The organism is Yoonia vestfoldensis SKA53 (genome assembly GCF_000152785.1).
GTDB lineage: Bacteria > Pseudomonadota > Alphaproteobacteria > Rhodobacterales > Rhodobacteraceae > Yoonia > Yoonia vestfoldensis_A.
In genome coordinates, this window is record NZ_CH672414.1 from 1,738,639 (window position 1) to 1,796,309 (window position 57,671).

A 57,671-nucleotide genomic window follows, 5' to 3' on the forward strand; every position below is an offset into this window, starting at 1 on the left:
TCGCGGCTGTTTTACAGTGCAGCGGGCTGGACCATCGGGCCTGCGCTGGGGGTCTTTCTTTACAGCTGGTGGTCCCCCGCGCCGTTTTTCATCGCGGCATGCGCTGCTTTTTCCATGCTGAGCCTGTTCTCGTGGATGCGCCTTGGCAATGGCAAGCTGATCACCAAGGCGACACGACCGCCCGCGAACCCGCTGGCCTATCTGCCACGTTTTGCAGGGCAGCCACGGCTGATCGCGGGCTGGATTTTCGCAGTGGTCCGATCGGCAGGCTGGTGGGTCTATATCGTCTATCTGCCGATCTATGCGATTGAAAACGGGCTGGGCGACAGGATCGCCGGGATCGTGTTGTCGATGTCGAATGCGGCGCTGTTCATTACGCCGCTGATGCTGCGCTGGATGCAGAAACATTCGATCCGCTATGCGGTGCGCACCGGCTTTGTCACGGCGGGCTGTCTGTTCAGCATCGCGGGGCTGGCCGCGGGCTGGCCTTGGGTCACCGTGCTGGCACTGGTCGGCGGGTCGTTCTTCCTGATCCTGCTGGACGTGTCGGGCGGCTTGCCGTTCCTCTTGGCCGTCAAACCATCCGAGCGGACCGAAATGGCTGCCGTCTATGCCAGTTTCCGCGATGTGTCGGGTATCCTGACCCCCGGCACGGCCTGGCTGGTCTTGTTGTTCGCGCCAGTGTCGGGTGTTTTCGTGGCATCGGGGGCGAGCTTGCTGGCCGCATGGGCGCTGTCGTCCAAGCTGCATCCGCGCCTTGGGCGGGCGCGGATCACAATCGCGCCAGCGGAATGATCATAGCTCCAGCGCCCGTTCCAGTGACGTGAGGATCTTGCGCTGCTGGGCCGTCCAATTGGCGCGGCTGCCACGAAACAACGTCGCCTGACTGGCATGGATCAGCCCGTCGGACAGGATTTTCAGCCCATTGGCGCGCAGCGTCTCACCGGTCGAGGTGATATCGGCAATTGCCTCGGCAGTTTCATTCTTGACCGTGCCTTCGGTGGCCCCTTGGCTGTCGATCAGCTGGTAATCGGCCACACCATTGTCGCGCAGGAATTCGCGCACCAGCCGGTGGTATTTCGTGGCGATCCGCAGGCGGAACCCGTGCTGCGCGCGAAACGCGGCTGCGGCTGCATCCAGATCATCAAGTGTATCGACATCAACCCAAGCCTGCGGCACTGCGATCACCAGATCAGCCCCGCCAAAGCCCATCAGTGCCATTTCCCGCACACGGCCCTGCCAATTCACCAGCTTTTCGCGCACCAGATCGGACCCGGTCACCCCCAGATGGATATTGCCCAGCGCCAGTTCGCGCGGGATTTCACCCGCTGACAACAAGACCAGTTCCAACCCCTCGATCCCATCCACGGCACCGGCATATTCACGCTCTGACCCAGATTTGCGCAAGGTGACGCCACGCGCGCCAAACCAGTCAAAGGTCTTTTCCATCAACCGCCCTTTGGACGGCACGCCAAGCTTCAGCATCTGCCCACCTCCAGCGCCAGATCGGGGCGGATCACGCCGCCCACCGCAGGCACCGCGCGCCCCTGCCCCAACCGCGCGGTCAGCGCGTCATAACGGCCACCTGTGGCAATCGGCGGCAGTTCGGGGCGCTCGCTCGCGTAAAAACCAAAGACGAAACCATCGTAATATTCAAGCGACGTACGCCCATAACTGCCTTCGAAATCGAGCGTGTCAACGTCGATCCCGCGGGCGGCCATCGCATGCAGCCGCGCCTCCATCCGGCGCACGGCACTGCCGATGCTGGGCATGTCCACGGCGATATCGCGCAGCACGCTCAGCGCATCGGTGCTGGTGGCGCGCAGGCCAAGAATCGCATCGATCAGCGCGGTTTCATCGGACGACAAGGGCGCTGCTGCGGCATCCGCACGCAAGGCTGCGATACGGGCCGCAACCTCTGCCTGACTGCGCAAGCCGATCTCGGGACCGGCAGCGGCGAAAGGATCATCCGCCGCCAGCAAGGCCGCACGCAGGGGCGGCACATCACCCGCGCCATAGCGGCGCAGCAGCGCGCGAAATCGGACCGGCCGCCAGATATGGCGCAGCAAAGCTGCCTTGCGGTCCTCGGTCGTGCGCAACCCGCGCACCGCAGCCATCAGCACGCCGATATCGCCTGTTGCCGCCCGCAAAGGCAGGCCTGCCAGCCCTGCGGCGATCACGGCAAAGACTTCGGCATCGGCGGCGGCGGGGTTCTGGCCGTCAAACACCTCGTATCCGACCTGCACATATTCATTGGCACGCGTCTCGTCGGTTTCTTGTTTGCGGAACACCTTACCCGAATAGGTATAGCGCGCGGGATCGGCATAGGTTTCCATATGCATCTGCACGACCGGCACCGTGAAATCGGGGCGCAGCACCATTTCGCCGCGCAAGGGATCGGCGGTCAGATAGGCGCGCGCACGGATATCATCGCCATAAAGATCAAGCAACAGATCGGCAGGTTGCAGCACATCCGCCTTGACCACGACAGCCCCTTGCGCTGCGAAATGGTCACGCAGGCGGCGCGCCTCGGTCAGGGTCGCGGGCGAGGTCGGCATCAGCCCTGCCCGTCCAGAATGGCGCGCACGCGGGCGACCATCTGCTCACGTGACACTTCGTATTGGCTGGGGCGGTCTTTCCATTCTTCCAACGTGGCGTTCTTGGCAATCTGCGCCCCAAGGATCAAATCCTTGATCTGCACGACACCTTTGGCGAATTCGTCGCCCCCCGCGATGATCGCAACGGGTGATGCGCGCTTGTCGGCATATTTCAGCTGGTTGCCGAAATTCTTGGGATTGCCAAGATAGACCTCGGATCTGATCCCCGCCTTGCGCAATTCGGCCACCATGCTTTGGTAATCGGCCATATGCGCGCGGTCCATGACAGTGACGATGACGGGACCGGCAGATGCAGACGTGATGCGCCCCGTGGCGCGCAAGGCAGCCAGCAGCCGGTCCACCCCGATCGAGACACCCGTCGCAGGCACCTCTTGTCCGGTAAAGCGCTTGACCAGATCGTCATAGCGCCCCCCCCCCGCGACCGAGCCGAAATTGCGCGGACGGCCCTTTTCATCGGTGACCTCAAAGGTCAGTTCGGCCTCAAAGACAGGGCCGGTGTAATAGCCAAGGCCGCGCACGACGGAGGGGTCGATGACGATGCGGTCGGGGCCATAACCTTGGGCAGACAGCAATCCTGCGATCTCGTCAAGCTCTGCGACACCGGCCACCCCGATGGGCGAGCCTGCCACCAGTTCGGCCAGCCGCGCGACGGTGGCGGCACCGGTGTCGCGCTTGGCCTCCATGAACCCGATGACGACATCCGCCTGCGCCTGCGACAACCCCGCGCCCTTGGTGAAATCGCCACTCTCATCCTTGCGACCCTCGCCCAGCAGCGCGCGCACGCCCGCCACACCCAGCCGGTCAAGCTTGTCGATAGCACGCAGCACGATGCCGCGTTCGGCTTCTGTGTCATCCCCCGACAGGCCGGCCACCTCTAGCACGCCGTTCAGAACCTTGCGATTGTTGACACGAATGACGTAATCACCGCGCGCGATGCCCACTTCTTCCAGACAATCCGCCAGCATCGCACAAATCTCGGCATCCGCGGCGACACTGGCCGCCCCCACCGTATCGGCATCGCATTGGTAAAACTGCCGGAACCGGCCGGGTCCGGGTTTTTCATTGCGCCAGACCGGCCCCATGGCATAGCGGCGATAAGGGCTTGGCAGATCGTTGCGATATTGCGCCGCCACCCGCGCCAAAGGGGCGGTCAGATCATAACGCAGCGCCAGCCAATCGGCATCCTCCTGCCATGCGAAAACACCCTCATTGGGACGATCCACATCAGGCAGGAACTTGCCCAAAGCCTCGACCGTCTCGACAGCGGATGTCTCCAAAGCATCAAATCCATAGCGATCGTAGACAGCCGCAATCTTGGCCAGCATCGCGGCCCGTTCGGTCACATCCGCGCCGAAATAATCCTGAAACCCCTTGGGCGTCACTGCCTTGGGGCGCGGTTGCTTTTTGTCACTGGCCATCGCGATGTCCTTTTGCTTTGGCGCGGTTTACCCCGCAAGCATGACAGGGGCAATGCAATGCAAGGCTGCACCAAAGGCCCTTTCACTTCTTTTTTCCAAAAATACTCAAAGCAGAACCGCGCCACAGGCTTTGCGCGCGCGCAAGGGCGGTGTATCAGACACCATGAACACCATTGACCCGCTCGAAGAAAAAATCGCCCATCTCACGCGCAGCGTCGATGATCTGTCTGATATTGTCGCGCGTCAGGACAAAGAACTAGCGTTGCTGACGCGGCGCGTCGCGCTGTTGATCGAACGGGAAATGTCGCGCGATCAAGACGCCGGCAACAACGTCACCTTGACAGACCAGCGCCCGCCGCATTGGTAGGGAGCATCACGATCCGGCTTACGCGTCCTCGACCTCGATCACCCCGCCAAGGCTGCGCAAGGCACCCTTGATCTGCGGATTGACCGGAAACGGCTCGCCAAGATCAAGCTCGACCTCGCCGGGCAGATCCGCATTGGTCAGGCAGATATAGACCGGCCCACGCGCGGCGCGCACCCCGTCGCGGGCGGCACTGGCCAGAATGCTGGCAATCGTGTCAATCGCGCTGGGGCTATCGATGAACACGCGCAATCCCGCCGAACCTGCATCGGCCACCACACTGTCGATGGGCGACACCGACCGGCCCAAAAGCTTGAGCTGGTCCCCCTCCATCGTCGCCTCGCATTGCAGCACGATCTGCGATCCTGTCTCCAGATAGGTGCGCGCGACCTCAAGCGTGTCGGAAAACATCGTGACCTCGTATTGGCCCGTTGGATCAGACAATTGTACAAAGGCGAAACGGTTGCCACGCGCCGATTTGCGTTCTTGCCGGCCTGACACGGTGCCTGCCATCTTGACCAGCGCCGCACCCTTTTCGGCACGCGCGATCACCTCGTCCAGCGTCAATACCTGCTTGCGTTTCAGCGCGCCCATGTAATCGTCAAGCGGATGGCCCGACAGATAGAACCCGATGGCCTTGAATTCCTCGGCCAGCCGTTCGGCAGGCAGCCAGTCATCGCCAAAGGCAAGGCGCGGTTCGGGCAAATCCTCGCCCGCATCACCGAACAGCGATACCTGGTTAGATGATTTTTGATCATGGATCGCCGCCGAATAGGCAGTCAGCGCATCCAGCGATGCCATCACCCGCCGCCGGTTGCGGTCAAGCACATCAAACGCCCCTGCGCGGGCGAGCATCTCCAGCGACCGTTTGCCGATGCGCTTGAGATCACAGCGCCGCGCGAAATCGAACAGGTTCACGAATGGTTTCGGTGTCGCCCCGGACGCAGATCCGGGGCCTCCGGCGGAGTGAGGCCCCGGGTCAAGCCCGGGGTGACCCTCACGGCCCGCAACGATCAGCTTCATCGCCTCGACACCGACGTTTTTCAAAGCACCCAGCGCATAGACCAGCTTGCCGTCCTGCACCTCGAAAGTAGCACCCGACCGGTTCACGCAGGGCGGGATGTAATCAATCCCCAGCCCTTTTTTGACCTCTTGGAAATAGACGCCAAGCTTGTCGGTCAGGTGGATATCGCAGTTCATGACACCGGCCATGAATTCGACCGGATGGTTCGCCTTGAGCCATGCAGTCTGGTAACTGACCACGGCATAAGCTGCGGCATGCGATTTGTTGAACCCGTAATTGGCGAATTTCTCCAGAAGGTCGAACACCTCGCGCGCCTTTTTCGGCTCCACCCCGTTGGCCTTGGCGCCGGCCTCGAATTTGGGGCGTTCCTTGGCCATTTCCTCGGCGATTTTCTTACCCATCGCGCGGCGCAACAAATCCGCCCCGCCAAGGCTGTAACCCGCCATGACCTGCGCGATCTCCATCACCTGTTCCTGATAAACGATGATGCCTTGGGTTTCCGCCAGAATGTGGTCGATCGACGGATGGATCGATTCCAGCTCTTTGATCCCGTTCTTCACCTCGCAATAGGTGGGGATATTCTCCATCGGGCCGGGCCGGTAAAGCGCCACCAGCGCCACGATATCCTCGATACAGGTGGGTTTCATGCGCTTGAGCGCATCCATCATGCCAGAGCTTTCCACCTGAAACACGGCGATGGTCTTGGCAGATGCATAAAGCGCATAGGATTTCGCATCATCCAGCGGGATCGCCCCGATATCATATTCAAAACCTACGGGCGGCTGATACAGCACATCGCCATCCGCGGTGACATTCAGGCTGCGCCCCGCCTTGCGGATCAGTTCCACTGCATTGTGGATCACGGTCAGGGTTTTCAGCCCCAGAAAGTCGAATTTTACCAGCCCCGCCTGTTCCACCCATTTCATATTGAACTGGGTTGCGGGCATGTCAGAGCGCGGGTCTTGATAAAGCGGCACCAATTCATCCAGCGGCCGGTCCCCGATTACCACACCCGCGGCATGGGTCGATGCATTGCGCAACAGCCCCTCGACCTGCTGGGCATAGGTCAGCAGGCGTTGCACGACCTCTTCGTTCTTGGCCTCTTCGCGCAGGCGCGGCTCGTCCGCCAGCGCCTTTTCGATGCTGACGGGTTTGACGCCTTCGACGGGGATCATCTTGGATAGGCGGTCCACCTGACCATAAGGCATCTGCAACACGCGCCCCACATCGCGCACGGCGGCTTTGGACAAGAGCGCACCAAAGGTGATGATCTGCCCCACACGGTCGCGGCCGTATTTGTCCTGCACATAGCGGATGACTTCTTCGCGGCGGTCCATGCAAAAGTCGATGTCGAAATCAGGCATCGACACACGTTCGGGGTTCAGAAAGCGTTCAAACAGCAGGCTATAGCGCAAAGGGTCCAGATCGGTGATCAGCAGCGCATAGGCGACGAGCGAGCCAGCCCCCGACCCCCGCCCCGGGCCTACGGGAATCCCGTTGTCCTTGGCCCATTTGATGAAATCGGCGACGATCAGGAAATAGCCGGGAAACCCCATGCCCTCGATGATGCCAAGCTCGAAATCGAGCCGTTTTTCGTAGTCCTCGATACTTGCCGCATGCGGGATCACGGCCAGCCGCGCGCGCAGCCCTTCTTGCGCTTGCCTACGCAATTCGGCGACTTCGTCATCGGCGAATTTGGGCAGGATCGGCGCCCGTTTATAGGCTTTGAAGGCGCAGCGCTGTGCGATCTCGATCGTGTTTTCCAAGGCTTCGGGCAGATCGGCAAACAGCGTCGCCATTTCGCGTGGGGATTTGAAATAATGCTGCGGCGTCAGGCGGCGGCGCGGTTCTTGTTGATCGACATAAGCGCCATCCGCGATGCAGATCAGCGCGTCATGGGCTTCGTAAAAGGCCGATTTTGGGAAATAGACGTCGTTGGTTGCGACCAGCGGCAGACCCTTGGCATAGGCCATTTCGATATGGCCACGCTCGGACAGCCGTTCCGCCTCGGGCAGGCCACCATCGACAGGGTGGCGCTGCAATTCGACATACAACCGCTGCGGATAGATCGCAGCCAACTGATCCAGCAACAGATCGGCCTTGGCCTGTTGGCCGTGGCGCAACAACCGCCCGATGGGGCCGTCCGGGCCACCCGTCAGGCAGATCAGCCCCGTACCATATTGCGCCAGCTCATCCACGGTGACCTGCGGCAATTCACCGGCAGCATCCAGATAGGCGCAGGAATTCAGCTTCATCAGGTTCAGATAACCCGCCTCGTTCTGCGCCAGCAGCACGATTGGGGCGGGTGGTTCGGGCCGTTTGCCGGGGTCAGGGGTGGCATAGGCCAGATCAAGCTGGCAACCGATGATCGGCTGCACGCCTGCCTTGACAGCGTATTCGGAAAACTCCAGCGCGCAGAACATGTTGTTGGTATCGGTCACGGCGACCGCAGGCATCCCCATGCCCGCCGCCAATGGGGCCAGCGATTTGACCGGCACCGCCCCTTCCAGCAAGGAATATTCGGTATGGGTGCGCAGGTGGATGAATCGGGGGCTGTCTGTCATTTGGCGAAACTAGCGGATGGGCGCGCAGGTACAAGGCCGCGTGCGGCCGCTGCCTTGACTTGGACCGCTTTAGACTGCCACTAGACCCGATGACGGCGAAACTTGATAAATTCTTTGGGGCGATGTCGGACCCAACACGGCGCGCGGTGCTGGAACGGCTGGCCTCTGGCCCCGCCAGCGTGGGTGAATTGCACAGGCCGCACCAGATGGCCCTGCCGACCTTCATGCGGCATCTGAAAGTCCTGGAAGACAGCGGCGTGCTGCGGTCGGTCAAGAAAGGCCGCGTGCGAACCTGCCAGCTGGAAACAGCCCCCTTGATCGAGGTGCAAGGCTGGCTGGCATGGCAACGCACGATCTGGGAAAACCGCGACGCGGGCCAACCCTGAGAGCCGCCCATTTTTTTAGCGAAAGCAGCGTTGCAGGGCAATTGGCGGCGAAAACTCTTGCAAACGGGCGGTCAGGCCGGTTTGATACGCTGTAGTGACGGGCAGATGTCTACGCCGCATCGACATTTGCATCCTTTTGATCTGGTAACGCGGCAGGTCTACACCAATGGAAATCACGTTTCTTCTGAACGGGGAAACCATGCGCATCACCGCGCAACCCACAACGACGTTGCTGGATTGGCTGCGCAATGACCAAGGCCTCTGCGGCACCAAGGAAGGCTGCAACGAGGGCGATTGCGGCGCCTGCACAGTGATGGTGACGGATGACAGCGGCGCGAAATCGCTGAACGCCTGCATCCTGCTTTTGCCCCAGCTGCATGGCAAGGCCGTGCGCACCGTCGAAGGCATTGCCGCACCGGATGGTGCGCTGCACCCGGTCCAGCAGGCGATGATCGACCACCACGGGTCGCAATGCGGGTTTTGCACCCCCGGTTTCATCGCCGCGATGGCGACAGCCCATCTGGCCGGCCGGACCGACCATGATGATGTGCTGGCAGGCAATTTGTGCCGCTGTACGGGCTATGCCCCGATCATCCGCGCGGCGAAGGCGGCAGAAGCCCTGCCCAGCCCTGATTGGGTCAAAGATATCCCGCCTGCGGTCGCACCCGCCCTCTATGCGCCCGAGACTTTGGATGAGCTGGCCGCATATTATGCTGCCCACCCCGATGCAACGATTGTCGCGGGGGCGACCGATGTCGGCCTTTGGGTCACAAAACAATTGCGCGACCTGCAAATCCCCGTATTCCTGCACCGTTGTGTGGACTTGCAGCACATCACCGTGGCGGATGACGCCATTGACATTGGCGCAGGTGTGACCATGGCCGCGGTATTGGGTAAGATGGGTGAATATCACCCATCCTACGCGGAATTGATCCGGCGGTATGGGTCTGATCAGGTGCGCAATGCGGCGACTATCGGCGGCAATATTGCCAATGGATCGCCCATCGGGGACAATCCACCCGCGCTGATCGCGCTTGGCGCGACCTTGCATCTGCGGCACGGGGAAGACACGCGGCAAATGCCGGTCGAGGATTTCTTTCTCGACTACGGCAAGCAGGACCGCAAGCCTGGCGAATTGGTGACGGGCGTCACCCTGCCGCGCGTGTCCCCTGATCTGCGCTGCTACAAGATATCCAAACGCTTTGATCAGGATATTTCCGCCGTCTGTGGCTGTTTCAACATCAGCGTCGCGGATGGCGTGGTCACAACCGCGCGGATTGCCTTTGGCGGGATGGCCGGCGTGCCGAAAAGGGCCGCAGCGGTCGAGGCGGCCTTGATCGGTCAACCTTGGACGCAAGAAAGCGTCGCTGCCGCCGCTCGCGCCTTTAGGGATGATTTCACGCCGCTGTCAGATATGCGCGCCAGCGCGGATTACCGGCTGCAGGTCGCGCAGAACCTGTTGCTGCGCTATTTCGCGCAAAGCACGGGGCAAGCCGCCAATGTGCTGGAGGTATCGGCATGAGCGTCGCAACATCCTTGCCACATGATGCCGCCCATCTGCATGTCACCGGACAAGCGCGCTATATCGACGATATCCCCACGCCTGCAGGCACGCTGCATCTGGCTTTTGGCCTGTCGGATGTGGCCAAGGGTGCCATCACCGCGATGGACCTTGACGCTGTGCGCGCCGCCCCCGGTGTGGTGGCGGTGCTGACGGCAGATGACCTTCCATTTGCCAATGATGTCTCGCCTTCGGTGCATGATGAACCGCTGCTCGCCACGGGCGAGGTGCATTATCTGGGCCAGCCCCTGTTTGTGGTCATAGCCGACAGCCACCTTGCCGCGCGCAAGGCGGCACGGCTGGGCAAGGTCAGTATCACGCCAGAGACGCCGATCCTGACGATTGATCAGGCTTTGGCCGCGAACAGCCGGTTCGAGGATGGCCCGCGCATCTGGACCAAAGGCGACTTCGATGCAGCCTTGGCCGCAGCACCCCGCCGCATCACCGGCCAGATCGACATGGGCGGGCAGGAGCATTTCTATCTTGAAGGCCAAGCCGCCCTTGCCCTGCCGCAGGAAGGCGGGGATATGGTGGTGCAAAGTTCCACCCAGCATCCCACGGAAATCCAGCACAAGGTGGCGGATGCCTTGGGTCTGCCGATGCATGCCGTGCGCTGCGAGGTCCGCCGCATGGGCGGCGGGTTCGGCGGCAAGGAAAGTCAGGGCAATGCTTTGGCGGTGGCCTGTGCCGTGGCGGCACGGCTGACAGGGCGGCCTTGCAAGATGCGCTATGACCGCGACGACGACATGATGATCACGGGCAAGAGGCATGATTTCCGTATTACCTATGACGTCGGTGTGGATTCGGATGGCCGGTTGCTGGGTGTCGATTTTGTGCAGATGACGCGGTGCGGCTGGGCGATGGACCTGTCGCTGCCAGTGGCGGACCGCGCGATGCTGCATGCGGATAATGCCTATCATCTGCCCGCCGCGCGGATCACCTCGCACAGGCTCAAGACCAACACGCAATCGGCCACCGCCTTTCGCGGTTTCGGAGGGCCGCAGGGGGTCTTGGGCATCGAGCGGGTGATGGACCATGTCGCAGCGGAACTGGGGCTTGATCCGGTGGTCGTGCGGCAACGCAATTTCTATGCCCCGATGGCGGAAGACGAAGCTGCGCCTGGGGCGCATGGGGGGCTGTCTGCCCCCCACGGTGCTGCGCACCTGCCCCCCGAGGATATTTCCGCTCGAACGATGGAAGCGCAGACCACGCCTTATCACATGCCGGTCACGGATTTCATTCTGCACGGGTTGGCGCAGCGGTTGCTGGAGACGTCCGCGTATCACGCGCGGCGCGCGGCGATTGCACGCTGGAACGAAGGCCAGCCGGTGTTGAGGCGCGGGATCGCGTTTAGTCCGGTGAAGTTCGGGATTTCCTTCACGCTGAGCCACCTCAATCAGGCGGGGGCGCTGGTGCATGTGTATCAGGATGGCTCGGTCCATATGAACCACGGCGGCACCGAGATGGGGCAAGGCCTGTTCCAGAAGGTGGCGCAGGTGGCGGCCAGCCGGTTCGGGATCGACGTGGCGGCGGTCAAGATTACCGCCACCGACACTGGCAAGGTGCCGAATACATCGGCGACGGCGGCATCGTCGGGGTCGGATCTGAACGGGATGGCGGTGGCCAATGCCTGCGATACGATCCGCGACCGGATTGCGGCCTGTTTGGCGCAGGTGCACCAGTGCCATGTGGCGGACGTGCATTTTGCGGATGGCCATGTGCATGCCGGCGGTGATGTGATGACTTTTGCCAAGGCCGCACAGACCGCCTATTTCCAGCGTGTCAGCCTGTCGGCCACTGGGTTTTACAAGACGCCGGGTCTGAGTTGGGACCGCATTAGGGGCGAAGGCAAGCCGTTTTTCTATTTCGCCCAAGGTGCCGCTGTGACCGAGGTGGTGATTGATACGCTGACCGGCGAGAACCGGATTTTGCGTACGGACCTGTTGCATGATGCTGGCGCTTCGCTGAACCCGGCGCTGGATATTGGGCAGGTTGAGGGTGCCTTTGTCCAAGGCGCGGGTTGGCTGACGACCGAAGAACTGGTCTGGGACGCCAAGGGCCGGCTGCGCACCCATGCGCCCGCGACCTATAAAATCCCCGCCTGTTCGGACCGGCCAGAGATTTTCAACGTGGCGCTTTGGGACCAGCCCAATCCGGCGCAGACGATCTATCGGTCCAAGGCGGTGGGCGAGCCGCCGTTCATGCTGGGGATTTCCGCATTCCTAGCGCTGTCAGCGGCGGTGCAGGCCTGCGGGCCATCCTATCCCGATTTGCAGGCCCCTGCCACGGCAGAAGAAGTGCTGCGCGCTGTTCATCGGGCGCGCGGATGACGGGTATCCGCATCACGGTTGCGCAGACCGCAGGATCGGCCCCGCGCGAGACGGGGGCGCAAATGATGGTCTGGGCCGACCGCATCGAAGGAACGATCGGGGGTGGCGCGCTGGAATGGGACGCCATGGCCGAGGCGCGCCGGATGCTGGTCGACGGCCGGACCCAACACCGCGCGACGATCCCGCTGGGGCCTGCCTTGGGCCAATGCTGCGGCGGGTCGGTGACGCTTGTCTGGGGTGTGGCAGAGGCGCTCGAAGATCCGCCGCGCCGCGCTTTGTGGATTTACGGCGCAGGCCATGTGGGCCGTGCAATCGTGCATGTAATGCAGCCTTTGCCGGATTTCGCGATCACCTGGGTCGATGTGGCCGCTGACAGGTTTCCGCAAACGGACGTGACCACCTTGGTCGCCGTCGATCCCGCGCAAGCGGTGCGCCATGCACCCGATCAGACTGATCACCTGATCCTGACCTATAGCCATGCGCTTGATCTGGCCCTGTGCCACGCGATCCTGTCGCGTCCGTTCGCGAGTGTGGGGTTAATCGGGTCAGCGACCAAGTGGGCGCGGTTTCGCAAGCGGTTGGGCGATCTGGGGCATAGTTCTGCACAAATCGACCGCATCGCCTGCCCGATCGGTGATCCGGCGCTGGGCAAACATCCGGCAGCCCTTGCGCTTGGCGTCGCAACCGCCATGATCAGGACTGAGACGCGCCAGAGCAGGGAGCGCCAAGCATGACCACACCTTTGCTGCGCCTGCGCGGCCTGACCAAAGCCTATCCGGGCGTCGTGGCCAATCAGGACGTGTCTTTTGACATCCAGCCCGGCGAGATTCACGCGCTGTTGGGCGAAAACGGCGCGGGCAAATCGACCTTGGTCAAGACAATCTATGGTCTGGTCAAACCCGATGCCGGGCAGATGGAATTGCAAGGTGCAGTTTTCGCGCCCGCAGAACCGCGTGCGGCGCGCATGGCGGGTGTGGCGATGGTGTTCCAGCATTTTTCTCTGTTCGATGCGATGAACGTGGCCGAAAATATCGCGCTAGGCATGGAAAATCCGCCGCCCCAGCGCGAGATCGCGGCGCGCGTGCGGCTTGTGTCGGACCAATACGGCCTGCCTTTGGACCCGTTGCGGATCGTGGGCGAGCTGTCGGCGGGCGAACGTCAACGGGTCGAGATCGTACGCTGCCTGTTGCAGGACCCCAAGCTGTTGATCATGGACGAACCGACTTCGGTGCTGACGCCGCAAGAGGTGGCGATCTTGTTCGAGACCCTGCGCCGGTTGCGCGCGGCGGGCGCGGCGATCTTGTATATCTCGCACAAGCTGGAGGAAATCCGCGCTCTTTGCGATGCGGCAACAGTGTTGCGGCTGGGCCGTGTGGTGGGCAGTTGCGATCCACGCACCACATCCGCACGCGAGATGGCCGAATTGATGGTGGGTAGCAGCCTGCATGTCCCGCACAAGGCCGCGCGCCCCGAAGGCGAGGTGATCCTGACCTTGCAGGGGCTGAGCGCGAAGGCGCCGCACCGCTTTGGCACCGCGCTGCGCGATATCGATCTGACGGTCAGGCGCGGCGAAATTCTGGGTATCGGCGGTGTGGCCGGCAACGGGCAGGACGAACTGGTTGCGGCCTTGTCGGGTGAAATCCGCACGCGGCGCGACATGGTCCTGTTTGATGGCAAAAGCATCGGGCATCTGGCCCCGAACGCGCGCCGCCGTCTGGGGCTTTTGGCCGCGCCCGAGGAACGGATGGGCCATGCTGCGGCCCCCGATATGAGCCTGACGGAAAATGCGCTGCTGACGGCGGCTGCCAGGCAGGACCTGACCGCGCGCGGGTTTGTGCGCTGGGGCAAGGCGCGCGAATTCGCGGCCAATGTCATCGCGGCTTTTGATGTGCGCACGCCGGGGGCGGGCAATACCGCGCGGTCGCTGTCGGGCGGCAACCTGCAAAAATTCGTGATCGGCCGTGAGATCATGCAAGACCCAGCCCTGCTGGTCGTCAACCAGCCGACCTGGGGTGTTGATGCATCCGCCGCGGCGGCGATCCGGCAGGCTCTGCTGGATCTTGCGGCCAAAGGGGCGGCGGTGATCTGCATCAGTCAGGACCTTGACGAGTTGATGGAGATTTCAGACAGGTTTGCCGCGTTGAACGCAGGGCGGCTATCCGCACCCCGCCCCGCACAGGGGCTGAGCGTGGAACAGATCGGGCTGATGCTGGGCGGTGCGCATGACATGGAGGTGGCACATGTTGATGCCTGACTTTGATGCCGCCGGCGGAGATATTTATGCTCTGATGATGAAGGGGCTGGCATGATCCGGTTAGAAAAGCGCACGGCGCCGTCGCGGTTCTGGACTTATGCCGCCCCCTTGCTTGCGGTGGTGTTGACCATGGTCTGCGGTGCTTTGTTGTTTGCCGCACTGGGCAAAGACCCGTTCGAGACGATCCGGACGATTTTCTGGGACCCGCTGTTTTCGGAGTTTTCGTGGTATTACCGCCCGCAGCTGTTAATCAAGGCGGCCCCATTGGTGCTGATCGCGATCGGGCTGTCGTTCGGATTTCGCGCGGGTGTGTGGAACATCGGGGCAGAAGGCCAGTATATTCTGGGCGCGATCTGCGGGGCGGCGGTGGGGCTGGCGTTCTATCCAACCGAAAGCCCGTTCATCTTTCCGCTGATGGTGATGGCGGGTGCTTTGGGCGGGTGGGCCTGGGCGATGATCCCGGGGTTTTTGCGGGTCAGGTTTGGCACCAATGAAATCCTTGTGTCGCTGATGCTGGTCTATGTCGCGCAGAGCCTGTTGGCCTCAATGGCGCTGGGAGCGTTGCGCAACCCTGATGCCAGCGGGTTTCCGGGCAGCCGGAACCTTGCGCGCTATCCCTCCGCGACAAGCTGGATCAATGAAAGTGCCGGGCTGCATTGGGGCGTTGTCTTTGCGCTGATCGCGGTGATTTTCGCCTATATCACTTTGTCGCGGCATATTTTCGGGTTCCATGTGCGCCTGTCGGGGCAAAGCCCGCGGGCCGCACGGTTTGCCGGGGTGAACCCCGGCCTACTGGTGTTGATCTGCATGGCGATCTCGGGCGCGCTGGCGGGGCTGGCAGGGTTGTTCGAGGTGGCGGGACCATCGGGGTTGATCAGCATTGATTTCAACGCAGGTTATGGCTTTACCGCGATCATCGTCGCTTTTCTGGGACGCTTGCATCCCGTTGGCATCCTGCTGGCGGCGGGGCTGATGGCGCTGACCTATATCGGTGGCGAGATCGCGCAATCGAACCTTCGCCTGCCAGCCGCGGCCATTCAGGTGTTGCAGGGGATGTTGTTGTTCTTTCTTTTGGCAGTTGATGTGCTGACGCATTACCGCATCCGGCTCACAGCGCGGGGGGTGGCATAATGGATCTATCCGCAATCAACCCGATCCTGTTGCTGGCCTCGCTGATGGTGGCGGCGACCCCGATCCTGCTGGCGGCGATCGGCGAATTGGTGGTCGAACGCGCCGGCGTGCTGAACCTTGGCGTCGAGGGGATGATGATCACCGGCGCTGTCTGCGGGTTCATCGTGACGATCAATGCGGGATCGCCGCTGCTGGGCTTTGCAGGGGCCGCGATCGGAGGCGCGTTGCTGGCGCTCGTGTTCGGCGTATTGACGCAGGTTCTGCTGTCCAACCAAGTAGCCACGGGGCTCGCGTTGACGCTGTTTGGCTTGGGCTTCGCTGCATTGCTCGGGCAGGGCTATATCGGGATCAAAGCACCCGTCATCCCGAAATGGCCAGTGCCGGTGCTCAGCGATATTCCGGTGATCGGGCCGATCCTGTTCAACCATGACCCTGTCGTTTATCTGGGCATCGCCATCATCGCCGGCGTGTGGGCTTTCCTGCGCTATAGCCGCGCCGGACTGATCCTGCGCGCGGTGGGTGAAAACCACGACGCAGCCCATGCGCTGGGCTATCATGTGATTCGCGTTCGGCTGCTGGCAATCATGTTCGGCGGGGCCTGCGCGGGGCTTGGCGGGGCGTATCTGAGCCTTGTGCGCGTGCCGCAATGGACCGAAGGGCTGACCGCCGGGGCGGGCTGGATCGCGCTGGCCATCGTGGTTTTTGCAAGCTGGCGACCATGGCGGCTTTTGCTAGGTGCTTATTTATTTGGCGGTGTGACCGTGTTGCAGCTTAATCTACAGGCGGCGGGGATGGCGATCCCGGTGGCATATCTTTCCATGGCACCATATCTGGCAACTATTCTAGTTCTGGTTATGATGCGGGCGGGACGGGCACCGGGGTCGCTGGCCCAGTCTTTCCACGCCTCGCGTTGAGGCTTTGACCACCAAGGGGATGAAGATGAAATTCAAGAAATTACTGGCCGGGACGGGCATTGCCCTTGCCTTGGCGACAGGCGCTTTCGCGCAAGACAAAACCACCGTCGGTTTCGTCTATGTTGGCCCCGTCGGCGACGGCGGCTGGACCTATGAACACGACAAGGGCCGTCAGGCCGTCGAAGCCCATTTCGGCGACGCTGTCGAAACTGTCTTTGTCGAAAGCGTGCCTGAAGGCCCCGATGCCGAACGCGTCATCACGCAGATGGCTCTGCAGGGTGCCGACCTGATCTTTACCACGTCATTCGGGTATATGGACGCGACGATCAACGTGGCTGAGCGTTTTCCGGACGTAAAGTTCGAACATGCGACGGGTTACAAGACCGCAGATAACGTGGCGATCTATAACGCTCGTTTCTATGAAGGCCGTGCCATTCAGGGCCATATCGCGGGCCAGATGACGCAAAGCAATATCGTCGGTTATATCGGATCTTACCCGATCCCCGAAGTGATCCAGGGCATCAACTCTGCGTTTATTCACGCGCGTGAAGTGAACCCCGATGTCGAATTCCGCGTCGTCTGGGCCTATACTTGGTTCGACCCCGCGAAAGAGGCCGAAGCCGCCACCGTGCTGATCGAACAGGGTGCCGATGTGATCCTGCAGCACACTGATTCGACTGCACCGCAGGCCGCAGCGCAGGCTGCCGGCAATGTCGTGACCTTTGGTCAGGCATCCGACATGTCCGAATTCGCGCCATTCCCGCGCGTGTCCTCCATCATCGACGATTGGGCGCCTTATTATGTCGCGCGCACGCAGGCCGTGATCGACGGCACTTGGGAAAGCAGCGACACATGGGATGGTATCCCCCAAGGCATGGTCAGCATCGGTGAAATCACCGAAGCCGTGCCTGCCGAGGTCAAAGCATCGGCCGAAGCGATGATCGAAGCGATCCGCGCGGGCGAATACCACCCGTTCACCGGACCGCTGAACCGTCAGGACGGGTCGGTCTGGCTGGCCGAAGGTGAAACCGCCAGCGATGGCGACCTGCTGGGCATGAATTTCTATGTCGAAGGTCTGACAGGCGACATTCCGCAATAAGCGGATCAAGCCGGATGAAAGGCCCCGCCACTGGCGGGGCCTTTTGCGTTATTTGGGCTGTTTGACAATCTCGCCCGACCGCAACCGGCGGCGATAGCTGTGCAGCTCGCGCTTGACGATGGGCATCAGGCAATACAACGCGATGATGTTTACGATCGCCATGGAAAACAGCATCGCATCCGAAAAGTCGATCACCGGCCCAAGGCTTGCCGCCGCACCGATCACGATGAACAGGCAAAAGATAATCTTGAAGATCAGCTCTTTTACCGCACCTTCGCCGAACAGGTAGGTCCAGGCCTTCAGCCCGTAATAGGACCAGCTGATCATCGTGGAAAAGGCGAACAGCACCACGGCCACCATCAACAGCACCGGAAACCACGAAAACGCCGTCGCATAGGCTGCCGAGGTCAGCGCCACGCCGCTGACATCACCCGCCGTGGTGATCCGGCCCAATTCGGCGTTCCAGATATAGAGGCCCGTCGCGGAGTCCTGCGCCAGCACGCCACTGATCACGATCACAAGGGCGGTCATCGTGCAGATCACCACCGTGTCGATAAAGGGTTCCAACAAGGCAACATAACCTTCGGTCACGGGTTCCTTGGTGCGCACCGCCGCATGGGCAATGGCGGCAGAGCCGATCCCGGCCTCGTTGGAAAAGGCCGCACGCCGGAACCCCTGGATCAGCGCGCCGGTAAAGCCGCCGACGACACCAAGCCCGGTAAAGGCACCTTCGATGATCTGGCCAAAAGCCCAGAGGATCTGGTCATAGTTGATCAGCAGGATCAACAGCGACACCAGCACATAGAAAATACCCATGAATGGCACGATCTTTTCGGTCACGCGCGCAATCGATTTCAGGCCACCCGCGATCACGGCAAAGGTCAGCAGCGCCAGCACGACGCCGGTGATCCAGCCCGGATAATCGCCCACCACGGTCGAGATTTGCGCATGGGCCTGATTGGCCTGGAACATATTGCCCCCGCCCAAGGCCCCAAGGATCGTGAATATCGAGAATACCACTGCCATCGCCCCGCCCAAGGGCAGCCCGCGTTCCTTGAAGCCTTTGACCATGTAATACATCGGCCCGCCGGACACCGACCCGTCGGGATATTCGTTTCGGTATTTGACGCCCAATGTGCATTCGGTAAACTTGGTCGCCATGCCGAACAGGCCCGCGACGATCATCCAGAACGTAGCCCCTGCCCCGCCGATGCTGACCGCGACAGCAACGCCCGCGATATTACCCAGACCGACAGTGCCGGACAATGCCGTGGTCAGCGCCTGAAAATGGCTGACCTCGCCTGCGTCGTTAGGGTCGGAATAATCGCCTTTGACCAGCCGGATCGAATGGACGAAGCCGCTGAACTGGATCGCGCCGAAATAGACGGTAAAGACAACCGCCCCCACGACCAGCCACAAGGCGATCCATGAAAAATCCGTGCCCGGAAAGGGGGCAAAAATAAACCCGACATACCAGCCGGTGTAATCCGCGAATATCCCGTTGATCCGTTCGTCAAGGCTTACAGCCTCTTGTGCTGCGGCAAGGCCCGGCAGCAGACAGGCCGCCAGCGCGGCCATGATGTGATGCAGTTTCAACATGATAAAGCATTTCATGGGATGATCGTGATCGGCACGCTGGCCGTCGCAGCAAGCCGCCCCGCAACGCCGCCGAACAGCCGCGATTTCAACCCGCGCGCGCCGATGCGCCCGACGATGATCTGCTTGGCCCCCCGTTCGCGGGCCAGAGCGTCAAGGATGTCGGCCGCATCGCCATGGCGCACGATGCCTTCGATGTCGAACCCTTCGGCCCGCGTCATGGTCAGCGCGGGATTAAGCACGCGCTCATGCGCCATCGCGATCTCGGCCTCGCGGCGTTTGTGGCGTTCGCGGTTTTCCTCGGCTGTCTGAAAGGTGAATGGCGACCATTCGATCACATAGCAGATGACAATGGCACAATCGCCGATGGCCGCCGCGCGGTCCATGGCAAAGGCAAGCGCGCGCGCCCCCGTTTCGGACCCGTCAAGGCCGACGATGAACGTGGTTTTTTCCATGGTGATACCCCCGTTGGTTGATGTTCCAGTGTGGTTTGCAGGACAAGCGTCGCGCGGGCAGGTTCGGGTGCCTGCCTGCCACAACCTTAAGGACTGCATCCTGCTTTTGGGAAAAAATCTGACCGATGGAGCATTTTCAGGAACAACGGCCATCTGATAGATAGACAATAACCCTAAAAGTCGGCCTTTTGTCGCTTTGACAGTCCAAACGCCTTGGCTTTCTTCCGGCGGCTCTGCCCTGCAAGACCGATTGCCCCCCGCGCGGGCTTGCGTTATCGACAAGGCTGATCCTGATCAGAACAGCGGAGCAGCGCAAATGGCAGCCTATCAATACGTCTACTTCATGGACGGCGTGTCCAAGACCTATCCCGGTGGCAAAAAGGTGTTCGAGAACATCCGCCTGAACTTTTTGCCGGGCGTGAAAATCGGGGTTGTCGGTGTCAACGGCACGGGTAAATCCACGCTGATGCGGATCATGGCCGGACAGGACAAGGATTTCGCTGGCGAGGCTTGGTCGGCTGAGGGCGCGCGTGTTGGTTACCTGCCGCAGGAACCCGAATTGGACCCAAACCTGACCGTGCGTGAAAACGTGATGCTGGGTGTGGCGGGCAAAAAGGCAATTCTCGATCGCTATAACGAAGTGGCGATGAATTATTCCGAAGAAACCGCCGACGAGATGGCGCAGCTTCAGGATGAAATCGACGCGCAGAACCTGTGGGATCTGGATGCGCAGATCGACATCAGCATGGAGGCGCTGCGCTGCCCCCCCGATGAGGCCGATGTGACCACCCTGTCGGGCGGCGAAAAGCGCCGTGTTGCGCTGTGCAAGCTGCTGCTCGAAGCGCCTGACATGCTGCTGCTCGACGAACCGACCAACCATTTGGACGCCGAAACTATCGCATGGTTGCAACAACACTTGATCGACTACAAAGGCACGATCCTGATCGTGACGCACGACCGCTATTTCCTTGATGCGATCACAGGCTGGATTCTGGAACTCGACCGTGGGTCAGGCATCCCGCATGAAGGCAATTATTCCAGCTGGCTGGAAGCCAAGGCCAAACGGCTGGAACGCGAAGCAAAGGATGACAAATCCAAGCAGCGCACGCTGGAACGCGAATTGGAATGGATGCGCCAAGGGGCCAAGGCACGGCAGGCCAAATCCAAGGCACGGATCAGCGCCTATAACGATCTGGCCAACCAGTCAGAGCGTGAAAAGATGGGCCGCGCGCAGATCATCATCCCCAATGGCCCGCGTCTGGGCAACAAGGTGATCGAGGTCGAAGGCCTGAAAAAGGCGATGGGCGACAAGCTGTTGATCGAGGATCTGACGTTTGATCTGCCCCCCGGCGGGATCGTCGGCGTGATCGGGCCGAACGGCGCGGGTAAATCCACGCTGTTTTCGATGCTGACCGGCCAGACCCAACCTGATGAAGGCTCTGTCAGCTATGGTGACACGGTGAAACTGTCCTATGTGGACCAATCGCGCGACGCACTTGCCCCCGACGCCACCGTCTGGGAGGAAATCACCGGCGGCGCCGAAATCATCATGCTGGGCGACGCGCAGATGAACAGCCGTGCCTATTGTTCGGCCTTCAACTTCAAAGGCGGCGACCAGCAGAAAAAGGTTGGCCTGCTGTCGGGCGGTGAACGTAACCGCGTGCATATGGCCAAGCTGTTGAAATCCGGCGGCAACGTGCTGCTGTTGGATGAGCCGACCAACGATCTGGACGTCGAAACTCTGCGCGCGCTCGAAGATGCGCTGGTTGATTTCGCCGGCTGCGCGGTGGTCATCTCGCACGACCGCTTCTTCTTGGACCGGATCTGCACACATATTCTGGCCTTCGAAGGCGATGCCCATGTCGAATGGTTCCAGGGCGGGTTCACCGATTACGAAGAAGACAAAAAATCGCGTCTTGGGGCCGATGCGCTGGAACCCAAGCGGATGAAGCACAAGAAATTCGTGCGCTGAATCCGCCGTTTTGCGCGGGGCGGTATCGTCACCGCGCCGCGCAAAACCCGTGGTTACAAAGTTTCCCTTGCTTTATTGCGGTGCAAGCCTCATGTTGTGGCTGCAAACGTTATTCTTCTCGACCCACTGTTCTCCTTTCGGCCACAGTCACTCGATCAAGTTCTGACTAAGCCGCGCTGCCGCAATCTCGCGGGCAGCATCAAAAAGGAATAATACGATGGCCAATGGCACCGTAAAGTGGTTCAACGCAACTAAAGGCTTCGGCTTTATCGCTCCTGAAGGTGGATCCAAGGACGTTTTCGTCCACATCTCCGCTGTAGAGCGTTCCGGCCTGACTGGCCTGAAAGATGACCAGAAGGTCACTTTCGACATCGAATCCGGCCGTGATGGCCGCGAATCCGCGATCAACCTCGCGCTCGCATAAGATTTCGATCTTGAAATGGCGCACGGCTTCCGTGCGCCATTTTTTTTGGCAAGGGCCTGCCATGATTGGCCCAGCTTTCAAATTTTGTTGATTTTACGGCAGATCGTGGCAACATGAGGCTGCGACGTTGATAAATCGACCACTGTCTCCTTTCGGCCCAGTCATTCGATCTTACGTTGACCGAGCCGGTCCGCTGCACAATGCGAGCGGAAAAAAAGAGGAAAGACAAGGACATGGCTTCAGGCACTGTCAAATGGTTCAACACCACCAAAGGCTATGGTTTCATTGCACCCGAAGGCGGGTCCAAGGATGTATTCGTGCATATCTCTGCTGTCGAACGGTCGGGCCTGACCGGTCTGAAAGACAACCAAAAGGTGAATTTCGACATCGAAGCCAGCCGTGATGGGCGTGAAAGCGCCGTCAACCTGACACTGGCCGATTAAGCTCGGACGTCAGACGTTACCCGATCAGGCCTCCGGCTGGTGACATCCGGTGGCCCCTATCGCGGGACATCCGCGATCAGGTCCAGAATAGCTGGCCCAATGTCGGCCACGATCAGCGCCACACCTTCGGCGCTGGGGTGGATGCCGTCGGCTTGCATGAAAGCCGGCAAATCGCTGTCGGTCACGCGCATCCCCGCGAACATGTCATGGTACAGCGGTACGTCATAGCTGGCGGCAAGGTCTGTGTAATTCGCCTCGAAATCGCGTTTGTAGGCGGGGCCGTAATTCGCTCCAACCTGCAGCCCGACCAGCAGCATCGCAACACCGGCCTGCTGGCCTGCAGCAAGAATGCCATCCAGATTGGTGCGGCTGACAGCAGGATCAAGCCCGCGCAGGTAATCATTGCCGCCCAAGGCCACGATCATCGCATCCACCTGCGGCGTCAGGGTCCAGCCCACCCGCGCCAGACCGCCTGCTGTCGTGTCACCTGACACGCCGGCATTGATCATCGTCACATCAGCGCCTTGATCGCGCAGCCATTGTTCCAGCTGCGGCACGAGCCCCTGCCCCTGATCCAGCCCGTAACCGGCCGTCAAACTGTCACCAAGTGCCGCGATTGTCACCGTTTGCGCATGCCCGGCTGTCATCGTCAGCAAAACCACCCCGCCGATGTTGCGCAGGCCACGGATCGCCCCATATGCAAAAGTGACCCCGCGACCAAAGGCTTTGCGCATGACCGACCCTGTTCTGACAATCACTGACCTTAACCTGTCGCTGGACGGCAATGCAGGGCGCGTCGATATTCTGCATGACATCTCGCTGACCGTGGCGCAGGGCGAAACCTTGGGGCTGGTCGGGCCAAGTGGGTCGGGCAAATCATCGCTCCTTATGGTGATGGGCGGGCTGGAACAGGCGACATCGGGGCGGATCATGGCGCTTGACCAGGACCTGACGGCGATGAACGAGGACCAGCTGGCTCGCTTTCGTAGGGATAATATGGGGGTGGTGTTCCAATCTTTCCACCTGATCCCGACAATGACCGCGCTGGAAAACGTGGCAACGCCGTTGGAACTGGCAGGTGTGCGCGATGCCTTTGCCCGCGCCGAGGCGGAATTGCGCGCTGTGGGCCTTGGTGACCGGATCAACCACTACCCCAGCCAGATGTCAGGCGGCGAACAGCAGCGCGTGGCCCTTGCCCGCGCCTCTGCACCGCGGCCCAAGATATTGCTGGCGGATGAACCAACCGGCAATCTGGATGCCACCAACGGGGCCGCAATCATCGATCTGTTGTTCGATCTACGCGACCGGCATGGGGCCACGCTGATCATGGTAACCCATGCCAATGAACTGGCTGCGCGTTGCGACCGCGTGGTGAACCTGCGCGACGGGCGGATCGACACGCTGGCAAAGGCCGCCGAATGACCCTGCGCATCGCGTCACGTTTCGCTTTGCGCGAATTGCGCGGTGGTCTGCGCGGGTTCCGCGTGTTTCTGGCCTGTCTGGCGCTGGGTGTCGCAGCGATTGCCGCCGTGGGCACCGTGCGCGCAGGGATAGAGGCGGGGCTGACCCGCGATGGCGCGGCCCTTCTGGGTGGCGATGCCGAGGTGGAATTCACTTATCGCTTTGCCCGTGCCGAGGAACTGGCCTTTCTGAACAGCATCGCAGACCGGATTTCCGAAACCGTCGATTTCCGGTCGATGGCCGTGGTGGATCGTGACGGCACCACGGAACGCGGGCTGACCCAGATCCGCGCGGTGGATGATCCCTATCCGCTGGTCGGTGCCGTGCAGCTTGACCCCGCAATGCCGCTGGCCGATGCGCTGGCCGATCAGGGCGGGGTGATGGAACGGGTGCTGGCCGACAGGCTGGGGCTGGTGGCGGGCGATACGTTCCGGCTGGGCGAGGCCACATTCACCCTGCGCGCGATCCTTGAACGCTATCCAGACAATGCATCCGCCGGTTTCGGCCTTGGGCCACGCACGATTGTTTTGACCGACGCTCTGGCGGGGTCCGGCCTGATCGTCGAAGGCACGCTGTTTTCCACACAATACCGACTGGACCTGCCCGCAGGGGCTGATCTCGCGGCACTGGAGCAACAGGCCGAGGATCAATTCCGCGACGCGGGCCTGCGCTGGCGCGATAGCCGGCGAGGTGCGGGCGGGGCTGCACAATTCGTGGACCGGATCGGGGCGTTCTTGATCCTTGTTGGCCTCTCGGGGCTTGCGGTCGGCGGGGTTGGTGTCTCTGCAGCCGTGCGCGCCTATCTGGCGGGCAAGACCAGCGTGATTGCCACGCTGAAAACGCTGGGCGCGACGCGGTCCACTATTTTCCTGACCTATTTCATCCAGATCGGCGTGCTGACATTGGCGGGCGTGACGTTGGGGCTGATCCTTGGCGCAGGCCTGCCAGTGGTGCTGGCTCCCTTTATCGAGGCACGTTTGCCGGTGCCAGCGGTGTTCACGATCTATGCCGCGCCCTTGGTCGAAGCAGCGGTTTACGGCATCCTCGCCGCGCTGATCTTCACGCTCTGGCCCTTGGCCAAGACCGAGGATATCCGCGCCGCGACCCTGTTCCGCGATGCGTTTTCCGCGTCACGCGCGCTGCCGCGTAAGACTTATCTGGCGGTGATCGCGGGGCTGTTGACCCTGCTCGTGGGAGCGGCGATCTGGTTTTCAGGCACGGTTTTCCTGACGCTCTGGACCGCAGGCGGGATCACCGGATCGCTGCTGATCCTGACCCTTGCCGCCGCCCTGATCCGCTGGATCGCGCGCAAATCGCGGCTGGCGGCGCGCGGGAACACATCGCTGCGCATGGCGCTGGGGTCGATTGGCGCGCGGGGGGGGGAATCCACATCCGTGGTGCTGTCGCTGGGGTTGGGGCTGACGGTGCTGGCCGCCGTGGGCCAGATCGACGGCAACCTGCGCAGCGCCTTTGCCGATGACCTGCCTGCGGTGGCACCCAGCTATTTCTTTGTCGATATCCAGCCCGACCAGATCGGCGGGTTCCGCGAACGCCTTGATCAGGACGAGGCCGTCAGCCGCTATGACACCGCGCCGATGCTGCGCGGCATCATCACCCAGATCAATGGCCGCCCCGCGACCGAAGTCGCCGCAGGCCATTGGGTCGTGCGCGGTGACCGCGGCGTGACCTATGCCGATGCGCAGCCTGCGGGCACCGAGATTACCGCAGGCGCATGGTGGCCCGCGGGCTATGACGGCCCGCCCCAGATCAGTTTCGCCGCCGAGGAAGCCGCAGAGATCGGCCTGCAATTGGGCGATACGATGACCGTCAACATCCTTGGCCGCGACATTACCGGCGAGGTCACCAGTTTTCGCAACGTCAGCTGGGAAGATGCGGGCATCGGTTTCGTGCTGGCGATGAACCAAAGCGCGTTGCAAGGCGCGCCGCATAGCTGGATTTCCACTGTCTATGCCACACCGGAATCCGAGGCCGCGATCCTGCGTGATCTGGCCACCGCCTATCCCAATATCACCGCGATCCGCGTGCGCGATGCGATTGATCAGGTGATCGCGCTTGTCGGCGGGCTGTCGGCGGCAACGCGCTATGGCGCGCTGATCACGCTGGTCACGGGGTTTCTGGTACTGATCGGCGCAGCCGCGGCAGGCGAACGCACGCGCACCTATGAAGCGGCCGTGCTGAAAACGCTGGGCGCGTCGCGGCGCAGTATCCTGGCCAGTTTCGCGCTGCGGTCTGCCTTGCTGGGGCTGGCGGCGGGGGTTGTCGCGCTTGGCGCGGGGATATTGGGGGGGTGGGCTGTCGCAACCTTTGTCATGGACACCGGCTATACCGTGATCTGGGGCAATGCGCTGTTGATTATCGGAGGCGGCATCATGGCGTCTCTGCTGGCGGGGCTAGGTTTTGCCTTGCGCCCCTTGGCCGCGAAACCCGCACGCGTGTTGCGCGCGCGGGAATAACGTCAAAGCTTGGGCTTAACCTGCAACAGAGGCATGACGTCGGCCATTTCGGGGCCGCGTTCAAGCCCTGTGACGGCCTTGCGCAGCGGCATGAACAGGCCCTTGCCCTTGCGGCCAGTCTCGTCCTTGACGAGCGTGGTCCAGTTTGACCATGTATCTGCCGTGTAGGGCGGGCTATCGAGCAGGAACAATGCCTTGGCGATAAATTCGCGGTCTTCGTCATCGACCAGCGGTGTCGCCCCGTCGCGCAACATTGCCCACCAGCCGGCCACATCGTCCAGCGTGGCGATATTGTCGCGCACCAGCGTCCAGAAAGGCACCCGCAGGTCGGTTGGCACACCAGCCGATGTCAGCACATCGGCCACGTCCTGCGCCGACAGCGTGGCCAGATAGCGCGCGGTAAGCGGGCCAAGATCCTCGGCGTCGAACTTCGTCGGGGCCGACCCGAATTTCGACAGATCGAACCCGGCCACAACCTCGGTCACATCTGCGCGCAATTCCACAGGATCAGCGGACCCCAGCCGCGCCATCAGCGACAAGATCGCCTGTGGTGCGATGCCTTGGGCGCGCAGGTCGCGCAGCGACAGCGTGCCAAGGCGTTTTGACAGCGCCTCGCCCTTGGGACCGGTCAGCAGGGAATGATGCGCAAAGCGGGGTACGGTGCCGCCCAGCGCCTGAATGATCTGGATCTGGGTTGCGGTATTGGTCACATGGTCCGATCCGCGCACGATATCGGTGATGCCCATTTCCACATCGTCTACAACGGAGGCGAGTGTGTAAAGGATCTGCCCGTCATTCTTGAACAGGACCGGATCACTGACCGAGGCCGCGTCGATCGAGATGTCCCCAATGATCCCGTCTGGCCAGTCGATCCGCTGCTGGTCCAGTTTGAACCGCCAATGCGACCCACGCTCGGCGCGCAATGCGTTCTTTTCATCCTCGGTCAGGGCCAGCGCTGCACGGTCATAGACCGGCGGCTTGCCCATGTTGAGCTGCTTCTTGCGCTTGAGGTCGAGTTCCACCGGCGTTTCGAAACATTCGTACAACCGGCCCATGTCGATCAGCCGCTGCTTGGCCTCGGCGTAGCGGTCCATGCGGCGCGACTGGTATTCCATCCGGTCCCATGTCAGGCCAAGCCATGTCAGATCGGCCTTGATGCCTTCGACATATTCATCCTTGGACCGTTCGGGATCGGTGTCGTCGATCCGCAAAACGAAAGTGCCGCCGTTCTGCCTTGCAATCGCATAGTTGAACAAAGCCGCGCGCAGGTTTCCGATATGCAGCCAGCCGGTGGGGGATGGGGCGAATCTTGTCGTGGTCATGCGATATACTCCTATTGCGGCACGCTTTGTCATGTTGGGGGCGTTTTGTCCATGCAAGGCACAGCGATCACAAAAGCGTTGGTTGCCAGACAGACAGCGCGAGCTACGTCTGCTGAAACCAATTTAAGGAAGGATTTCGTCATGCTGATTTCCCGTCGTCAGGCCCTGCTGTCAGGGGCTGCCCTGCCATTGGCTGCGGCTGCCCCGTCGCTGGTGCAGGCACAGGCCGCCACCGCCAGCCTGCCCACGCACCGCGATTTTACGCTGGGCGATTTCCGGGTGACCACCCTGTTGTCCGGCAGCCGCCGTGTCGAAAACCCGCAAGGCATTTTTGGCATGAACGTTGATGCCGATACCTTTGCCGCCGTCAGCGCCGAAAACTTCATTCCAACCGATGCCGCGCAGTTCTTTTTCACGCCCACCGTGCTGGACACCGGATCAGAGGTCATCCTGTTCGACACCGGCAACGATGCCGCCGGAATCACCGCCGCACTGGCCGGTGCCGGTTACACAACCGACCAGATCACCCATGTTGTCCTGACCCATATGCATGGCGACCATATCGGCGGTCTGACCGATGAAAGCGGCGCGGAAACATTCGCCAATGCCGCCTATGTCACGGGTCAGGTGGAATACGACCATTGGGCCGGTGCCGAAAACGAAGGGTTCAATGCCAAGGTTCGCCCGCTGGCCGAAAAGATGTCGTTTCTTGAGGATGGTGACGCCGTGCGCGGCGGCGTGACCGCAATGGCCGCCTTTGGCCATACGCCCGGCCATATGGGGTACATGCTGGAAAGCGGCGGATCACAGCTGTTCTTGATGGCAGATACCGCCAACCACTATGTCTGGTCGCTGGCCTATCCCGATTGGGAAGTCCGCTTTGATATGGACAAACAATCCGCCGCTGCGACCCGCCGTCGTGTGATGGGGATGGCCGCTGCCGACCGGATCCCACTGATCGGCTATCACATGCCGTTCCCGGGCCTTGGCTTTATCGACACCCGCGCGGATGACACGTTCCATTTCGTGCCGCATTCCTATCAGCTGATCTGATCAGCTAGGATCGCGCCAGCGGTTGACGATCGGATACCGCCGGTCCAGCCAGAAGGCGCGATCCGACAACCGCACGCCGGGGGCCGCCTGAAAGCGTTTGTATTCGCTGATATAGACCAGATGTTCGATCTTTTTGACGGTGGCGCGGTCATAACCCGCCGCGACGCAATCAGCGACCGAGGCGTCACCGTCCACCAGCATGGCCAAAATACCATCCAGCACGTCATAAGGCGGCAGGCTGTCGTCGTCGCGCTGGTCGGGGCGCAGTTCGGCTGATGGTGGCTTGTCGATGATCGCGGGCGGGATCACCTGCCCCGCCGGCCCCTGCATCCAGTCGCGGTGATGGGCGTTGCGCCAGCGGCAGATGTCAAAAACACGGGTTTTATACATGTCTTTGATCGGGTTATAGCCGCCGGCCATATCGCCATAGATCGTGGCATAGCCCACCGCGACCTCGGATTTGTTGCCGGTGGTCAGCAGCATTTCACCAAACTTGTTGGATTGCGCCATCAACAGCAGGCCACGGATGCGGGACTGGATGTTTTCCTCGGTCAGATCGGCAGGCATGTCGCCAAACAGCGGCGCGAGCGCCTCGGTCACGGCGGCGCGCGGGCCTGCTATGCTGACGGTGTCATAGCGACAGCCCAGCGCGCGCGCGGCAGCGGCGGCATCATCCAGCGACGCCTGCGACGTATATTCCGACGGCAGCATGACGCAGCGCACCTGATCCGCCCCCAGCGCATCAACGGCGATGGCGGCGACGATGGCGGAATCAATCCCGCCTGACAGGCCCAACAGGACCTTGCCGAAACCGGTCTTGCGCAGGTAATCGCGCAACGCCTCGACCATAGCGCGGTAATCTTGTTCCAGATCGTCAGGCAACAGCGCCTTGGGACCATCAAGCGTGACCCAACCTTGATCGGTTTCCTGAAAATCCACATGTGTGATCGCCGCGTCAAAGACGGGCAATTGCACGGCCAGCTTGCCACCACGGTTCAGCACGAACGACCCACCGTCGAACATCTGATCATCCTGCCCACCGATCATATTCAGATAGACCAGCGGCACATCGTTTTCCACGACGCGCGCAATCATCGTTTGCAACCGGATCGGGAACTTGTCACGGAAATAGGGCGATCCGTTCGGCACAACGAGTATCTGCGCCCCGCTTTCGACCATGGTTTCGCAGACATCGGGGGACCAGGCATCCTCGCAGATCGGCGTGCCGATGCGCGGACCACCCGCCAGCGTGACCGGGCCAGAGATAGCGGCGCTATTGAACAGACGCACTTCGTCGAAGACGTTGAAATTAGGCAGGAAATGTTTGCGAAACCGCGCCGTGATCTTGCCCCCGGCCAGATAGACGTAACAATTATAAAGATTGTCATCCTCGACCATCGGCAGGCCGATCCCCAGCACTGGCCCATCCGCGCAGGCCCGCGCCAAAGCATCAAGCCGGCTCGCGGCATCGGCGACAAAAGCCGGTTTGCGCACCAGATCCTGCGTCTGATAGCCTGTCAGAAACATTTCCGGCAGCACCACCAGATCGGCGCCCGCCGCCTTGCCTTCCGCCCATGCCTGCGCCGCCAGCGCCGCATTGCCCGCCAGATCGCCCAATGTGGGATTAAGCTGTGCCATGGTCAGGCGAAAGATGCGTGTCATAGTTTTGTCCCAATATGCTGAAACTGATGTAGCAGAACCGAGCGCGGGGGAAAGACCAATGGCGACATTCACCGCTGCTACCGTCTTGCACGTTGTCAGGTGGCAGTAGCTCTTTTAAGCTGTGCCAACCTTAGGGATCGGAGACGAGGATGAAGATGTTTGGTTTACCTCAGGGGATCGCCACGACCCTTTTGATTGCAGGGTTCGCTGCCAGCGCACAGGCGCAGGACATCCAGACAAAGCAATATGACGACGGTGGCGTTTACGAAGGCACCTTTGTCGATGGCCTGCAGGACGGTACCGGCACCTATCGGTTGCCAAATGGATATGAATATTCCGGCGATTGGGTTGCGGGCGAAATTCGTGGCCAGGGCATCGCGCGCTTTCCCAACGGATCGGTCTATGAAGGTAGCTTTGCTGCGGGTAAGCCCGAGGGCCAGGGCAAGATCACCTTTGCCGACGGCGGTACTTTTGAGGGTGACTGGGTCGATGGCACTATCACCGGCACCGGCGTGGCCGAATATGCCAATGGTGTCGTCTATCAAGGCGAATTCCGCAATGCGATGCATCATGGGATCGGTATCATGACCGGCCCTGGCGGCTATTCCTACGAAGGCGAATGGATCAACGGCATCAAGGAAGGCGAAGGCCGCATCACCTATCCCGATGGTGCGCTTTACCAAGGCAGCCTGCGCGCAGGTGAACGCGATGGCACTGGCACGCTGACCATGGCCGACGGTCTGGTCTATACCGGCGACTGGGTCGCAGGCCAGATCGAGGGGACCGGCACGCTGACCCAACCCAATGGCGATATCTACGAAGGTGCTTTGGTTGCTGGCCGCCGCGAAGGTCAGGGCCGCATCACCTATGCCAATGGCGACACCTATGAGGGCAGCTTCATGAGCGACCGGCGCGAAGGTGCAGGCACGTTCCAAGGTGCAGATGGTTACGTCTATACCGGTGAATGGGCGGCCGGTCAGATGTCCGGCATGGGCGAGGTCACCTATCCCGACGGGTCGGTCTATGTCGGCAGTTTTGCAAATGATCTGGCCGATGGCACCGGCAAAATCACTTATCCTGACGGGTCAACCTATGAAGGCACATGGGTCGCTGGCGTGATCAGTGGCAAGGGCATTGCGACCTATGCCAACGGTCTGGTCTATGACGGCGAATTCCTGAACGCCCAGAACCACGGCCAAGGCAAGATGACCTATGCCGACGGCTATATCTACGAAGGCGCATGGGCCGAAGGCCAGCGCAACGGCATTGGCCGCGCGACCTATGCCGATGGCACGATTTATGTCGGCGAGTTCGTCGATGGCCAGCGCAGCGGCCAAGGCGAAATCACCCTGCCCGACGGGTTCATCTATGCCGGTGCGTGGCAGGACGGTGAGATCAGCGGCTATGGCATCGCGACCTATGCCAATGGCGATGTCTACGAAGGCAATTTCCTGCGCGGCCGCCGCGAAGGTGACGGCACGATGCGCTATGCGACAGGGCAGCAAAGCACCGGTTTGTGGTCGGACGGGGCGTTTGTGTCGCAAACAGCGGGCGAGTGACCCAAGCGCATTTATACAGGCGCGCCCGCGTCCATCCGCGACAAGAAATCCGCCGCCTCTGACAGCACCTGATGACGGCGGGCAGGGTCCATCTTGTCCCATACGGCGTACATCTGGCCCATCCGCGGATTGCCTTTGAAACGGTCGCGGTGGCGGTCGAGGAAATGCCAGTAGAGCAGGTTGAACGGACAGGCATCCGCGCCGGTCTTGTCCTGCACGCGGTAGGCGCAGCTGCCGCAATAATCCGACATCTTGTGAATGTAATTGCCAGACGAGATATAGGGTTTCGATGCGATGATCCCGCCATCGGCAAACAGGCTCATCCCGATGACATTGGGCGCCTCGACCCATTCATAGGCATCGGCATAAACCGCCAGATACCATTCATGCACCGCTGCCGGGGCGATCCCCGCCAGCAGCGCAAAATTGCCGGTAACCATCAGGCGCTGGATATGGTGGGCATAGGCGTCGGTCTTGGTCTGGTCCACCGCCTTGGCGATGCAGTTCATCTTGGTGGGTGCACCCCAGTACATCGCGGGCAGCTGTCGGGTGTGGCCCAGCGCGTTGCGGCTGACATAATCCGGCCCTTCGCGGAAATAGATACCGCGCACATATTCGCGCCAACCAATGATCTGGCGGATGAACCCTTCGACCGCGTTCAGCGGTGCGTGGCCCGCGCGATAGGCCGCCTCTGCGGCCTGACAGACCTCCAGCGGGTCCAGCAGGCCTGCGTTCAGATATAACCCGACAATCCCGTGATACAGGAACTTGTGGTCGTTCAGCATTGCATCCTGATAATCGCCGAACTTGGGCAACCCGCCCTTGATCCAATGCGCGAGATGCTGGCGGGCCTGGCCTGTGTCGGTGGCAAACCAGAACGGGCGCAGATCGCCGAAATTGTTGCCAAAGCGGCGCGCGACCAGATCAAGCACCTCTTCGACCACCGCGTCGGGGGTGAACTGCAGCGGCCCTGCGTAATCCACGCTGTCGGGGGCCGGTTTGCGGTTGTCATGGTCGTAATTCCACTTGCCGCCCTCAGGCTGGTCGCCATCCATCAGAATGCCCGTCTTGCGGCGCATATCGCGGTAGAAATATTCCATCCGCAATTGTTTGCGCCCCTCGGCCCAAGCATCGAAATCCGCGTGAGACGCGATAAACCGGTCATCGGGCAATGAATGGGATTGCAGCGGCATATCCCCCAGCGCCGCGATCAGCCGCCATTCGCCAGGTTCAGTATAGACGACACCCGCCGCCTTATGTTCGCTGGAACGCCGGATCAACTCGCCCGTGATCGAGCCTGTGTTGTCGGGATCATCCAGCCGCGTATAGGCGACCTGCCAGCCATCCGCGCGCAGCCGGTCCGCGAATTTGCGCATCGCGGCGAAAAGAAACGCGATCTTCTTGGGGTGATGCGGGACATATGATGCCTCATCCGCAACCTCGGCCATGACCACGACATCGTTGGCCTTGTCGCATTTGCGCAGGGCCGACAGATTGGGCGACAGCTGGTCGCCCAGAACAAGAACCAGCCTCACCACGGCACCTCGGCACCGGCATAGTCGAAAAACCGCCCCGTCTGCGCCGGTGTCAGCCCGTCAATGACCGCCAGCAGATGCGCCGCCGCGTCGGGTGCGGGCATGGTCTTATGACGGCCCGCATAATTTGCGGTAAACGGCGTCTCCACCGTGCCGGGGTGCAGCGCCACGCAAGCGGCCTGTTTGTGCGACCGCCCCAATTCGATCGCGGCCCCGCGGATGATCTGGTTCAACGCGGCCTTGGACGCGCGATAGGCATGCCAGCCGCCGATCTGGTTGTCGCCGATGGACCCCACGCGGGCGGACAGGATGGCTGCCACGGCAGGCCCATCCTTGGCCAACAATCGCGGCATATGTCGCAGAACCAACGCAGGACCAATCGTGTTGACCGCCAGAACCTGCGCCATGCTCTGCGCGTCGATCGCCGATAGCGCCTTTTCCGGCCCACTGCCCTGTGGCGCCAGAATACCGACCGCCACAAAGACCAGATCAAACGGGCCGTGCAGCGCACCCAGGTGCCGGTCAACGGATGAAGGATCGGTCACGTCAAACCCGTCAGCACGGCGCGACAGACGCGTCACCGCGACACCGCAACGTTCCAGTTCCAGCGCCACGGCCGCGCCGATGCCGCCAGAGGCGCCGATGATCAATGCATTTTTCATACTGATCAGGATAGGACGCCCGCCATGCGCGACCAGCCCCCATCCTCGCTTTGTTCCAAATACTCACTTTATCGGCTTTTCAACAGGCACAGGATTTGTATAGTCCCCCTATGATCACCATGGCACAGACATCCGGCACTGTCCCCGCCCTGCTACTTCTTAGCAGCGCCTGAGCGTGCCTGTCGGCGCGACCGCTCGGATGGGACAGCGCCGATACTGCCAAAGATCAAAGGAATAGTGACATGACCAAAGACAAAGTGTTGATTTTCGACACGACCCTGCGCGACGGCGAACAAAGCCCGGGTGCAACGATGACCCATGCAGAAAAGCTGGAAATCGCGGAATTGCTGGACGATATGGGCGTCGATATCATCGAAGCGGGGTTTCCCATCGCTTCGGAGGGTGATTTCAACGCGGTCAGCGAGATCGCCAAGCGTGCCAAACGCGCCACGATCTGCGGGCTGGCGCGCGCGAATTACAAAGACATCGACCGCTGCTGGGAGGCTGTGAAACACGCGTCATCCCCGCGCATCCATACATTCATCGGCACCTCGCCGCTGCACCGCGCGATCCCGAACCTCGATATGGACCAGATGGCCGAACGGATCCACGACACCGTGACCCATGCGCGCAACCTGTGCGACAACGTGCAATGGTCGCCGATGGATGCAACGCGCACCGAATGGGATTACCTGTGCCGTGTGGTTGAAATCGCGATCAAGGCGGGGGCAAGCACGATCAACATCCCCGACACCGTGGGCTATACCGCGCCGGCGGAAAGTGCGGACCTGATCAAGCGGCTGATCGCCACGGTCCCTGGTGCTGACAGCGTGATCTTTGCCACCCATTGCCACAACGACCTTGGCATGGCGACGGCCAATTCGCTGGCCGCCGTGATCGGCGGCGCGCGCCAGATCGAATGCACGATCAACGGCCTGGGCGAACGCGCGGGCAATACCGCATTGGAAGAGGTCGTGATGGCCTTGAAAATCCGTGGCGACATCATGCCATTTGAAACCGGCATCGACACACGCAAGATCATGAACATCTCGCGCCGGGTCGCGACCGTGTCGGGTTTTGCCGTGCAGTTCAACAAGGCGATCGTCGGCAAGAACGCCTTTGCCCATGAAAGTGGCATCCATCAGGACGGGATGCTGAAAAACGCCGAAACGTTCGAGATCATGCGCCCAGAGGATGTGGGCCTGTCTGGCACCAGCCTGCCCTTGGGCAAACATTCGGGCCGCGCCGCGCTGCGCGCCAAGCTGGCGGAACTGGGGTTCGATCTGGCGGATAACCAGCTGAACGATGTGTTCGTGCGGTTCAAGGATCTGGCCGACCGTAAGAAAGAAGTCTTTGACGACGACCTGATGGCGCTGGTCTATCAAAACGACAGCGGCGAGGACCGGATCAAGTTGAAATCCCTGCGCGTCATCTGTGGCACCGAAGGGCCGCAGCAGGCGGATATGGTGCTCGATATCGACGGCACCGATGTCAAGACATCGGCCACGGGCGACGGCCCTGTCGATGCGACATTCAACGCGGTCAAGGCATTGTTCCCGCATGGTGCGCGGTTGCAATTGTATCAGGTGCAGGCCGTCACCGAAGGCACCGATGCGCAGGCGACCGTGATGGTGCGGTTGGACGAGGACGGGCGCATCGCAACCGGCCAGTCCGCCGATACCGATACGGTCGTGGCCAGCGCCAAAGCCTATATCAATGCGCTGAACCGGCTGCTGGTGCGGCGCGCGCATTCGCAACCCGGCTATGACACCAAGGGTGTCAGCTACAAAGACAGCTAGGCCAGACGACTCGGATGAACGGCACAGGCGGCCCCCACAAAGGGGCCGCCTGTTGCGTTTAATGGGACGAAAGCAGGGTACAGCCAGCAGGTATGTTGCAATATTATTATTAAAGACATTCTTTATGTCCATTTTATCTAAATAATATTGCATTAGTACAACTAGCGCCTTGCCGCCGTCATCGCAGAAACGGGGGCTTCTATCCCTGCGCGGCAGTCTTTATAACCTATTCAACCGGGCGCAGCGGGACGGCGCGGGAGAGTGATTTTGAATAGGAAGGCCACAGCATGTTTGGCTTCGGTGGGATTTTTTCCTCGGACATGGCAATCGACTTGGGCACAGCCAACACGCTGGTCTATGTCAGGGGCAAGGGGATCGTTCTGTCGGAACCATCGGTCGTGGCCTATCAGGTCAAGAACGGCGTGCGCAAAGTACTAGCCGTGGGCGAAGACGCGAAACTGATGCTGGGCCGCACCCCCGGCAGCATCGAGGCGATCCGCCCGATGCGTGACGGAGTGATCGCGGATTTTGACACCGCCGAGGAAATGATCAAGCATTTCATCCGCAAGGTCCACAAACGGTCCACCTTTCGCAAACCTAAGGTCATTGTCTGCGTCCCACATGGGGCGACACCTGTCGAAAAACGCGCGATCCGGCAGTCGGTTCTGTCGGCAGGCGCGCGCCGCGCAGGGCTGATCGCCGAACCGATCGCGGCGGCAATTGGCGCGGGGATGCCGATCACGGACCCCACTGGCAACATGGTCGTCGATATCGGCGGCGGGACAACCGAAGTGGCTGTGCTGTCTTTGGGTGACATCGTCTATGCACGCTCGGTGCGCGTCGGTGGAGACCGGATGGACGAGGCGATCATCAACTACCTGCGCCGCCAGCACAACCTGCTGATCGGGGAATCCACCGCCGAACGGATCAAGACCAGCATTGGCACCGCGCGGATGCCTGACGATGGCCGTGGCCAGTCGATGCTGATCCGCGGGCGCGACTTGCTGAACGGCGTGCCAAAAGAAACCGAGATTAATCAGGCGCAGGTGGCCGAGGCTTTGGCCGAACCTGTCCAGCAGATCTGCGAAGCGGTGATGACCGCGCTCGAAGCGACGCCACCCGATCTGGCAGCCGATATTGTTGATCGCGGCGTGATGCTGACGGGGGGTGGGGCGCTGCTGGGCCAACTGGATCTGGCACTACGCGAACAAACCGGCCTTGCGATTTCGGTCGCGGACGAATCGTTGAATTGCGTGGCGCTCGGGACTGGCCGCGCTCTCGAATATGAAAAACAACTGCGGCATGTGATCGACTACGACAGCTAACTCCGGCCTAAGGACATCCGCCCCTTGGCACGCGACAATTCCAGTGAGACCTATATCACCCCCATCCGCAACCTGCTGGTGGGGGTGTTGGTCTTGGCGCTACTGGTTATCTTTGCGGTCTGGCGGATAGATAGCCCGCGCGTTGAACGGTTGCGGATGGCCGTGATCGACCGCGTGGTGCCATCGTTCGACTGGGTGATGGCTCCGATTAACGGCACCGCTAATCTGCTGGCCGATTTCCAAAGCTATCAGCGGCTGGCGGCCCAGAACCAGGATCTGCGCCGTGAATTGCAACAGATGAAAGCCTGGCGCGAGGCCGCGCTCCAACTGGAACAAGAGAACGCGAAACTTCTTGACCTGAACAACGTGCGGATCGACCCAAAGCTGACCTTTGTCACAGGGGTGGTGATGACCGACAGCGGGTCGCCGTTCCGGCAATCTGTCCTGCTGAATGTCGGCGCGCGCGACGGGATCATTGATGGCTGGCCCACCATGGACGGGATCGGGCTGGCGGGCCGGATCGCGGGTGTGGGCCGCCAGACAAGCCGCGTGCTGTTGTTGACCGATACATCCAGCCGGATACCAATCACGATCCTGCCGTCAGGGCAGCGTGCGATCCTTGCCGGCGACAGTACTTCCAACCCGATCATCGAGTTTCTGGAGGACCGCGCTGTCGTGCGTCCGGGCGACAGTGTTGTGTCATCAGGCGATGGCGGTGTCTTTCCAGCCGATCTTTTGGTCGGGCAAGTGGCGCTGGGCACCGACAACCGGCTACGGGTCCGGTTGGCGGTCGATTACCAGCGGCTGGAATTTCTGCGTGTCCTGCGCGCGCATCCGCATGAGGTGATCAACGATCCGGGCCGGCTTTTGACGCCGCTGCCAGAGATTTATGGCCCCTCCGCGCTCAGCCCCGCGGCACCGGCAACAGCCGAGGCCGCAGATGGCTGACATCGCAGAGCCGACAATCTGGGCGCGCCGGGCGGTGTTCGTGCTGCTGGCCTGCATCATCATAATCACACAGCTCGTGCCACTGAACCTTGAACCGGTGGTATGGGCGGCGCCTGACCTGCTGCTGGCGATGACCTGCGTCTGGGTCGCGCGCAAGCCGGGCTATGTCCCTGTCTATATCGTGGCGGCAGTGTTTTTCGCCACTGATCTGCTGTTCCAGCGCCCACCTGGGCTGTGGGCAGCGCTGGTTGTGCTGCTGACCGAGGCAATCCGCACCCGACACCGCGAATTGCGCAGTATGTCATTCGCGGCGGAATGGGCCTTTGTGACGCTTGGGCTGGTCACGATCACATTGGCGAACAGGATCGTGCTTGCTATTGTGATAATACCTTTGGCACCCTTGGGGCTGACGATGATGCAACTGGTTGGCACTGTGCTGATCTATCCGCTGGTGGTCTTTGTTGCCCGCTACCTGTTTGCTGTGGCCTATGCCGCCCCCGGCGACATGCGAAAGATTGGACAACGGACATGAGACGCCCGCCAAAGGACGTGATCCAAAGTACGCGCAGCATCGGGCGTCGCGCGCTGGTCGTGGGCGGGCTGCAACTGGGCGTGTTGAGCGCGATCGGCTTCCGGCTGCGCGACATGCAGGTCAAACAGGCCGATCAATACCGGATGCTGGCCGAGGAAAACCGCATCAGCATGCGCCTGCTGCCACCCGCGCGCGGCATGATCTTTGATCGCAACGGCATCGCCATCGCCGCCAATGAACAAAATTACCGCGTCGTCATGGTCCGCGAGGATGCAGGCGATATCGAACAGGTGCTGGCGCGGCTGACCGAGATCATCGACATCCCCCCCGACACCCTGACCCGCGCGATCGAGGAAATGCGCCGCCGCGCGCCTTTTGTGCCAGTGACGATCCTTGAACGTGTGTCTTGGGACGACGTGGCGCAGATCAATCTGAACACGCCTGTCCTGCCCGGTGTGCAGGCCGAGGTTGGCCTCAGCCGCTATTACCCGATGGGCGAGGATATGGCCCATGTCGTAGGCTATGTCGGTCCAGTCAGCGATTACGACCTTGACCAGATTGAAAACCCTGATCCGCTGTTGCAGATCCCGCGTTTCGAATACGGCAAGACGGGTGCTGAAAACAGGCTAGAAGCAGACCTGCGCGGCAAGGCCGGCACCCGCCGCATCGAAATCAGCGCCGCAGGCCGGATCATCCGCGAACTCGACCGGCAAGACGGCATCGCGGGCAAGGATCTGCAGCTGACCATCGACGCGCGGCTGCAATCTTATGTGCAGGCGCGGCTGGACGGCGAATCTGCCAGCGCCGTGGTGATCGACCTTGAAAACGGCGATCTGCGCGCGGTGGTGTCGTCGCCTTCGTTCGACCCCAACATGTTCGTGCGTGGCATTTCGGTGGCGGACTGGCAGGCGCTGATGGAAAACAAATATCGCCCGCTGGCAGCCAAGGCGGTCCAAGGCACCTATCCACCAGGCTCAACCTTCAAGATGGTCACGCTGCTGGCCGCAATGGAGGCGGGCGTCATCACCGCAGAGGATACCGTCTATTGTCCCGGCTACGCCGATGTGGGCGGCACCCGGTTCCACTGCTGGAAACGTGGTGGTCATGGCAACATGAACCTGCATGAATCCGTGAAACAAAGCTGTGACGTCTATTACTACGACATCGCCCAGCGCGTGGGCATTGAAAAGATGGCCGAAATGGCGCGCAAGCTGGGACTTGGCCTGCGCCACGACCTGCCCTTGTCGGCGGTGGCGACGGGCATTGCGCCCGACCGCGACTGGAAATCCTCGGTGCGCGGCGAAACATGGCGGATCGGGGATACGGTCAACGCGTCCATCGGGCAGGGCTATGTGCTGACATCGCCCATACAACTGGCCGTGATGACCGCTCGGCTTGCCACCGGCAATGAGATCACGCCGCGCCTGCTCCGGCTGATTGACGGGGTGGAACAGCCCAGCGGGATCGGGCCAAGCCTTGGGTTGAACGAAAACACCCTGCGCCGCGTGCGCGCATCGCTGGACGCGGTTTGCAATCACAACCGCGGCACCGCTTATGGGTCACGCATCCTGACCGAGGGGCGCAAGATGGCGGGCAAAACCGGCACCAGTCAAGTCCGCCGCATCACCCCCGAAGAACGCGCAGCAGGCGTGATCCGCAACGAGGACTTGCCCTGGGAACGCCGCGACCACGCCTTGTTCGTGGGCTATGCTCCGCTGGAAAATCCGCGCTATGCGGTATCGGTCGTGGTCGAACATGGTGGCGGCGGATCCGCGGCGGCGGCCCCTGTGGCGCGCGATATCTTGTTGCAGGCCCAATATGGCGGCCCGCCACCATTGGACGCCTATCCTGCCAACCTGCGCGACCAGATCGCCGCACAACAACGCCGCATCGCAGACCGAATCCCGGCAGGCACCCGCAGTCAGGGCCGCGCATGAGCTATCTGGAGTATAACACCAAGTCGGTACCTGTCGGGCTGCGCAAGTTGCTGTATCTTAACTGGCCGCTGATCCTGCTTTTGATCGCGGTCGCCTGTGCCGGTTTCTTGATGCTGTATTCTGTCGGCGGTGGGTCGTTCACCCCTTGGGTCGAACCGCAGATGAAACGGTTCGCCCTTGGGCTGGCGGTCATGATCGCAGTTGCGATGGTCCCGATTTGGTTTTGGCGAAACATGTCATTCGTGGCCTTCGGCGGGTCTGTGCTGTTGTTGGTCGGGGTTGAATTCTTCGGAGACGTGCGGATGGGTGCCCAACGCTGGATCGACTTGGGGTTCATGCGGCTGCAACCCTCTGAATTGACCAAGATCACGCTGGTCATGTTTCTGGCGGCTTATTACGATTGGCTGCCGTTTGAGCGCAAATCACATCCGGTTTGGGTGATGGTGCCAGTGGTCGTGATTCTGGTGCCAGTGGCGCTGGTGCTGCAACAGCCAGACCTTGGCACGGCCTTGCTGCTTTTGATGGGCGGCGGGGCGATCATGTTCTTTGCGGGCGTACATTGGGCCTATTTCGCCACCGTCGTTGCCGCCGGGATAAGCATGATCATCGCCGTCTTCCAAAGCCGCGGTACAGGCTGGCAGATCCTGCAAGAGTATCAGTACAGCCGCATCGACACATTCCTCGACCCGGCCAATGATCCTCTGGGGGCAGGCTACAATATCACGCAGGCCAAGATCGCGCTTGGCTCTGGCGGCTGGACCGGGCGCGGGTTCATGCAAGGCACCCAGTCACAGCTGAACTTTCTGCCTGAAAAGCATACTGATTTCATCTTTACCACGCTGGCCGAGGAATTCGGCTTTGTCGGTGCAATTACTCTTTTGGTGCTCTATATGTTGATCGTCGTGTTCTGCATCGCGTCTGCGCTGTCGAACAAGGATCGTTTCGGGGCTTTGCTGACACTGGGGATTGCACTGACATTCTTTTTGTTCTTCGCGGTGAACATGGCGATGGTCACAGGATTAACCCCCGTGGTCGGAGTGCCATTGCCGCTGGTCAGCTATGGCGGGTCGGCGATGCTGGTGCTCATGGGCGCCTTCGGACTGGTGCAAAGCGCCCATGTCCACAGGCCGCGCTGATGCTGAGGGTTCTGTTTTCCGCCAAGCCTCAGGCATGGGACGAGTACGAAGCGCCCCTGTCGGATGCTTTTGCCAAGGCTGGGCTGACTGTCGAGCTGTCGCGCAATCACACCCCGGCACAAACCGATTACATCGTTTTTGCACCCAATGGTCCGGTCCGCGACTTTGCCCCCTATGTCAACACCAAGGCCGTGCTGAGCCTATGGGCCGGGGTCGAGACGGTCGTGGACAACCCCACCCTGACCCAGCCATTGTGCCGTCTGGTCGATCCCGGCCTGACGCGCGGCATGGTGGAATGGGTCACCGGCCATGTGCTGCGCCATCATCTGGGGATGGATGCGCATATTCGGGGGCAGGACGGCATCTGGCGTGATGGGGTCAGCCCACCACTGGCCGCAGAACGCCCCGTGACGATCCTTGGCATCGGCGCGCTTGGGGCTGCCTGCGGGCAGGCGCTAGCGTATCTGGGATTTCCGGTGACAGGCTGGAGCAGGTCGCCCAAGGACGTGCCACATCTGCAGTGCCTGCATGGCGAAGACGGGCTGCAAGAGGCGCTGGCGGGGGCACAGATCGTCGTGCTGCTGTTGCCGCAGACAGCGCAGACGCAGAACATCCTGAGCGGGCACAGTCTGGCGCTGATGGCAAAAGGCGCCTGCGTGATCAACCCCGGTCGCGGCCCGCTGATCGATGACGAAGCCCTGTTGGCGGCGCTGGACAGCGGGCAGATCGCCCATGCCACGCTGGACGTGTTCCGCCGCGAACCGCTGCCCGCAGATCACCCGTTCTGGGCGCATCCGCGTGTCACCGTCACCCCCCATATCGCCGCCACCACGCGCCCCGACACCGCCGCAAAGATCATCGCCGAAAACGTCAGGCGAGGCGAGGCAGGTCTGCCGTTTCTGAACGTCGTCGACCGGCAATTGGGGTACTAATCTCGCATTCCTGCGGAATACGATGCCTCCGGCGGGGATCACGTCAAATCGCGCTCTGCGTAAATTGACGAGCTCGGAAGATGGGCAAGGATCAGCGCAGTTTGGGCGGCCTTGTCGGGTCCATGCCGGGGGCTGCGGGACCGGCGGCAGTAACGGCGGGTTGCGGCAGGTCGAAGCGCAGGCCGACTGTGGCCAGACGCGCGGCCATCGGATCAGCGGCGCGCAGGAACAACACATCCATCATCCCCGCCTCGATGCCCGAAAACGTCAGCGCCTCGCCTGCGGCAGAGGCCAGTGCCTTTTCGGCACCTTCCACCGCATCGACGAATGCCAGCACATGGCCTTTCGCGCCGGTGTCATAGGTCACCTCGGCCAGATAGGCCAAGCGTGCCAGACCTGCGGCGATGGCCAGTTTGCGGTCAAGCCCCGTCACCACGCTTTGCGGCAGGTGGCGGGGGGCGGCGATAGCGGTCAGCCGCGCCTCTGTCTCGGCGGGGGCATGCAACAGGGTCTGTGCCAGCCAATCCACCGCATCCGTGGGGATCAGCATGGCCGATGGCGCCACTTCGAGGTTCAGGCCCAGCCCGACCCCCTGCCCTGCAAGCATCTGCACCAGCGCCCGCCCCGGCAGGGCGGCATAGGGGGCAGTCCGACCCACGAAATCCGACAGCCGTTCTTCGCGATCAAAAATCAGCGCATATTGCCCGTCCTCAACATCGAACAGCGCAGGCGTGATCTGGTCGCCTTCGGCCTCGGCACCCAGAAGCAGATAGATCTCGCTGTCAGCCAGCCGTTCGTAGAACCGCAGACGTGCGCCATCGTCTTCTGGCGCGGCCTCCATGGCCGCATGGGCGGTGTCGAGATCGGTCATTGCGTCAGAGTGCCTGCAACCGTTTGAACAAGGCAGACGTATCCCAGCGCCCGCCACCCATTTTCTGCACATCCTTGTAGAATTGATCCACAAGGGCGGTCACCGGCAGGCTGGCACCGTTTTCATCGGCGGTATCAAGGCAGATGCCCAGATCCTTGCGCATCCAGTCCACGGCAAAGCCATGCGTAAAATGATCATCCAGCATGGTCTTGTAGCGGTTGTTCATCTGCCAGCTACCCGCGGCCCCCTGGCTGATCACCTCGATCACGGCATGCCCGTCAAGGCCGGCCTTGTCGGCGAAATGCATCGCCTCGGACAGGCCCTGCACCAGCCCCGCGATGGCGATCTGGTTGCACATCTTGGTCATCTGGCCCGCGCCGCTGTCGCCGATCCGGCGCGCGAGTTTGGCATAGACCGCGATCACAGCACTGATCGTGTCGTAATCGGCCTGATCGCCGCCACACATGATCGAGAGTTGCGCGTTTTCGGCACCGGCCTGTCCGCCCGAAATCGGCGCATCGACAAAGCTCAGACCCTTGTCCTTGGCGGCGGCGTAAAGCTCGCGCGTGACCTTGGCCGATACGGTGGTGTGATCGACAAAGATCGCGCCCTTGGCCATCGTCGTAAATGCGCCATCAGGCCCGGTGCATACTGCGCGCAGATCATCGTCATTGCCCACACAGGCCAGCACGATATCGGCCCCTTGGGCGGCGGCAGCGGGCGTGTCAGCGGCACGGCCACCGTGTTTGGCGACCCAGGCATCGGCCTTGGCGCGGGTCCGGTTGTAGACCGTCACCTCATGCCCTGCGGCGGCAAGATGGCCTGCCATCGGGAAACCCATCACCCCAAGTCCAAGAAAAGCGAGTTTTGTCATAATCCGAAATCCTGTTCATTTATCGCAAGAATAGAGCATGGCGCACAGCGTCAAGCCCGTCGCCTATCAAAGCAGCCTATGCATCATGTCAGACCATGCGGGAAGGGCAAGCCCGCCAAAGGGCGCATGTTTTGGTCCGATCACGGCCTTAGCGTCGTAATCAGGCCGCATTTCAATAATATATGCGTCCAGCACGCGCATCATCAGGGCCTGTTAACCTCTTAGCGGGAAACCTGTCGCAGACCATTCTGACAGGTACTTATAGGACCCATATGCTGGAATTTGCGAATTTCAGCAAATCATTCTGGACCGGCACGCAGCGCAAGGTGATCCTTGACCGCGTGTCGTTTCGCGTGGAGCTAGGCAATTCGCTGGGCATTCTTGCGCCCAACGGGACCGGCAAAACAACGCTGATCAACATGATGGCAGGGCTGGAAAAACCCGATGAAGGCACGATCACCCGCACCTGCCGGATTTCCTTTCCGCTGGGTTTCATGGGCGGGGTGATCGGCAAGCTCAGCGCGATGGAAAACAGCCGCTACATCGCGCGGATTTACGGGCTTGACCCAGATTATGTCGAGGCTTTCTGTCGGTGGCTTTGCGGCATCGAGGAATATTTTGACATGCCTGTAGGGACCTATTCCAGCGGGATGAAACAACGATTCACATTCGCGCTGATGCTGGCGCTGGAATTCGACATCTACCTGATCGACGAAGGCATGCCGAGCGCAACTGACGTGGAATTCAATCGCAAGGCAGGCGATGTCCTGCGCGAACGGCTCGAAAGCACGACGATCATCATCGTATCGCATCAGGCTGCGACACTCGAACGGTTCGCGCGGTCTGCCGCCGTGCTGCGCAACGGGCAGCTTTACATGTTCGACACCCTCGAAGAGGCAAGGGCGCTTTATGACTATCAAACCTAGGGTCCAAAAGTTCCGCATCCGGCGCGACGCGCCGGCAGCTCCGCAGGCAGAGGCCGTGCAACCCGCCGCCGCGGACGAACCGGCCCCAACCCCAACCCCGACCATGCAGGACCAGCTTGATGCGATCGCGCAAGAAGGGCTGACAGCCCGCCAATTGCGTATGGCCCGCCGCGTCGCGCAAAAACGCGGATTGATCGTAGGCTCGGACTATGACGCTGTGCGGCAGTTGCGGCTGGCCGGGATCGATCCGTTCCAGCGCCAATCTGTTTTGGAACTGGTCCATCCCAAACCCGATGGTGCAGGGCGGGTCCAACTGCCCGACACAATCGCCAAGGGCAGCACCCTGCCCGAATCCAAGGCAATCCAGCGCGCCAACAAGAACGCGTCCGAGATCATCAAGATCCAGCGCGACATCGCCCGCCGCCGGCGGCTCAAGCTGGCGATGCTGACGGTGCGTCTGGCCGTCTTCATCTGTTTGCCGACCATTCTGTTGGGCTGGTACTATTACAATATCGCAACACCGATGTACGCGACGAATTCCGAAATCGTGATCCAGCAGGCGCAGCCCGCCCAAGCCAGCGCAAGCGGATTATCCAACCTGTTCCAAGGCACGTCGATAGCGACCCAACAGGACAGTATCGCGGTGCAATCCTACCTTGCATCGCGCGAGGCGATGCTACGGCTGGATATTGACCATGGCTTCAAGGCCCATTTCAGCGATCCCGCCATTGACCTGATCCAGCGCCTTAGCCCGGACGCCAGCAATGAAGAAGCGTTCAAGCTGTACAAGCGCCATGTCATCATCAGCTATGACCCGACCGAAGGCCTGATCCGGATGGAAGTGATCGCCGCCACGCCGGAAAAGGCCTATGAATTCTCGCAGGCGCTGATCGGCTATGCCGAAGAACAGGTTGACCAGCTGACCCGTCGCTTGCGTGGCGACCAGATGCAGGGCGCGCGCGAAAGCTATGAAGCAGCCGAGCGACGCCGCGCAGAGGCGCTTGCGGCATGGCTTGCAATCCAGCAAGAGGTCCAACAGATCGACCCCGTCAGCGAAGCCGCCAGCCGACTTGGCCAGATTTCGACGCTGGAAGGTGAACGCCAGCGGCTGGAGCTGGTGCTGCAATCGCGGCTGAACGTGGACCGGCCCAGCCAAGTGCAAGTCCAGGCGCTGCGCGATCAGATTGCCAATATCAACGCACTGATTGTAGAATTGCGCACCGAGCTGATCGGCAAAACCAACGATCAGGGGTCATTGGCCGCACGCAACACCGAATTGCTGACCGCCGAAGAAAACTACACTTTCCAGACGGTCATGGTGCAACAGGCATTGACCCAGATGGAAACGGCCCGGATTGAAGCGAACCGTCAGGTACGCTACCTGTCAGAAAGCGTGCGGCCTGTCTTGCCCGATCAGGCAACATATCCGCGCGCATTTGAAAACACGATATTGGCTTTTTTGATATTCTCGGGGATTTATCTGATGATTTCGCTGACAGCCTCTATCCTTCGCGAACAGGTCAGCTCTTGATGCATATCGTTGAAATCGGACAACTGAAGGTCGGCAACGACCTGCCCTTGCTGCTAATCGCTGGCCCCTGCCAGTTGGAAAGCATCGATCACGCCCAGATGATCGCGGGGCGGATGGCCGAAATCTGTACGGCACATGGCGCGCAATTCATCTTCAAAGGCAGTTTCGACAAGGCCAACCGCACGTCGCTGGGCGGCAAGCGCGGGCTTGGCATCGACGGCGGGCTGAAGGTGATGCAATCGGTCAAGGACAGCATCGGCTGTCCGGTGCTGACCGATATCCACACCGCCGACCAATGCGCGCCGGTCGCCGATGTCTGCGATGTTCTGCAAATCCCCGCATTCCTGTGCCGGCAAACCGACCTGTTGATCGCAGCGGGTGAAACCGGCGCTGTCATCAACGTCAAGAAAGGGCAGTTCCTTGCGCCTTGGGACATGCCAAATGTCGTGGCCAAGATCGAAAGCACCGGCAACCGGCGGATTCTGGTCACGGATCGTGGCACGTCGTTTGGCTATAACACGCTGGTGGCTGATATGCGGTCGCTGCCGACGATGGCGCGCATGGGCTATCCCGTCGTGATGGATGCGACCCATTCGGTCCAGCAACCAGGCGGGCAAGGCGGATCATCCGGCGGGCAACGCGAATTCGCCCCCGTCATGGCGCGGGCGGCCGTATCTTTGGGGATTGCGGCGGTGTTTATCGAAACTCACGAAGACCCCGACACGGCACCATCCGACGGGCCGAACATGATCCCACTGTCGCAGATGGACGCGCTGGTCAAAAGCTTGATGGGTTTTGACGCGCTGGCAAAGGCAGACCCGATCCGCGTTTAGTGCGGGTCACCCAGACCGCTGCGCTGTGAAGAACCACGGCACTCAGCGGCGGGCCTTGCAAGCTGCGTCCGGCAAAACAGCAAAAGAACGCGAATACCACGCAGTTTGGCGTCAAAAACCGCCGTGCGCGCGCGCATGACTGACGCTGTATACACCCGCAATTTGACCGAACTGGTTTTGCACCCGGACCACCAAACGGAATAGTCGGCTTTTTGGCAAAACGGGGCTTGAACCGCTCCGCGCTTCGCAGTATCCAGCGTCACGCTGTTGGGATGTAGCCAAGTGGTAAGGCATCGGTTTTTGATACCGTGTATCGTAGGTTCGAATCCTACCATCCCAGCCAGCCTTACTCATTCTCTAAAATAGTTATGCAGTCAGGCTTCGCCTGTCGCGATCTGTGTCAAAGATGACGCTTGGATCGGTGAACCGGACATCGCGCAGCATGGGGTGCAACCCAGTGGCGCATTCATCGACCAAAGGCACAAAATCAATGCTGTTTGTGGATGCGCATCATCTTACCAGATGGCCATGGGTGCAGCCGCGCGCGGGGCTTGCCCGCTATTGCGCAACCGCGACGATGCGCTCAAGATAAACGGCCAAAGCATCACGGTCCTCGGGCGCGGCGATCCTTTGTTCGGGCATGCGCGAACCGGGTGTATAGGCCTCTGGGCCATAGGTGAACAAGTCGGACAGGGTTTGCGGTGTCCAGATGATGGCAAGCTGCTGCAAAGCATCGGAATACGCATACCCCGGTTGCGAGCCGATCTTGCGGCCAAAAATGCCGAACAGGCTCGGGCCTGCCCTGCTATGATCATCCGGCGCCAGTGAATGGCAGACGGCGCAATTTTTCCAAATCTCGGCACCACGGCTGCTGTCATGCGCAGCAGGCACGGCCTCAGTCACACCGCCACCCAAGGCAGCACCGTCAAGCGACCAGCGACGGATCGTTCCATCGGTACCAGAGGTGAACAGCTGCCCCTGCGCGATCGCCAAACCCCAGACAGGACCGTTGGCCGCCATGAACGATTGGCGCGGCACAAGGTCATTGCTTTGTATCAGCCAGACCGTCCCGTCGAGAGTGCCTGCCGCGATATGACCCGACCCCGATGCAACAGACACCAAAGGACGGTCGGTCAAAAACCGGTCAGATCGCAACACGCCAGCGTCATCATATAGCCGCAACGCCCCGTCGGCGAATATGACCGCAATACCGTCGTCCGCGCGCACTAGACCATTGGGAAGCGCGGGAAGTCCGATCCTGAATGTCATATCTGATAGCGGGGTCCAGCGGGCCAGCAGCAGGTCTCCACCGACGGTGACCAGATCACCACCCGGCAGAAAGCCAAGGCCGGTGACGCGGTCACTGTGGGCGACAAAAGTCTGCGTTTCGCGGGTGGCAAGATCAAGGCGCACAACACGCCCATCCCAGTAACCCGCAGCAACCTGCGCCCCGTCATCGCTGACATCCAGCGACGCTATGGCAGATTGGCCCGGTGGCGTGACAAACTCCGGTATCCGTCCATCGGCTTGCCAGACGGCCAGACGCCCATCCTGTCCCGCCGTCATAAAGCCGCCCATCGGCAAAAGCCGGACGGCCGTCACATTGCCGCTGTGAAACCGCGTCACATTGCGCGCGGTTGCCGCATCGAGATCCCACAGGATCGCGCGCGTATCAAAGCCGCCGGACACCAACAGCCCTTGCCCTGCATCCAACGCCCCCACCGGCCCGCCATGCCCGACCAGATCCTGCGCAGCCGCAGGCCCGATCAGGCCCGCAGCCACGATCAGCGGTATCAGACCCGAGCGCATGATCCGCGAAGGATCAATAGGCGTACAGATTGGCTCCCGGTTCACCGACCCGCGCACCTTCGGTCGCGTAGGCCGAATAGCTGGGCTGCTGGAACGAGTCTTGCAAAACAGACGCCGCACCAACGGCGACGACACCGGCAAAGATCACGGCAAAGATAAAGGCTTTCATATCAGTTCTCCTGTGTGTTTCAGTCTATCAAATCTTACGCGGGGCAAGCCCCGCCTTTTCGTCGCCCAGGCCATCAAGCATGGTCTGGGCAATATCCTTGTAGATGCGCCCCAACGGGCCATCTGGATCGCGCGCAACAATCGGTTGCCCCGCATCCGATGCCGCCCGCAGCGCCATCGTCAGCGGCACCGCCCCCAGAAATGGCACAGCCAGACGCGTAGCTTCGGTTCTGGCACCGCCATCGCCAAAGATCGCATGACTACTGCCGCAATCAGGGCAGATGAATTGCGACATGTTCTCGATGACGCCAAGGATCGGGACATCGACCTTGCGGAACATGGCGATCCCGCGCCGCACGTCAATCAGCGACAGGTCCTGCGGGGTGGACACGATCACCGCCCCTGCCAGCCGCGTACCTTGGGCCAGCGCCAATTGCGCATCGCCTGTTCCGGGCGGCATATCCACCAGCAGCACATCCAGCGCGCCCCATTCCACATCGGCCATCATCTGTGTGATCGCCGACATCACCATCGGCCCACGCCAGACCATCGCGGTTTCGGGTTCAACCAGCAGGCCCATCGACATTGCCTGCAGCCCATAAGCCCGCATTGGCCGCAATTTGCGCCCCTCGCCCATACCCGGTTTGCCATGCAAGCCCAGCAGGGTCGGCAAGGAAGGGCCATAGATATCGGCATCCAGAATGCCAACGCGCAACCCCATCGCAACCAGCGCTAGCCCCAGATTGACCGTTGTGGTCGATTTACCAACCCCGCCCTTGCCAGAGGCCACGGCAATCACATGGCGGACGCTGTCCAGCGGGTCGATCTTTGCAGGCGTCTGCGCCACGAGTTTTGGCGGCGCGGCACGTTCAGCGGTTAGCACAACAAATGCTGAAGTCACCCCTGCCAATGTCCGCAGACGCGCCTCGAGGGTGTCGCGCAGCGGGGCAAAGGCGCCCGCTTCTTCCGGCGTGATCTGGATCGACAGGCTAACCCGTCCACCGGACTGGTTCAAACCTGCAATGCGCCCCGATGTACCCAAGGGTTGGCCGTCAGGCAAAAGCATCGCCCCCAGAACCCCGGATATATCATCATCGAGATCGCGGTTGCCTTGGGACATATTTCTCACAACGTATTTCAGGGCAAACGACCCAGCCTCTTGTCCGAGGCTGGGTCGCATCTGTTTGTATCAAACGTCCGATTACTCGGCAGGTGTCGACAACGCGCTATCCTTGGAGGATTTTGCTTTCTCTTGCTCGACCCAAAGACCGTGATGCTCTTTCGCCCAATTGACGTCAACTTCGCCAGATCCCATCGCGTCAAACGCACCTTCCATACCGACCGAGCCGATGTAGATATGAGCGATGATGATGGCCGAAAGGCCCGCTGCGATCAAAGCATGGATGGTCTGGTACAATTGCCAATCAGCCGCAGCACCCGCAACACCGGGGAACAGCAACATGACACCTGTGAAGGACAAGCCAGCGCCGCCAATGATCACCGCCCAAAAGATGACTTTCTGACCGGCGTTGAACTTTTTCGCAGGTGGATGCACGCCTTTTTTGAAGATGCCACCACCCTGCTTGAGCCATTCAACATCAACCTTGTCAGGGATATTGTCGATCACCCACAAAACAAAGATCAGCGCCAAAGCCACCATGAACGGCCACGCCAGATAGTTATGCGCAATCTTGCCAAGGGATGTCAGCGCACCAAACGCATTTTCCCCCAAAAGCGGCAGGATCACGGACGTACCAATGATCAGGTTCAGCCCGGTCAGCGCCAGAATGATAAAGGTCGAGGCCAGTGTCCAATGCGCGAAACGGTCGATCGCACCGAAGCGCAGTATCTTCAGGCCAGACATGCCTGAATCCACCTTGATCCGTCCACGGAACATATAGAACAGCGCGAGCAGACCGACCATGCCCACAACAGCAATCACAGACAGCGTCTGTACTGTGCCAACCTGAAACGCAGCCCAGGACTTGTTGTCCGGCTTGATCAGGTTTGCAGCATTGCTGTCCGGAATGGAGACGCGCCCGGCCACCGCGTTGGTATCGGTGCCCAATGCCTCGAACATCGATTCCTCGGTCACGGCGCGTTCTGTTGGATTCACCTGCGCATTGGCCTGTCCGACAAAGACAAGAACCGCGAGAGCGATCATAAACTGAGATAAGTATCGCATCCTGATATCCTCCTTAAACCGCTACCGTTTCGCCATAAGCCGTGCGCCAACCCCAGGCGCCTGACCCATAACCGCGTGTGACAACCCGCTCACGATAGATGTCGGCGATGATGTCGCCATCCCCCGCCAGCAGCGCCTTTGTTGAACACATTTCAGCGCAAAGAGGCAGCTTGCCTTCGGCAAGACGGTTCGAACCATATTTCACGTATTCTGCCTGTGACATGTCCGGCTCTGGACCGCCCGAACAATACGTGCATTTGTCCATCTTTCCACGCGTACCGAAATTGGCAGTTTGTGGATATTGGGGTGCGCCAAACGGACAAGCGTAGCTGCAATAACCGCAGCCGATGCAGGTGTCCTTGTTGTGCAACACGACAGCATCGTCGGTGGTGTAAAAACAATCCACCGGACAGACCGACGCGCAAGGTGCGTCGGTACAATGCATACAAGCCATCGACACCGACCGTTCACCGGGCAGACCATCATTCAGAGTGACGACCCGGCGGCGGTTGATGCCCCACGGCACCTCGTGTTCGTTTTTGCAGGCGGTAACGCAGGCGTTGCATTCGATGCAGCGGTCCGCGTCACAAAGGAATTTCATGCGTGCCATTTTTTTGATCCTCCCTTATGCCGCTGCGATTTGGCAAAGTGTGACTTTGCCTTCATGCATACCGGTCACCGGGTCATAGCCGTAGCTGGTGATAACGTTGACGGATTCGCCCAGAACGATCGGGTCAGTGCCGGCAGGGTAATTGCCGCGCTGATCTTCACCCTGGAACCAGCCTGCGAAGTGGAACGGCATAAAGGCCAGACCGGAATTCACCCGCTCGGTGACCAGCGCCTTTACCCGTGCCTTGGACTCGTTCTCGGGGCCGTAAACCCAGACCCAATCGCCATCGACGATACCGCGGGCGGTGGCGTCTGCGGGGTTGATCTCGACGAACATGTCCTGCTGAAGTTCGGCAAGCCATGGGTTCGACCGGGTTTCCTCGCCGCCGCCTTCGTATTCAACCAAACGACCAGAGGTCAGGATGATCGGGAAGTCCGCGGCAATATTACGGTCCACGGCGCTTTGCTGCACCACTTTACCGATGTTTGGCATCCGCTGCTGACGACGGTCGTCATTGGTCGGATATTCCGCCACCAGCTCAGGGCGTGCCGAATAGATCGGCTCGCGGTGAACAGGAATCGGGTCTGGCAGGTTCCACGCGACGGCGCGGGCCTTGCCGTTGCCGTAGGGGACGCAACCATGTTCGATCGCCACCCGCTGGATGCCGCCCGACAAGTCGAGAGACCAGCTGACGCCATTGATCTTTTCTTCGTCGCCGCCGCCGATACCTTCGATCACAGCCCGTTCGCGCGCCGTCAAATCGGTATCCCAGCCCAGTTCTTTCAGCACGCCCATGGTGAATTGGGGATAGCCGTCCTGAATCTCGGAACCGGGGTTCCAGCTGCCTTCGGCAAGAAGCGTCTCGCCGTCACGCTCAAGCCCGAAACGTGGGCGGAACGCGCCACCACCCTCTTTCACCGGAATATTGGTGTTATAAAGGATGTGGCTGCCGGGATGCCGGAATTCAGGCGTGCCCCAGCAAGGCCAAGGCAGACCGTAAAAGTCGCCTGCGATCTCGGCGGGTGCATCGGGCAGTGCCTTCAGCGTAACCAGATCGAAATGCTGCTGGTTGGCCATATGGGCCTTCAGCCGCTCTGGGCTTTGGCCTGTGTAACCAACAGACCAGCCACCACGGTTGATTTCGCGCAGGATGGATTCTGGTGTTGGCTCCATGCGGAACTTGCCCTGGACCAGCTCAAAGTTCTTGAACATCTCATCGGCAAAGCCAAGCCGCTGCGACAGGCCATACATGACTGCATAATCATTGTCGGATTCGAAAATCGGATCGACAACTTTTTCGCCCCATTGCACGGACCGGTTGGACGCGGTGCGCGAACCGGAACATTCAAACTGCGTGCAGACTGGCAGCAGATAGGTGTTATCAGTGCGCGAATGCAATGCGGCAAAAGTCGTTGGGTGCGGGTCGGCAACGACCAGCAGATCCAGCGCATCCATGCCGCGACGGGCATCCTGCATCCGAGGAACTGTGTTGCCGCCGTGGCCGAAGACCAGCATCGCCTTGATGTTGTCTTTCTGGTCAACTTCTTCGCTGTCCATCGTGACCGCATCGAACCAGCGGGTCGAGGTGATGCCCGGAATGGCCATGTTTTCCTCGGATGTCCGCGCGTCGCGTCCACCTTTGGAAGGCACTTCGTCAAAACGGCTGACAAAATAATTGTAAGGCACTTCCCAAACACGCGACCAATGCTGCCATGCGCCTGCGCCCAGACCGTAGTAGCAAGGCAGGTTGCCCACATCGAGACCAAAGTCCGTCGCACCCTGCACGTTGCAGTGACCGCGGAAAATATTGGCGCCATTGCCCTGGCCGCCGACGTTGCCCGTCGCCAGCAGCAGAATGTTGTAGGCGCGCACATTGGCCGTGCCGACAGTATGCTGCGTGCCACCCATGCACCAAATAAAGGTCGATGGGCGTTCCTTGGCGAATTTCTCGGCGGCACGTTTCAGCGTGTCACCATCGACGCCAGCGATCTTCTCGACGACCTCGGGCGTGTAGGCTTTCACCACTTCGCGCACCTGGTCCATGCCGTAAACGCGCTGTGCCAGATATTCGGTATCTTCCCAGCCGTTTTCGAAGATGTGGTAAAGCATCCCGTTGATCACGGCGATATCGGTGCCGGGGCGGAAACGGATGTATTCGGTGGCATGGGCGGCCGTGCGGGTAAAGCGCGGGTCAAGCACGATCACGTTGGCGCGCTGGGTTTCCTTGCCGGTGAGGATGTGCTGCATCGACACTGGATGCGCCTCTGCCGCGTTCGACCCCATGAAGATCACGGTTTTCGAATTGCGGATGTCGTTATAGCTATTGGTCATCGCACCATAGCCCCAGGTGTTCGCAACACCCGCCACTGTGGTCGAATGGCAAATCCGCGCCTGGTGGTCGACGTTGTTGGTCCCCCAGAAAGCCGCAAATTTGCGGAACAGGTAAGACCCTTCATTGCTGAACTTGGCCGAGCCCAGCAGATACACGGAATCGGCACCGGAATTTTCGCGGATTTCGCCCATCTTGGCGGCGATTTCATCCAGCGCCTGATCCCAGCTGATCCGCTGCCATTCGCCACCGACTTTTTTCATCGGATATTTCAGGCGGCGATCACCATGCACGACTTCGCGGACCGATGCACCCTTGGCGCAATGGGTGCCGCGGTTGATCGGGCTGTTATAGGCAGGCTCTTGCCCGACCCAGACACCGTTCTGCACTTCGGCGACGACTGAACACCCGACCGAACAATGGGTACACATGTTCTTTTTGATTTCGATCGGCTGCGCCGGATCGGTAAAACCGGCGGCTTCGACCCGCCGCGTCAACCCGGACCCAACAGTCGCGATAACAGCAAGGCCGCCAATGCTGAGCCCTGAGGCGCGCAAGAAACTGCGGCGGTCGATTGGTTTGGCGGCGACGCCTGCGGCCAATTGCGACAAACGGCCTGTCGCTGTGGCCTCACGTGATCTGCGTTTGACCAGCATCAGTTTTCTCCCTGATCATAATAGCGATTGGTACGGTAAAAGGCTGCGACATGCTCTGTTTCGCGGTACCGCGCCTTTGTCCGTTCATCCCCAGTTTGCTGTGCCATGACAGGGCGCGCGCCGCCCATTGTCAGTGCTGCGGCCGAAGCACCCGTCGCCGCGACGCCGAAAAACGCACGGCGGCTCATCGGATCATGTTTGTCTTTCGTCATCGAGATCTCCCTGGTGGCGGCTGCGGCAAGCGGGCTGGCTTGCCGAGGTAAAAATTAGTCTGTTAGGCGGCGAGCGCGAAGGCACGCGCCTCGATATCAGTCAGTAACCGGCCAATTTCGGCCAGCGGTCGGTAGAAATCTGCACTTGGGGCAATCGCAAGATCATCAAAGAATTGCGCAGCCCAAGGCGCGATATGACGGTTGAAGAACGCGCGCTGGATATCAGCGCTTGCCACAACGTCGCCAGAAATCATGTCGGCCATCACATCCATCAACAGGGCAATGTGATCTTCGGGTTCGTGCCGCCCATTGGCACGCGCCACACCCAGACGGGACAGATCATCACGCAACACCGCCAATGGCCGTTCGTTCAAAAATCCGGTCTGGTAAAAGCTCGAATAGGGCAGCAATTCGCCACGCCCAACGCCGATGAACAATTCGAAAAATTCACGCTCTACCCGGGCAGAATCAGCTGTCTTGGCACACAGCGCCAAAGCGGTAAACGCGCATCCCAGCGGCGTTTTATCGCCCTGCAACTGAGCGACGTGATTCAGTAATGCCTGATCGGGTGCAGACGACAGCATGCGCGCGAGAAAACGATACTGATCGCTTCTCAACGCCTCAAGGGGATCGCTGGCTCGCCCGTTTATGGGCTGGCTATCCGTCATGTTACCTAGTCTCACTCCCTAGTGGTAAAAAAATAATACCACATCCAACATCTTTACGCAGCCAACCGACGTCTGTCCAGAATCTTTGCATATCGTTGCACACATTTCATCACAAATTGCCGCAAGCGCCTAGGCGGGCAAAGCGCCGCCATGGCGACGGCGTGCCGGCGTCAGGTCTGTTTGTAGGTCGATGTCTTGCTGCTGTGCCGTTTGCGGCGCTGTATCGGGTTCAGAACTGGGATCGTTCGCTGCGGTTTCCTGCTGGGTCAGCGCCGCAGTCGTTTGTCGCACGGCACTCTCCTGAGTAGGAATCGACCCAGGATGATCAGAATCACCCTCCGTATCGGCAACCTGCGTCGCTGCGGGATCTTGGCGTGGCGCAAAAAGCTCGCGCAGCATTTGCGCCGCGCGTTCGGGTGAGGGTGCCGCGCCATCGCCCGGCACACCGCCCGGCGTGTTCCAGTCCCAAGCGTAATCCACTGCGGGGTCGTTATGGTCTCTGATACCGGGGACCAGCATCCATTTGCGACGCAGCGCTGCGTTGCGCAGGGCCTGTGGCACGCCCTTTTGCAGGAACACGCGAATATCGGTCTGCGGGGTCAGATCATCAATATCGGGCAGTGCCGCGATCTGTTCTTCGGTCAGCGGCTCTTGCTCTGATTCTTGGTTCGTCGCTGGCTCGGGCTCTGCGACGCCCTCTGGCATGACGGGATGCGCACGCTTGTTGCGCGACCAGCGGCCCAGAAAGGATTCTGTCTCATCGGTCGGTTTTGGCATGGCTCACCTCTTGCGGGGGCTATGCGCCCATTTGTCTGCGTCGTGCAAAACACGCGGGGCGCGCGCAGGCGGGGCATTGGGGTCGATCACATCGCGTTTGCGCTTTTTGAAGGGCATGTCGACATGGTGTTGCGCCACGAATTCCGCAATCTGCGCTTCGATCACAGCAGGCATCGGCACCGGCTCGACGAAAAGGTCCAGATCAGAGGCATAGCCTTCGCCTTCGTAAGGGTCGGCAGTGACATTCACGATCTCGGCGGTTCTGGGGTCCTGCCCACGCAAAGCGACCCAGAGCGCCGGACGCCCGGAGACCAGATTGTCTTGATGGTGCA

50 protein-coding genes and 1 tRNA gene (1 of these 51 running past the window's edge) are annotated in these 57,671 nt (G+C 60.8%); 28 read left to right on the forward strand and 23 right to left on the reverse strand.

Features of this window, described 5'->3' with window-relative positions; genetic code table 11:
* Positions 1–795: MFS transporter (locus tag SKA53_RS15705; protein WP_007205725.1), on the forward strand; the 795-nt coding region annotated here is incomplete at its 5' end.
* On the opposite strand, the gene hisG is transcribed toward SKA53_RS15705, so the two are convergent.
* Genes hisG through hisS form a run of 3 tightly spaced genes read right to left on the reverse strand, consistent with a single transcriptional unit; the run spans position 796 to position 4,036 of the window.
* On the reverse strand, positions 796–1,485 hold the full coding sequence (gene hisG, locus SKA53_RS08550; protein WP_007205726.1) for an ATP phosphoribosyltransferase: 690 nt from the start codon (positions 1,483–1,485) through the stop codon (positions 796–798).
* Positions 1,479–2,558, reverse strand: coding sequence for an ATP phosphoribosyltransferase regulatory subunit (locus tag SKA53_RS08555; protein ID WP_007205727.1), 1,080 nt, complete (start codon positions 2,556–2,558; stop codon positions 1,479–1,481). Before SKA53_RS08555 ends, hisG begins: the two co-directional genes overlap by 7 nt.
* Positions 2,558–4,036, reverse strand: coding sequence for a histidine--tRNA ligase (hisS, locus tag SKA53_RS08560; protein WP_007205728.1), 1,479 nt, complete (start codon positions 4,034–4,036; stop codon positions 2,558–2,560). The genes SKA53_RS08555 and hisS overlap by 1 nt, the downstream gene beginning before the upstream one ends.
* A 163-nt stretch (positions 4,037–4,199) precedes the next feature.
* On the opposite strand from hisS, the gene SKA53_RS08565 reads away from it, so the two are divergent.
* Positions 4,200–4,403 (forward strand): SlyX family protein, encoded by a 204-nt coding sequence (locus tag SKA53_RS08565; RefSeq protein ID WP_040483227.1) that lies wholly within the window; start codon positions 4,200–4,202, stop codon positions 4,401–4,403.
* 18 nt (positions 4,404–4,421) lie between these two features.
* Here the strand turns inward: SKA53_RS08565 and dnaE are convergent, their stop codons facing one another.
* Positions 4,422–7,988 (reverse strand): DNA polymerase III subunit alpha, encoded by a 3,567-nt coding sequence (gene dnaE / locus SKA53_RS08570; RefSeq protein ID WP_007205730.1) that lies wholly within the window; start codon positions 7,986–7,988, stop codon positions 4,422–4,424.
* 89 nt (positions 7,989–8,077) lie between these two features.
* Here dnaE and SKA53_RS08575 point away from each other — a divergent pair, with 89 nt between their 5' ends.
* The 8 genes from SKA53_RS08575 to SKA53_RS08610 all read left to right on the forward strand — a co-directional run bounded on the left by SKA53_RS08575 (position 8,078) and on the right by SKA53_RS08610 (position 17,663).
* Entirely contained in the window at positions 8,078–8,374 is a 297-nt protein-coding gene (locus tag SKA53_RS08575) for an ArsR/SmtB family transcription factor (protein WP_007205731.1), read from the forward strand.
* A 166-nt stretch (positions 8,375–8,540) separates the two neighbouring features.
* Complete coding sequence (locus tag SKA53_RS08580) at positions 8,541–9,896, forward strand: xanthine dehydrogenase small subunit (protein WP_007205732.1); 1,356 nt, start codon at positions 8,541–8,543, stop codon at positions 9,894–9,896.
* Positions 9,893–12,265, forward strand: coding sequence for a xanthine dehydrogenase molybdopterin binding subunit (gene xdhB / locus SKA53_RS08585; protein ID WP_007205733.1), 2,373 nt, complete (start codon positions 9,893–9,895; stop codon positions 12,263–12,265). Before SKA53_RS08580 ends, xdhB begins: the two co-directional genes overlap by 4 nt.
* Positions 12,262–12,999, forward strand: coding sequence for a xanthine dehydrogenase accessory protein XdhC (gene xdhC / locus SKA53_RS08590; RefSeq protein WP_007205734.1), 738 nt, complete (start codon positions 12,262–12,264; stop codon positions 12,997–12,999). Before xdhB ends, xdhC begins: the two co-directional genes overlap by 4 nt.
* Positions 12,996–14,519, forward strand: a complete 1,524-nt coding sequence (locus SKA53_RS08595; protein WP_007205735.1) for an ABC transporter ATP-binding protein — start codon at positions 12,996–12,998, stop codon at positions 14,517–14,519. The genes xdhC and SKA53_RS08595 overlap by 4 nt, the downstream gene beginning before the upstream one ends.
* 51 nt (positions 14,520–14,570) lie before the next feature.
* Positions 14,571–15,650, forward strand: a complete 1,080-nt coding sequence (locus SKA53_RS08600; RefSeq protein WP_007205736.1) for an ABC transporter permease — start codon at positions 14,571–14,573, stop codon at positions 15,648–15,650.
* Positions 15,650–16,564, forward strand: a complete 915-nt coding sequence (locus SKA53_RS08605) for an ABC transporter permease (protein WP_007205737.1) — start codon at positions 15,650–15,652, stop codon at positions 16,562–16,564. Before SKA53_RS08600 ends, SKA53_RS08605 begins: the two co-directional genes overlap by 1 nt.
* Positions 16,565–16,589: 25 nt before the next feature.
* On the forward strand, positions 16,590–17,663 hold the full coding sequence (locus SKA53_RS08610; protein ID WP_040483228.1) for a BMP family ABC transporter substrate-binding protein: 1,074 nt from the start codon (positions 16,590–16,592) through the stop codon (positions 17,661–17,663).
* A 48-nt stretch (positions 17,664–17,711) separates the two neighbouring features.
* Here SKA53_RS08610 and SKA53_RS08615 read toward each other — a convergent pair whose 3' ends face one another.
* Together SKA53_RS08615 and SKA53_RS08620 are read right to left on the reverse strand one after the other, a co-directional pair.
* Positions 17,712–19,277, reverse strand: a complete 1,566-nt coding sequence (locus SKA53_RS08615; RefSeq protein WP_007205739.1) for an alanine/glycine:cation symporter family protein — start codon at positions 19,275–19,277, stop codon at positions 17,712–17,714.
* Positions 19,274–19,714 (reverse strand): universal stress protein, encoded by a 441-nt coding sequence (locus tag SKA53_RS08620; protein WP_007205740.1) that lies wholly within the window; start codon positions 19,712–19,714, stop codon positions 19,274–19,276. Before SKA53_RS08620 ends, SKA53_RS08615 begins: the two co-directional genes overlap by 4 nt.
* 316 nt (positions 19,715–20,030) lie before the next feature.
* Here SKA53_RS08620 and ettA point away from each other — a divergent pair, with 316 nt between their 5' ends.
* The 3 genes from ettA (at position 20,031) to SKA53_RS08635 (ending at position 22,553) form a co-directional block, all read left to right on the forward strand.
* On the forward strand, positions 20,031–21,686 hold the full coding sequence (gene ettA / locus SKA53_RS08625) for an energy-dependent translational throttle protein EttA (protein WP_007205741.1): 1,656 nt from the start codon (positions 20,031–20,033) through the stop codon (positions 21,684–21,686).
* 217 nt (positions 21,687–21,903) lie between these two features.
* Positions 21,904–22,110: a cold-shock protein gene (locus SKA53_RS15235; RefSeq protein WP_007205742.1), complete on the forward strand. Its 207-nt coding sequence runs from the start codon at positions 21,904–21,906 to the stop codon at positions 22,108–22,110.
* A gap of 233 nt (positions 22,111–22,343) precedes the next feature.
* On the forward strand, positions 22,344–22,553 hold the full coding sequence (locus SKA53_RS08635; protein WP_040482878.1) for a cold-shock protein: 210 nt from the start codon (positions 22,344–22,346) through the stop codon (positions 22,551–22,553).
* Between the two features lie 56 nt (positions 22,554–22,609).
* On the opposite strand, the gene SKA53_RS08640 is transcribed toward SKA53_RS08635, so the two are convergent.
* Positions 22,610–23,287, reverse strand: a complete 678-nt coding sequence (locus SKA53_RS08640; protein WP_007205744.1) for an arylesterase — start codon at positions 23,285–23,287, stop codon at positions 22,610–22,612.
* On the opposite strand from SKA53_RS08640, the gene SKA53_RS08645 reads away from it, so the two are divergent.
* Positions 23,286–23,975, forward strand: a complete 690-nt coding sequence (locus SKA53_RS08645) for an ABC transporter ATP-binding protein (RefSeq protein WP_007205745.1) — start codon at positions 23,286–23,288, stop codon at positions 23,973–23,975. The two genes, SKA53_RS08640 and SKA53_RS08645, sit on opposite strands and share 2 nt — an antisense overlap.
* Positions 23,972–26,488, forward strand: coding sequence for an ABC transporter permease (locus SKA53_RS08650; RefSeq protein WP_007205746.1), 2,517 nt, complete (start codon positions 23,972–23,974; stop codon positions 26,486–26,488). The genes SKA53_RS08645 and SKA53_RS08650 overlap by 4 nt, the downstream gene beginning before the upstream one ends.
* Positions 26,489–26,490: 2 nt before the next feature.
* On the opposite strand, the gene gltX is transcribed toward SKA53_RS08650, so the two are convergent.
* Entirely contained in the window at positions 26,491–27,810 is a 1,320-nt protein-coding gene (gltX, locus tag SKA53_RS08655) for a glutamate--tRNA ligase (RefSeq protein WP_007205747.1), read from the reverse strand.
* A gap of 141 nt (positions 27,811–27,951) precedes the next feature.
* Between gltX and SKA53_RS08660 the strand changes: the two genes are divergently transcribed.
* Complete coding sequence (locus tag SKA53_RS08660; RefSeq protein ID WP_007205748.1) at positions 27,952–28,863, forward strand: MBL fold metallo-hydrolase; 912 nt, start codon at positions 27,952–27,954, stop codon at positions 28,861–28,863.
* Here the strand turns inward: SKA53_RS08660 and SKA53_RS08665 are convergent, their stop codons facing one another.
* On the reverse strand, positions 28,864–30,525 hold the full coding sequence (locus tag SKA53_RS08665) for an NAD+ synthase (protein WP_007205749.1): 1,662 nt from the start codon (positions 30,523–30,525) through the stop codon (positions 28,864–28,866).
* Between the two features lie 149 nt (positions 30,526–30,674).
* Between SKA53_RS08665 and SKA53_RS08670 the strand changes: the two genes are divergently transcribed.
* A complete protein-coding gene (locus SKA53_RS08670; protein WP_007205750.1) occupies positions 30,675–32,084 on the forward strand; it encodes an MORN repeat-containing protein in 1,410 nt (469 codons plus the stop codon).
* Between the two features lie 11 nt (positions 32,085–32,095).
* Here the strand turns inward: SKA53_RS08670 and SKA53_RS08675 are convergent, their stop codons facing one another.
* Entirely contained in the window at positions 32,096–33,619 is a 1,524-nt protein-coding gene (locus tag SKA53_RS08675; RefSeq protein WP_007205751.1) for a cryptochrome/photolyase family protein, read from the reverse strand.
* Entirely contained in the window at positions 33,616–34,281 is a 666-nt protein-coding gene (locus SKA53_RS08680) for an SDR family NAD(P)-dependent oxidoreductase (RefSeq protein ID WP_007205752.1), read from the reverse strand. The genes SKA53_RS08675 and SKA53_RS08680 overlap by 4 nt, the downstream gene beginning before the upstream one ends.
* Positions 34,282–34,523: 242 nt before the next feature.
* Between SKA53_RS08680 and SKA53_RS08685 the strand changes: the two genes are divergently transcribed.
* From SKA53_RS08685 to SKA53_RS08715, 7 genes are all read left to right on the forward strand, one after another.
* Positions 34,524–36,080: a 2-isopropylmalate synthase gene (locus tag SKA53_RS08685; protein ID WP_007205753.1), complete on the forward strand. Its 1,557-nt coding sequence runs from the start codon at positions 34,524–34,526 to the stop codon at positions 36,078–36,080.
* Between the two features lie 287 nt (positions 36,081–36,367).
* Positions 36,368–37,405 (forward strand): rod shape-determining protein, encoded by a 1,038-nt coding sequence (locus tag SKA53_RS08690; protein WP_007205754.1) that lies wholly within the window; start codon positions 36,368–36,370, stop codon positions 37,403–37,405.
* 24 nt (positions 37,406–37,429) lie between these two features.
* The gene (mreC, locus tag SKA53_RS08695) at positions 37,430–38,353 is read left to right on the forward strand and encodes a rod shape-determining protein MreC (protein WP_007205755.1); all 924 of its coding nucleotides are present in this window, start codon (positions 37,430–37,432) and stop codon (positions 38,351–38,353) included.
* A complete protein-coding gene (locus tag SKA53_RS08700) occupies positions 38,346–38,885 on the forward strand; it encodes a hypothetical protein (RefSeq protein ID WP_007205756.1) in 540 nt (179 codons plus the stop codon). The genes mreC and SKA53_RS08700 overlap by 8 nt, the downstream gene beginning before the upstream one ends.
* On the forward strand, positions 38,882–40,822 hold the full coding sequence (gene mrdA, locus SKA53_RS08705; RefSeq protein ID WP_007205757.1) for a penicillin-binding protein 2: 1,941 nt from the start codon (positions 38,882–38,884) through the stop codon (positions 40,820–40,822). Before SKA53_RS08700 ends, mrdA begins: the two co-directional genes overlap by 4 nt.
* Positions 40,819–41,958: a rod shape-determining protein RodA gene (rodA, locus tag SKA53_RS08710; protein ID WP_007205758.1), complete on the forward strand. Its 1,140-nt coding sequence runs from the start codon at positions 40,819–40,821 to the stop codon at positions 41,956–41,958. Before mrdA ends, rodA begins: the two co-directional genes overlap by 4 nt.
* On the forward strand, positions 41,958–42,890 hold the full coding sequence (locus SKA53_RS08715; RefSeq protein WP_007205759.1) for a 2-hydroxyacid dehydrogenase: 933 nt from the start codon (positions 41,958–41,960) through the stop codon (positions 42,888–42,890). Before rodA ends, SKA53_RS08715 begins: the two co-directional genes overlap by 1 nt.
* A gap of 91 nt (positions 42,891–42,981) precedes the next feature.
* Here SKA53_RS08715 and SKA53_RS08720 read toward each other — a convergent pair whose 3' ends face one another.
* Together SKA53_RS08720 and SKA53_RS08725 are read right to left on the reverse strand one after the other, a co-directional pair.
* Positions 42,982–43,761 (reverse strand): SseB family protein, encoded by a 780-nt coding sequence (locus SKA53_RS08720; RefSeq protein WP_007205760.1) that lies wholly within the window; start codon positions 43,759–43,761, stop codon positions 42,982–42,984.
* 4 nt (positions 43,762–43,765) lie between these two features.
* Positions 43,766–44,635, reverse strand: a complete 870-nt coding sequence (locus SKA53_RS08725; protein WP_040482880.1) for an NAD(P)-dependent oxidoreductase — start codon at positions 44,633–44,635, stop codon at positions 43,766–43,768.
* A 272-nt stretch (positions 44,636–44,907) separates the two neighbouring features.
* On the opposite strand from SKA53_RS08725, the gene SKA53_RS08730 reads away from it, so the two are divergent.
* From SKA53_RS08730 to SKA53_RS08745, 4 genes are all read left to right on the forward strand, one after another.
* The gene (locus SKA53_RS08730) at positions 44,908–45,561 is read left to right on the forward strand and encodes an ABC transporter ATP-binding protein (RefSeq protein WP_007205763.1); all 654 of its coding nucleotides are present in this window, start codon (positions 44,908–44,910) and stop codon (positions 45,559–45,561) included.
* A complete protein-coding gene (locus SKA53_RS08735) occupies positions 45,545–47,092 on the forward strand; it encodes a hypothetical protein (RefSeq protein WP_007205764.1) in 1,548 nt (515 codons plus the stop codon). Before SKA53_RS08730 ends, SKA53_RS08735 begins: the two co-directional genes overlap by 17 nt.
* Positions 47,092–47,925 (forward strand): 3-deoxy-8-phosphooctulonate synthase, encoded by an 834-nt coding sequence (gene kdsA / locus SKA53_RS08740; protein WP_007205765.1) that lies wholly within the window; start codon positions 47,092–47,094, stop codon positions 47,923–47,925. Before SKA53_RS08735 ends, kdsA begins: the two co-directional genes overlap by 1 nt.
* A gap of 268 nt (positions 47,926–48,193) precedes the next feature.
* Positions 48,194–48,268: transfer RNA gene (locus SKA53_RS08745), tRNA-Gln, on the forward strand.
* A gap of 215 nt (positions 48,269–48,483) precedes the next feature.
* On the opposite strand, the gene SKA53_RS08750 is transcribed toward SKA53_RS08745, so the two are convergent.
* The 10 genes from SKA53_RS08750 to SKA53_RS08790 form a co-directional block, all read right to left on the reverse strand.
* Entirely contained in the window at positions 48,484–49,734 is a 1,251-nt protein-coding gene (locus tag SKA53_RS08750; protein WP_007205767.1) for a c-type cytochrome, read from the reverse strand.
* Positions 49,735–49,747: 13 nt separating this feature from the next.
* Positions 49,748–49,903, reverse strand: a complete 156-nt coding sequence (locus tag SKA53_RS15580; RefSeq protein WP_007205768.1) for a hypothetical protein — start codon at positions 49,901–49,903, stop codon at positions 49,748–49,750.
* Between the two features lie 27 nt (positions 49,904–49,930).
* Positions 49,931–51,022, reverse strand: a complete 1,092-nt coding sequence (locus SKA53_RS08755) for an Mrp/NBP35 family ATP-binding protein (protein ID WP_007205769.1) — start codon at positions 51,020–51,022, stop codon at positions 49,931–49,933.
* Positions 51,023–51,103: 81 nt separating this feature from the next.
* Positions 51,104–52,087: a formate dehydrogenase subunit gamma gene (locus SKA53_RS08760; RefSeq protein WP_040482881.1), complete on the reverse strand. Its 984-nt coding sequence runs from the start codon at positions 52,085–52,087 to the stop codon at positions 51,104–51,106.
* A gap of 13 nt (positions 52,088–52,100) precedes the next feature.
* Positions 52,101–52,697 (reverse strand): formate dehydrogenase FDH3 subunit beta, encoded by a 597-nt coding sequence (fdh3B, locus tag SKA53_RS08765; RefSeq protein ID WP_007205771.1) that lies wholly within the window; start codon positions 52,695–52,697, stop codon positions 52,101–52,103.
* Positions 52,698–52,712: 15 nt separating this feature from the next.
* Entirely contained in the window at positions 52,713–55,682 is a 2,970-nt protein-coding gene (locus SKA53_RS08770) for a formate dehydrogenase subunit alpha (protein WP_007205772.1), read from the reverse strand.
* The gene (locus SKA53_RS08775; RefSeq protein ID WP_007205773.1) at positions 55,682–55,894 is read right to left on the reverse strand and encodes a hypothetical protein; all 213 of its coding nucleotides are present in this window, start codon (positions 55,892–55,894) and stop codon (positions 55,682–55,684) included. Before SKA53_RS08775 ends, SKA53_RS08770 begins: the two co-directional genes overlap by 1 nt.
* Positions 55,895–55,956: 62 nt before the next feature.
* Complete coding sequence (locus tag SKA53_RS08780) at positions 55,957–56,478, reverse strand: TorD/DmsD family molecular chaperone (protein ID WP_007205774.1); 522 nt, start codon at positions 56,476–56,478, stop codon at positions 55,957–55,959.
* A gap of 213 nt (positions 56,479–56,691) precedes the next feature.
* Positions 56,692–57,339 (reverse strand): DUF3306 domain-containing protein, encoded by a 648-nt coding sequence (locus SKA53_RS15050; protein ID WP_007205775.1) that lies wholly within the window; start codon positions 57,337–57,339, stop codon positions 56,692–56,694.
* Between the two features lie 3 nt (positions 57,340–57,342).
* Positions 57,343–57,671 carry the 3' portion of a DUF3305 domain-containing protein gene (locus SKA53_RS08790; RefSeq protein WP_007205776.1) on the reverse strand. The gene runs 202 nt beyond the window's last position, so the window shows 329 of its 531 coding nt (coding positions 203–531); its start codon lies beyond the right edge, outside the window — the gene reads right to left on this strand; it ends in the stop codon at positions 57,343–57,345.

Coding starts and splice junctions, on each gene's coding strand:
- kdsA (WP_007205765.1), top strand. CDS start 47,092: ATGCATATCGTTGAAATCGGACAACTGAAGGTCGGCAACGACCTGCCC.
- SKA53_RS08690 (WP_007205754.1), top strand. CDS start 36,368: ATGTTTGGCTTCGGTGGGATTTTTTCCTCGGACATGGCAATCGACTTG.
- SKA53_RS08685 (WP_007205753.1), top strand. CDS start 34,524: ATGACCAAAGACAAAGTGTTGATTTTCGACACGACCCTGCGCGACGGC.
- xdhB (WP_007205733.1), top strand. CDS start 9,893: ATGAGCGTCGCAACATCCTTGCCACATGATGCCGCCCATCTGCATGTC.
- dnaE (WP_007205730.1), bottom strand. CDS start 7,988: ATGACAGACAGCCCCCGATTCATCCACCTGCGCACCCATACCGAATAT.
- SKA53_RS08615 (WP_007205739.1), bottom strand. CDS start 19,277: ATGAAATGCTTTATCATGTTGAAACTGCATCACATCATGGCCGCGCTG.
- mrdA (WP_007205757.1), top strand. CDS start 38,882: ATGAGACGCCCGCCAAAGGACGTGATCCAAAGTACGCGCAGCATCGGG.
- SKA53_RS08780 (WP_007205774.1), bottom strand. CDS start 56,478: ATGCTGTCGTCTGCACCCGATCAGGCATTACTGAATCACGTCGCTCAG.
- SKA53_RS15235 (WP_007205742.1), top strand. CDS start 21,904: ATGGCCAATGGCACCGTAAAGTGGTTCAACGCAACTAAAGGCTTCGGC.
- rodA (WP_007205758.1), top strand. CDS start 40,819: ATGAGCTATCTGGAGTATAACACCAAGTCGGTACCTGTCGGGCTGCGC.
- SKA53_RS08600 (WP_007205736.1), top strand. CDS start 14,571: ATGATCCGGTTAGAAAAGCGCACGGCGCCGTCGCGGTTCTGGACTTAT.
- SKA53_RS08620 (WP_007205740.1), bottom strand. CDS start 19,714: ATGGAAAAAACCACGTTCATCGTCGGCCTTGACGGGTCCGAAACGGGG.
- SKA53_RS08555 (WP_007205727.1), bottom strand. CDS start 2,558: ATGCCGACCTCGCCCGCGACCCTGACCGAGGCGCGCCGCCTGCGTGAC.
- SKA53_RS08575 (WP_007205731.1), top strand. CDS start 8,078: ATGACGGCGAAACTTGATAAATTCTTTGGGGCGATGTCGGACCCAACA.
- SKA53_RS08565 (WP_040483227.1), top strand. CDS start 4,200: ATGAACACCATTGACCCGCTCGAAGAAAAAATCGCCCATCTCACGCGC.
- SKA53_RS08755 (WP_007205769.1), bottom strand. CDS start 51,022: ATGTCCCAAGGCAACCGCGATCTCGATGATGATATATCCGGGGTTCTG.
- SKA53_RS08700 (WP_007205756.1), top strand. CDS start 38,346: ATGGCTGACATCGCAGAGCCGACAATCTGGGCGCGCCGGGCGGTGTTC.
- SKA53_RS08660 (WP_007205748.1), top strand. CDS start 27,952: ATGCTGATTTCCCGTCGTCAGGCCCTGCTGTCAGGGGCTGCCCTGCCA.
- SKA53_RS08715 (WP_007205759.1), top strand. CDS start 41,958: ATGCTGAGGGTTCTGTTTTCCGCCAAGCCTCAGGCATGGGACGAGTAC.
- SKA53_RS08580 (WP_007205732.1), top strand. CDS start 8,541: ATGGAAATCACGTTTCTTCTGAACGGGGAAACCATGCGCATCACCGCG.
- ettA (WP_007205741.1), top strand. CDS start 20,031: ATGGCAGCCTATCAATACGTCTACTTCATGGACGGCGTGTCCAAGACC.
- SKA53_RS08680 (WP_007205752.1), bottom strand. CDS start 34,281: ATGAAAAATGCATTGATCATCGGCGCCTCTGGCGGCATCGGCGCGGCC.
- SKA53_RS08605 (WP_007205737.1), top strand. CDS start 15,650: ATGGATCTATCCGCAATCAACCCGATCCTGTTGCTGGCCTCGCTGATG.
- SKA53_RS08635 (WP_040482878.1), top strand. CDS start 22,344: ATGGCTTCAGGCACTGTCAAATGGTTCAACACCACCAAAGGCTATGGT.
- SKA53_RS08595 (WP_007205735.1), top strand. CDS start 12,996: ATGACCACACCTTTGCTGCGCCTGCGCGGCCTGACCAAAGCCTATCCG.
- SKA53_RS08735 (WP_007205764.1), top strand. CDS start 45,545: ATGACTATCAAACCTAGGGTCCAAAAGTTCCGCATCCGGCGCGACGCG.
- SKA53_RS08610 (WP_040483228.1), top strand. CDS start 16,590: ATGAAATTCAAGAAATTACTGGCCGGGACGGGCATTGCCCTTGCCTTG.
- gltX (WP_007205747.1), bottom strand. CDS start 27,810: ATGACCACGACAAGATTCGCCCCATCCCCCACCGGCTGGCTGCATATC.
- SKA53_RS08645 (WP_007205745.1), top strand. CDS start 23,286: ATGACCGACCCTGTTCTGACAATCACTGACCTTAACCTGTCGCTGGAC.
- SKA53_RS08725 (WP_040482880.1), bottom strand. CDS start 44,635: ATGACAAAACTCGCTTTTCTTGGACTTGGGGTGATGGGTTTCCCGATG.
- SKA53_RS15050 (WP_007205775.1), bottom strand. CDS start 57,339: ATGCCAAAACCGACCGATGAGACAGAATCCTTTCTGGGCCGCTGGTCG.
- xdhC (WP_007205734.1), top strand. CDS start 12,262: ATGACGGGTATCCGCATCACGGTTGCGCAGACCGCAGGATCGGCCCCG.
- SKA53_RS08650 (WP_007205746.1), top strand. CDS start 23,972: ATGACCCTGCGCATCGCGTCACGTTTCGCTTTGCGCGAATTGCGCGGT.
- fdh3B (WP_007205771.1), bottom strand. CDS start 52,697: ATGGCACGCATGAAATTCCTTTGTGACGCGGACCGCTGCATCGAATGC.
- SKA53_RS08775 (WP_007205773.1), bottom strand. CDS start 55,894: ATGACGAAAGACAAACATGATCCGATGAGCCGCCGTGCGTTTTTCGGC.
- SKA53_RS08665 (WP_007205749.1), bottom strand. CDS start 30,525: ATGACACGCATCTTTCGCCTGACCATGGCACAGCTTAATCCCACATTG.
- SKA53_RS08640 (WP_007205744.1), bottom strand. CDS start 23,287: ATGCGCAAAGCCTTTGGTCGCGGGGTCACTTTTGCATATGGGGCGATC.
- SKA53_RS08670 (WP_007205750.1), top strand. CDS start 30,675: ATGAAGATGTTTGGTTTACCTCAGGGGATCGCCACGACCCTTTTGATT.
- hisG (WP_007205726.1), bottom strand. CDS start 1,485: ATGCTGAAGCTTGGCGTGCCGTCCAAAGGGCGGTTGATGGAAAAGACC.
- SKA53_RS08720 (WP_007205760.1), bottom strand. CDS start 43,761: ATGACCGATCTCGACACCGCCCATGCGGCCATGGAGGCCGCGCCAGAA.
- hisS (WP_007205728.1), bottom strand. CDS start 4,036: ATGGCCAGTGACAAAAAGCAACCGCGCCCCAAGGCAGTGACGCCCAAG.
- SKA53_RS08770 (WP_007205772.1), bottom strand. CDS start 55,682: ATGCTGGTCAAACGCAGATCACGTGAGGCCACAGCGACAGGCCGTTTG.
- SKA53_RS08750 (WP_007205767.1), bottom strand. CDS start 49,734: ATGCGCTCGGGTCTGATACCGCTGATCGTGGCTGCGGGCCTGATCGGG.
- SKA53_RS15580 (WP_007205768.1), bottom strand. CDS start 49,903: ATGAAAGCCTTTATCTTTGCCGTGATCTTTGCCGGTGTCGTCGCCGTT.
- SKA53_RS08730 (WP_007205763.1), top strand. CDS start 44,908: ATGCTGGAATTTGCGAATTTCAGCAAATCATTCTGGACCGGCACGCAG.
- SKA53_RS08760 (WP_040482881.1), bottom strand. CDS start 52,087: ATGCGATACTTATCTCAGTTTATGATCGCTCTCGCGGTTCTTGTCTTT.